This window comes from Streptomyces sp. NRRL S-337 (assembly GCF_000720175.1).
Taxonomy (GTDB): Bacteria; Actinomycetota; Actinomycetes; order Streptomycetales; family Streptomycetaceae; genus Streptomyces; species Streptomyces siderophoricus.
The window spans coordinates 1-56,139 of the sequence record NZ_JOIX01000044.1 but is presented as its reverse complement, the minus strand read 5'-3'; the positions used below and the strand labels follow the sequence as shown (position 1 = coordinate 56,139).

At 73.4% G+C, this 56,139-nt stretch carries 50 protein-coding genes; 17 read left to right on the top strand and 33 right to left on the bottom strand.

Annotation, left to right across the window (positions count from 1 at the left end):
* Nucleotides 1–239: 239 nt before the first annotated feature.
* Complete coding sequence (gene pepN, locus IG62_RS0126790; protein WP_078872259.1) at nt 240–2,897, bottom strand: aminopeptidase N; 2,658 nt, start codon at nt 2,895–2,897, stop codon at nt 240–242.
* A 71-nt stretch (nt 2,898–2,968) separates the two neighbouring features.
* Nucleotides 2,969–3,844 (bottom strand): helix-turn-helix domain-containing protein, encoded by an 876-nt coding sequence (locus tag IG62_RS0126785; RefSeq protein WP_030808430.1) that lies wholly within the window; start codon nt 3,842–3,844, stop codon nt 2,969–2,971.
* Nucleotides 3,845–4,073: 229 nt separating this feature from the next.
* Between IG62_RS0126785 and IG62_RS0126780 the strand changes: the two genes are divergently transcribed.
* A complete protein-coding gene (locus tag IG62_RS0126780; protein ID WP_030808428.1) occupies nt 4,074–5,873 on the top strand; it encodes a glycoside hydrolase family 35 protein in 1,800 nt (599 codons plus the stop codon).
* Between the two features lie 53 nt (nt 5,874–5,926).
* Here the strand turns inward: IG62_RS0126780 and IG62_RS0126775 are convergent, their stop codons facing one another.
* The 3 genes from IG62_RS0126775 to IG62_RS0126765 form a co-directional block, all read right to left on the bottom strand.
* Nucleotides 5,927–9,022: an endo-alpha-N-acetylgalactosaminidase family protein gene (locus IG62_RS0126775; protein ID WP_030808425.1), complete on the bottom strand. Its 3,096-nt coding sequence runs from the start codon at nt 9,020–9,022 to the stop codon at nt 5,927–5,929.
* A 147-nt stretch (nt 9,023–9,169) separates the two neighbouring features.
* Complete coding sequence (locus tag IG62_RS46630; protein WP_030808422.1) at nt 9,170–9,349, bottom strand: hypothetical protein; 180 nt, start codon at nt 9,347–9,349, stop codon at nt 9,170–9,172.
* A gap of 213 nt (nt 9,350–9,562) precedes the next feature.
* Nucleotides 9,563–10,372 (bottom strand): S1 family peptidase, encoded by an 810-nt coding sequence (locus IG62_RS0126765; RefSeq protein ID WP_030808420.1) that lies wholly within the window; start codon nt 10,370–10,372, stop codon nt 9,563–9,565.
* A 264-nt stretch (nt 10,373–10,636) separates the two neighbouring features.
* Between IG62_RS0126765 and IG62_RS0126760 the strand changes: the two genes are divergently transcribed.
* Complete coding sequence (locus IG62_RS0126760; RefSeq protein WP_030808417.1) at nt 10,637–11,539, top strand: hypothetical protein; 903 nt, start codon at nt 10,637–10,639, stop codon at nt 11,537–11,539.
* Between the two features lie 25 nt (nt 11,540–11,564).
* Here the strand turns inward: IG62_RS0126760 and IG62_RS0126755 are convergent, their stop codons facing one another.
* The gene (locus IG62_RS0126755) at nt 11,565–12,260 is read right to left on the bottom strand and encodes an alpha/beta fold hydrolase (protein WP_030808414.1); all 696 of its coding nucleotides are present in this window, start codon (nt 12,258–12,260) and stop codon (nt 11,565–11,567) included.
* Between the two features lie 166 nt (nt 12,261–12,426).
* On the opposite strand from IG62_RS0126755, the gene IG62_RS0126750 reads away from it, so the two are divergent.
* Nucleotides 12,427–13,470 (top strand): LacI family DNA-binding transcriptional regulator, encoded by a 1,044-nt coding sequence (locus tag IG62_RS0126750; RefSeq protein WP_030808410.1) that lies wholly within the window; start codon nt 12,427–12,429, stop codon nt 13,468–13,470.
* Between the two features lie 128 nt (nt 13,471–13,598).
* On the opposite strand, the gene IG62_RS0126745 is transcribed toward IG62_RS0126750, so the two are convergent.
* Nucleotides 13,599–14,333: an MBL fold metallo-hydrolase gene (locus tag IG62_RS0126745; protein ID WP_030808407.1), complete on the bottom strand. Its 735-nt coding sequence runs from the start codon at nt 14,331–14,333 to the stop codon at nt 13,599–13,601.
* A 155-nt stretch (nt 14,334–14,488) separates the two neighbouring features.
* Between IG62_RS0126745 and IG62_RS0126740 the strand changes: the two genes are divergently transcribed.
* Together IG62_RS0126740 and IG62_RS0126735 are read left to right on the top strand one after the other, a co-directional pair.
* Complete coding sequence (locus IG62_RS0126740) at nt 14,489–14,983, top strand: hypothetical protein (RefSeq protein ID WP_030808403.1); 495 nt, start codon at nt 14,489–14,491, stop codon at nt 14,981–14,983.
* 162 nt (nt 14,984–15,145) lie between these two features.
* A complete protein-coding gene (locus IG62_RS0126735; RefSeq protein WP_234326756.1) occupies nt 15,146–15,685 on the top strand; it encodes a PPOX class F420-dependent oxidoreductase in 540 nt (179 codons plus the stop codon).
* A gap of 25 nt (nt 15,686–15,710) precedes the next feature.
* Here IG62_RS0126735 and IG62_RS0126730 read toward each other — a convergent pair whose 3' ends face one another.
* Complete coding sequence (locus tag IG62_RS0126730; protein ID WP_030808396.1) at nt 15,711–16,472, bottom strand: ArsR/SmtB family transcription factor; 762 nt, start codon at nt 16,470–16,472, stop codon at nt 15,711–15,713.
* 67 nt (nt 16,473–16,539) lie between these two features.
* Between IG62_RS0126730 and IG62_RS0126725 the strand changes: the two genes are divergently transcribed.
* Nucleotides 16,540–17,112 carry a hypothetical protein gene (locus tag IG62_RS0126725; protein WP_030808394.1) on the top strand — a complete coding sequence of 191 codons (573 nt, stop codon included), beginning with the start codon at nt 16,540–16,542 and terminating at the stop codon, nt 17,110–17,112.
* 94 nt (nt 17,113–17,206) lie between these two features.
* Here IG62_RS0126725 and IG62_RS0126720 read toward each other — a convergent pair whose 3' ends face one another.
* The 4 genes from IG62_RS0126720 to IG62_RS0126705 all read right to left on the bottom strand — a co-directional run bounded on the left by IG62_RS0126720 (nt 17,207) and on the right by IG62_RS0126705 (nt 25,276).
* Complete coding sequence (locus tag IG62_RS0126720; RefSeq protein ID WP_030808392.1) at nt 17,207–17,683, bottom strand: hypothetical protein; 477 nt, start codon at nt 17,681–17,683, stop codon at nt 17,207–17,209.
* Between the two features lie 517 nt (nt 17,684–18,200).
* Nucleotides 18,201–19,661, bottom strand: a complete 1,461-nt coding sequence (locus IG62_RS0126715; RefSeq protein WP_030808389.1) for a glutamate synthase subunit beta — start codon at nt 19,659–19,661, stop codon at nt 18,201–18,203.
* Nucleotides 19,654–24,255 carry a glutamate synthase large subunit gene (gene gltB / locus IG62_RS0126710; RefSeq protein ID WP_051798639.1) on the bottom strand — a complete coding sequence of 1,534 codons (4,602 nt, stop codon included), beginning with the start codon at nt 24,253–24,255 and terminating at the stop codon, nt 19,654–19,656. Before gltB ends, IG62_RS0126715 begins: the two co-directional genes overlap by 8 nt.
* A 289-nt stretch (nt 24,256–24,544) precedes the next feature.
* Entirely contained in the window at nt 24,545–25,276 is a 732-nt protein-coding gene (locus tag IG62_RS0126705; RefSeq protein ID WP_030808382.1) for a VIT1/CCC1 transporter family protein, read from the bottom strand.
* Nucleotides 25,277–25,575: 299 nt separating this feature from the next.
* Here IG62_RS0126705 and IG62_RS0126700 point away from each other — a divergent pair, with 299 nt between their 5' ends.
* Genes IG62_RS0126700 through IG62_RS0126675 form a run of 6 tightly spaced genes read left to right on the top strand, consistent with a single transcriptional unit; the run spans nt 25,576 to nt 33,211 of the window.
* Nucleotides 25,576–26,778, top strand: a complete 1,203-nt coding sequence (locus tag IG62_RS0126700) for an ADP-ribosylglycohydrolase family protein (RefSeq protein WP_078872257.1) — start codon at nt 25,576–25,578, stop codon at nt 26,776–26,778.
* Nucleotides 26,775–28,058 carry an ADP-ribosylglycohydrolase family protein gene (locus tag IG62_RS0126695; RefSeq protein ID WP_030808376.1) on the top strand — a complete coding sequence of 428 codons (1,284 nt, stop codon included), beginning with the start codon at nt 26,775–26,777 and terminating at the stop codon, nt 28,056–28,058. The genes IG62_RS0126700 and IG62_RS0126695 overlap by 4 nt, the downstream gene beginning before the upstream one ends.
* A complete protein-coding gene (locus IG62_RS0126690) occupies nt 28,055–29,383 on the top strand; it encodes an ADP-ribosylglycohydrolase family protein (RefSeq protein ID WP_030808373.1) in 1,329 nt (442 codons plus the stop codon). The genes IG62_RS0126695 and IG62_RS0126690 overlap by 4 nt, the downstream gene beginning before the upstream one ends.
* On the top strand, nt 29,380–30,891 hold the full coding sequence (locus tag IG62_RS0126685; protein WP_078872256.1) for an ADP-ribosylglycohydrolase family protein: 1,512 nt from the start codon (nt 29,380–29,382) through the stop codon (nt 30,889–30,891). The genes IG62_RS0126690 and IG62_RS0126685 overlap by 4 nt, the downstream gene beginning before the upstream one ends.
* Nucleotides 30,888–32,147, top strand: a complete 1,260-nt coding sequence (locus IG62_RS0126680; protein WP_030808365.1) for a CoA transferase — start codon at nt 30,888–30,890, stop codon at nt 32,145–32,147. Before IG62_RS0126685 ends, IG62_RS0126680 begins: the two co-directional genes overlap by 4 nt.
* 44 nt (nt 32,148–32,191) lie before the next feature.
* Nucleotides 32,192–33,211, top strand: coding sequence for an HpcH/HpaI aldolase/citrate lyase family protein (locus IG62_RS0126675; protein ID WP_420711110.1), 1,020 nt, complete (start codon nt 32,192–32,194; stop codon nt 33,209–33,211).
* Between the two features lie 56 nt (nt 33,212–33,267).
* Here the strand turns inward: IG62_RS0126675 and lgt are convergent, their stop codons facing one another.
* The 11 genes from lgt to hisI all read right to left on the bottom strand — a co-directional run bounded on the left by lgt (nt 33,268) and on the right by hisI (nt 42,668).
* Nucleotides 33,268–34,389, bottom strand: a complete 1,122-nt coding sequence (gene lgt / locus IG62_RS0126670; protein ID WP_030808359.1) for a prolipoprotein diacylglyceryl transferase — start codon at nt 34,387–34,389, stop codon at nt 33,268–33,270.
* A 96-nt stretch (nt 34,390–34,485) separates the two neighbouring features.
* Entirely contained in the window at nt 34,486–35,451 is a 966-nt protein-coding gene (locus IG62_RS0126665) for a DsbA family protein (RefSeq protein WP_078872255.1), read from the bottom strand.
* A 146-nt stretch (nt 35,452–35,597) separates the two neighbouring features.
* Nucleotides 35,598–36,416: a tryptophan synthase subunit alpha gene (gene trpA, locus IG62_RS0126660; protein ID WP_030808352.1), complete on the bottom strand. Its 819-nt coding sequence runs from the start codon at nt 36,414–36,416 to the stop codon at nt 35,598–35,600.
* Entirely contained in the window at nt 36,416–37,696 is a 1,281-nt protein-coding gene (gene trpB, locus IG62_RS0126655) for a tryptophan synthase subunit beta (protein ID WP_030808351.1), read from the bottom strand. Before trpB ends, trpA begins: the two co-directional genes overlap by 1 nt.
* 57 nt (nt 37,697–37,753) lie before the next feature.
* Complete coding sequence (trpM, locus tag IG62_RS0126650; protein ID WP_051798637.1) at nt 37,754–38,038, bottom strand: tryptophan biosynthesis modulator TrpM; 285 nt, start codon at nt 38,036–38,038, stop codon at nt 37,754–37,756.
* Between the two features lie 18 nt (nt 38,039–38,056).
* Nucleotides 38,057–38,866, bottom strand: coding sequence for an indole-3-glycerol phosphate synthase TrpC (gene trpC, locus IG62_RS0126645; protein ID WP_030413643.1), 810 nt, complete (start codon nt 38,864–38,866; stop codon nt 38,057–38,059).
* A gap of 151 nt (nt 38,867–39,017) precedes the next feature.
* On the bottom strand, nt 39,018–39,464 hold the full coding sequence (locus tag IG62_RS0126640; protein ID WP_030808348.1) for a DUF2752 domain-containing protein: 447 nt from the start codon (nt 39,462–39,464) through the stop codon (nt 39,018–39,020).
* Nucleotides 39,465–39,623: 159 nt separating this feature from the next.
* Nucleotides 39,624–39,866 (bottom strand): HGxxPAAW family protein, encoded by a 243-nt coding sequence (locus IG62_RS0126635; protein ID WP_030808345.1) that lies wholly within the window; start codon nt 39,864–39,866, stop codon nt 39,624–39,626.
* An 85-nt stretch (nt 39,867–39,951) separates the two neighbouring features.
* Nucleotides 39,952–40,668 (bottom strand): TIGR02234 family membrane protein, encoded by a 717-nt coding sequence (locus IG62_RS0126630; RefSeq protein ID WP_030808335.1) that lies wholly within the window; start codon nt 40,666–40,668, stop codon nt 39,952–39,954.
* 66 nt (nt 40,669–40,734) lie between these two features.
* Nucleotides 40,735–42,270 carry an anthranilate synthase component I gene (locus IG62_RS0126625; protein WP_030808332.1) on the bottom strand — a complete coding sequence of 512 codons (1,536 nt, stop codon included), beginning with the start codon at nt 42,268–42,270 and terminating at the stop codon, nt 40,735–40,737.
* A gap of 11 nt (nt 42,271–42,281) precedes the next feature.
* A complete protein-coding gene (hisI, locus tag IG62_RS0126620) occupies nt 42,282–42,668 on the bottom strand; it encodes a phosphoribosyl-AMP cyclohydrolase (protein ID WP_030808329.1) in 387 nt (128 codons plus the stop codon).
* Nucleotides 42,669–42,707: 39 nt separating this feature from the next.
* On the opposite strand from hisI, the gene IG62_RS47410 reads away from it, so the two are divergent.
* Nucleotides 42,708–42,857, top strand: a complete 150-nt coding sequence (locus IG62_RS47410) for a hypothetical protein (RefSeq protein WP_158795122.1) — start codon at nt 42,708–42,710, stop codon at nt 42,855–42,857.
* Between the two features lie 46 nt (nt 42,858–42,903).
* On the opposite strand, the gene IG62_RS0126610 is transcribed toward IG62_RS47410, so the two are convergent.
* Both IG62_RS0126610 and IG62_RS0126605 read right to left on the bottom strand, forming a co-directional pair.
* Nucleotides 42,904–43,536, bottom strand: coding sequence for a TIGR03085 family metal-binding protein (locus IG62_RS0126610; protein ID WP_030808326.1), 633 nt, complete (start codon nt 43,534–43,536; stop codon nt 42,904–42,906).
* Between the two features lie 26 nt (nt 43,537–43,562).
* Nucleotides 43,563–44,519 (bottom strand): LysR family transcriptional regulator, encoded by a 957-nt coding sequence (locus IG62_RS0126605; RefSeq protein WP_051798635.1) that lies wholly within the window; start codon nt 44,517–44,519, stop codon nt 43,563–43,565.
* A gap of 94 nt (nt 44,520–44,613) precedes the next feature.
* Here IG62_RS0126605 and IG62_RS0126600 point away from each other — a divergent pair, with 94 nt between their 5' ends.
* Genes IG62_RS0126600 through IG62_RS0126590 form a run of 3 tightly spaced genes read left to right on the top strand, consistent with a single transcriptional unit; the run spans nt 44,614 to nt 48,100 of the window.
* Entirely contained in the window at nt 44,614–45,369 is a 756-nt protein-coding gene (locus IG62_RS0126600) for a succinate dehydrogenase (protein ID WP_030808320.1), read from the top strand.
* A 2-nt stretch (nt 45,370–45,371) separates the two neighbouring features.
* Nucleotides 45,372–47,321 (top strand): fumarate reductase/succinate dehydrogenase flavoprotein subunit, encoded by a 1,950-nt coding sequence (locus IG62_RS0126595; RefSeq protein ID WP_030808317.1) that lies wholly within the window; start codon nt 45,372–45,374, stop codon nt 47,319–47,321.
* A complete protein-coding gene (locus IG62_RS0126590; RefSeq protein WP_030808314.1) occupies nt 47,318–48,100 on the top strand; it encodes a succinate dehydrogenase/fumarate reductase iron-sulfur subunit in 783 nt (260 codons plus the stop codon). The genes IG62_RS0126595 and IG62_RS0126590 overlap by 4 nt, the downstream gene beginning before the upstream one ends.
* 33 nt (nt 48,101–48,133) lie before the next feature.
* Here the strand turns inward: IG62_RS0126590 and hisF are convergent, their stop codons facing one another.
* Genes hisF through hisD form a run of 8 tightly spaced genes read right to left on the bottom strand, consistent with a single transcriptional unit; the run spans nt 48,134 to nt 53,954 of the window.
* Entirely contained in the window at nt 48,134–48,898 is a 765-nt protein-coding gene (hisF, locus tag IG62_RS0126585) for an imidazole glycerol phosphate synthase subunit HisF (RefSeq protein WP_030413632.1), read from the bottom strand.
* Entirely contained in the window at nt 48,895–49,332 is a 438-nt protein-coding gene (locus IG62_RS0126580) for a RidA family protein (RefSeq protein WP_051798633.1), read from the bottom strand. The genes hisF and IG62_RS0126580 overlap by 4 nt, the downstream gene beginning before the upstream one ends.
* Complete coding sequence (gene priA / locus IG62_RS0126575; protein ID WP_030808308.1) at nt 49,329–50,054, bottom strand: bifunctional 1-(5-phosphoribosyl)-5-((5-phosphoribosylamino)methylideneamino)imidazole-4-carboxamide isomerase/phosphoribosylanthranilate isomerase PriA; 726 nt, start codon at nt 50,052–50,054, stop codon at nt 49,329–49,331. Before priA ends, IG62_RS0126580 begins: the two co-directional genes overlap by 4 nt.
* Before the next feature lie 5 nt (nt 50,055–50,059).
* The gene (gene hisH, locus IG62_RS0126570; RefSeq protein WP_030808305.1) at nt 50,060–50,710 is read right to left on the bottom strand and encodes an imidazole glycerol phosphate synthase subunit HisH; all 651 of its coding nucleotides are present in this window, start codon (nt 50,708–50,710) and stop codon (nt 50,060–50,062) included.
* A complete protein-coding gene (locus tag IG62_RS47965) occupies nt 50,707–50,871 on the bottom strand; it encodes a hypothetical protein (RefSeq protein WP_030413628.1) in 165 nt (54 codons plus the stop codon). The genes hisH and IG62_RS47965 overlap by 4 nt, the downstream gene beginning before the upstream one ends.
* A 4-nt stretch (nt 50,872–50,875) precedes the next feature.
* Nucleotides 50,876–51,469, bottom strand: a complete 594-nt coding sequence (hisB, locus tag IG62_RS0126560) for an imidazoleglycerol-phosphate dehydratase HisB (RefSeq protein WP_030413627.1) — start codon at nt 51,467–51,469, stop codon at nt 50,876–50,878.
* The gene (locus IG62_RS0126555) at nt 51,466–52,602 is read right to left on the bottom strand and encodes a histidinol-phosphate transaminase (RefSeq protein WP_030808302.1); all 1,137 of its coding nucleotides are present in this window, start codon (nt 52,600–52,602) and stop codon (nt 51,466–51,468) included. The genes hisB and IG62_RS0126555 overlap by 4 nt, the downstream gene beginning before the upstream one ends.
* Before the next feature lie 26 nt (nt 52,603–52,628).
* Complete coding sequence (hisD, locus tag IG62_RS0126550; protein ID WP_030808298.1) at nt 52,629–53,954, bottom strand: histidinol dehydrogenase; 1,326 nt, start codon at nt 53,952–53,954, stop codon at nt 52,629–52,631.
* A gap of 307 nt (nt 53,955–54,261) precedes the next feature.
* Between hisD and IG62_RS0126545 the strand changes: the two genes are divergently transcribed.
* Nucleotides 54,262–55,863, top strand: coding sequence for a hypothetical protein (locus IG62_RS0126545; protein ID WP_030808295.1), 1,602 nt, complete (start codon nt 54,262–54,264; stop codon nt 55,861–55,863).
* The last annotated feature ends 276 nt before the right edge of the window (nt 55,864–56,139 follow it).

The window sequence follows — 56,139 nt, the reverse complement described above, 5'->3', positions numbered from 1 at the left end:
GGGGGGTGGTGGGGAGCCCAGGGCGGGAGCCGCGGGCCCGGGGGCTCAGCAGGCGCCGAGACGGGCGGGACGGCCGGCGGGGGGCCGGGCGGGCGGGCCCGGCAGAGCGCGGCGCGGCGGCCGGGCGCGGCTGCGGTCGTCGAACGGAACCCGTAGGGGGCTACCCGTAAGGGGTGCGAGGGCCCCCTGCGCGGCCACAACGCGCCGTCAGGGGGCCGGTATTCCCGCAGGCGGATGCGTCAGTGCGGCATCCCCGTGGGGGCTCCGGTGGGGGGTCCGGTCGGGGCTCCGGTCGTGGTGCCTGCGGTCGTGGTGCCTGCGCCGGTGGGATCTGCGCCGGTGGCGCCTGCGCCGGTGGTTTCCTCGGTGATGGTGCGGACCCGTAGTGCGCGGCGGAGGTCGTCGAGTTGGTCGGTGAGTTTGCGGCGTAGGGCCGGGGTGGGGTTGCGGTCGGTGAGGCAGGTTTCGCCGAGGTGGAGGGTTTCCTCGTCGACGAAGGTGGCGGGGAAGGCGTAGCGGCCGGCGGCTTCGGCGAGGGCGGCACCGCGGGCGGCGGCGAGGCCGGGGGCTTCGGTGAAGTAGCGGGCGACGTAGGGCCGGAGCAGGTCGTGGTGTTCGGGGGCCCAGAAGCCGGTGGCGGTGGCCGTGAAGAGGTAGTTGGAGAGGGCGGTGTCCTCGTCGGTGGTGAAGAGGGCGTCCCAGGCGGCTTGTTTGGCGGCGGGGTCGGGGAGGGCGGCGCGGCAGCGGGCGGCGCCTTCGCGGCCGGTGGCGCTGGGGTCGCGGGCGAGTTCGGCGTCGATGGTGGCGTGGAGTTCGGCGGCGGGCGCGGCGCCGAGGGTGGCGAGCCGGCCGAGGATGCGCCAGCGCAGTTCGGGGTCGAGGTGGGGTCCGCCGGGGACGCTGCCGTCGTCGAGCCAGTCCTGGATGCCTTCGGGGGTGGTGGCGCTGTCGATGAAGGCGCGGACGGCGGTGAGCCGGAGGCCGGCGGCGGTGCCGTGTTCGGGGCCTTCGGTGCGGCGGAGTATGTCGCGGCTGAGGGCGGTGAGGGTGGTCAGGGCGGTGTGGCGGGCGGCGGGGGTGAGGTAGCGGTCGGCGATCTGGGTGCGGGCGAAGGCGAGGACGCCCTGGAGGATGGCGAGGTCGGTCTCGTGCGGGAGGTGGGCGCGGGCGGCGTCGAGGTAGGCGGTGGGGGCGAGTTCGCCGTCGCGGACCATGTCGCGGGCGGCGTTCCAGACGACGGCGCGGGTGAGCGGGTCGGGGAGGCCGGAGAGGGCGGCGAGGGCGGTGTCCCAGGAGGCGGGGTCGAGGCGGACCTTGGCGTAGGTGAGGTCCTGGTCGTTGAGGAGGAGCAGGGCGGGGCGGCGGCCGGTGCCGGTGTGGGCGGCGTCGTCGGGGACGTCGAGGGTGAGGGGGGTGCGGGCGACGAGGCGGCCGGGGGTGTGCGGGTCCGGGTCGTAGAGGCCGACGGTGAGGCGGTGCGGGCGGGTGCCGTCCTGGCCGCCGGTCTGTTCGACGGTGAGGTTCCAGTGTCCGTCGGTTTCGCCGACGACGGGGGCGAGGGTGTCGACGCCGGTGGTGCGCAGCCAGCGGGCGGCCCAGGTGTGGACGTCGCGGTGGGTGGCGCGGGCGAGGGAGTCGATGAAGTCGGCGAGGGTGGCGTTGCCGAAGCGGTGGCGGGCGAAGTGGTCGTTGATGCCGGCGAGGAAGTCCTTCTCCCCCATCCAGGCGACGAGTTGGCGCAGGGCGGAGGCGCCCTTGGCGTAGGAGATGCCGTCGAAGTTGAGGAGGGCGGAGGCGGTGTCGGGGACGTCCTCCGGGGCGGGGGCGACGGGGTGGGTGGAGGGGCGCTGGTCGGCGTCGTAGCCCCAGCTCTTGCGGGCGATGGCGAAGTCGGTCCAGGTGTCGGTGAAGCGGGTGGCTTCGGAGAGGACCTGGTAGCCCATGTATTCGGCGAAGGACTCGTTGAGCCAGATGTCGTCCCACCATTGGAGGGTGACGAGGTCGCCGAACCACATGTGGGCCATTTCGTGGGCGATGACCATGCCGCGGGTCTGGCGTTCGGTGTCGGTGACGGCGGAGCGGTAGACGAATTCGTCGCGGAAGGTGACCAGGCCGGGGTTCTCCATGGCGCCGGCGTTGAATTCGGGGACGAAGGCCTGGTCGTAGGAGTCGAAGGGGTAGGGCTCCTCGAAGATCTGGTGGTAGCGGTCGAAGCAGCGGCGGGTGAGGTCGAGGATTTCCTCGGCGTCGGCGTCGAGGTGGGGGGCGAGGGAGCGGCGGCAGTGGATGCCGAAGGGCAGTCCGGCGTGTTCGGTGCGGACGGAGTGCCAGGGGCCGGCGGCGACGGCGACGAGGTAGGTGGAGATGAGGGGGGTGGGGGCGGCTTTCCAGTGGCCCTCCCCCAGGTGTTCGGTGATGCCGTTGGCGAGGACGGTCCAGTTTTCGGGGGCCTGGACGGTGAGGGCGAAGACGGCCTTGAGGTCGGGCTGGTCGAAGGCGGCGAAGACGCGCTGGATGTCCTCCATGAACAGCTGGGTGTAGACGTAGGTCTCGCCGTCGGCGGGGTCGGTGAAGCGGTGCATGCCCTCGCCGGTGCGGGAGTAGCGCATCGTGGCGTGGAGGTGGAGTTCGTGGGGGCCGGCGGTGAGGCCGGTGAGGGGGAGGCGGTTGTCGTCGAGGGTGGCCGGGTCGAGGGGCCGGCCGTCGAGGGTGGCGGTGTGCAGCTCGGCGGGGCGGAGTTCGACGAAGGTGTCGCCGTCGGTGCGTGCGGTGAAGTGGATGACCGTACGGGAGCCGAAGCGTTCGTCGCCCTGGGTGAGGTCGAGTGCGATGTCGTAGCGGTGGACGTCGATGTGGCGGGCTCGGGTCTGCGCCTCGTCGCGCTGCAGTTGGGGCATGGTTTCCATGCTGCCGTACGGTCGGTCGGCGGCGCACGGGGGTTTGCCCCAGGGTGGTGGACGGGGTCGGGTCAGCCGACGAGGGGTGGGTTGTCGGGGTCGGGGATCTGGGTGGACCAGCCGCCGGGGACGCTTTTGACCTGGCGGTCGCGGAAGCGGACGGGGGCGGTGCCGACGCGGCGGGTGAAGAGGCGGCTGAAGTAGGCGGGGTCGTCGTAGCCGACGCGGCGGGCGACGGCGGCGACCGGGAGTTCGGTGCCGACGAGGAGTTCCTTGGCGCGGCCGAGGCGGATGCCGAGGAGGTAGTCCTTGGGGCTGCAGCCGGCGCCGCGGCGGACGGCGGTGCGGAGTTCGGCGGGGGTCATGCCGTGCCGGGCGGCGTGTTCGGCGACGGAGAGGGGGAGGAAGGCGTCGCGGGCGAGGGCGGCCAGGACGGGGTCGCCGTCGGCGTCGGTGTCGGCGCGGGCGCGGCGCAGGGCGACGAGGAGTTCGTGGACGGCGGCTGCGGTCTCGACGTCGAGGAGGGGGTTGCCGCGGCGGGCGGCGCGGGCGATCTTGCCGATGGCGGTGCGGGCGGGGCCGGTGTCCGCGAGGGGGACGACGGGGCGGTCGGGGTCGATGTAGCCGAGTTCGGTGTAGGTGGCGGTGGCGGGGCCGGTGAAGTCGACGAAGCTTTCGTCCCAGCCGGTGTCGGGGTCGGCGCCGTAGTGGTGGGTGACGCCGGGGAGGATCCAGAGGAGGGCGGGGGCGGTGAGGGTGCGGCGGTGGCCGTCGGGGGTGGTGTACCAGCCGCGGCCGGCGCGGATGACGATGGCGACGTGGTGGTCGAGGGTGCGGGGGCCGACCGGGGGGAGGGTTCCGTGCTGGAGGCCGACGCCCAGGCAGACCAGGCCGAGCCGGTGGTGGACCGGGCTGGGCGTGAAGTAGCGCATCCAGGTGTGGTACACGCCGGATCTCCCGTCGCTCCGTACCGGGCAGTGTCTTCGGGGTTTCCCGAGTCGTTCGGGTCTGGTTGATCCGGGGACACGCCCTGACCGCTTCCGTCCAAACAACGCCGATCTTTGTCCATGGACCGGCGGGCCGCCAGAGGGCGAGGGTGATCGGTGAGGTGAGCGCGCCCGCGCGTGCCCGGCCGGCCCGGCCGGGCGGGGGTGCGCGGCCCGGGGAGGGGGCGTGGTGGCGCGGTTCGTGGTGGGTGAGCGGGATTTCGAGCTGGACGGGCGGCCGGTGCGGTTGCTGTCGGGGGCACTGCACTACTTCCGGGTGCACGAGGCGCAGTGGGGACACCGGCTGGCGATGCTGAAGGCGATGGGTCTGAACTGTGTGGAGACCTATGTGCCGTGGAATCTGCACGAGCCGCGGCCCGGGGAGTTCCGGGACGCGGAGGCGCCGGGGCGGTTCCTGGACGCGGTGCGGGCGGCGGGGTTGTGGGCGATCGTCCGTCCGGGGCCGTACATCTGCGCGGAGTGGGAGAACGGTGGGCTGCCGGAATGGCTGACGGGGCCGCTGGGGTCGCGGGTGCGGACGTGGGACGCGGTGTATCTGCGGGCGGTGGCGGGGTGGTTCGGACGGTTGGTGCCGCAGATCGTGGCGCGGCAGTGCACGGTGGCGGGGCCGGACGGGCGGGACGGTCCGGTGGTGATGGTGCAGGCGGAGAACGAGTACGGCTCGTACGGCAGTGATGCGCGGTATCTGGAGTGGATCGTGGGGCGGCTGCGGGAGCTCGGGGTGGAGGTGCCGCTGTTCACGTCGGACGGGCCGGAGGACCACATGCTGACGGGTGGCACGGTGCCGGGGGTGCTGGCCACGGCGAACTTCGGCAGCGGGGCGCGGGAGGCGTTCGCCGCGCTGCGGCGGCACCGGCCGGCGGGGCCGTTGATGTGCATGGAGTTCTGGTGCGGGTGGTTCGCGCACTGGGGCCGGAGGCCGGAGCCGCGGGAGGCGGAGGACGCGGCCGGGGCGTTGCGGGAGATCTTGGCGTGCGGTGCCTCGGTGAATGTCTACATGGCGCACGGCGGGACGAGTTTCGGCGGGTGGGCGGGGGCGAACCGGGCGGGTGAGCTGCACGACGGGGCGTTGCTGCCGACGGTGACGTCGTACGACTACGGGGCGCCGGTGGACGAGCGGGGGCGGCCGACGGAGAAGTTCTGGCGGTTCCGGGAGGTGCTGGCCCAGTGGGCCGAGGGGCCGCTGCCGGCGGTGCCGGAGCCGGGGCCGGTGCTGTCGTCGCCGGCGGTGGTGGAGCTCGGGGAGTGGGCGCCGGCGGGGGCGGTGATGGACGCGCTGGGCGGGGCCGAGGTGGTGGGCGGCGGTCCGGCGACGTTCGAGGAGCTGGGGGTGGACCGGGGGCTGGTCCGCCACCGGGTGGCGGTGCCGGGGCCGCGGGAGGGTCATGCGCTGCGGCTGCGGGGGTTGCGGGACCGGGCGGTGGTGTACGTCGACGGGGCGCGGCGGGCGGTGGTGGACGGCGAGGACGCGGTGGTGGGGGGCGTGGCGGGGCCGGCGTCGGTGGAGGTGTGGGTGCAGTCGCTGGGGCGGGTCAACTACGGGCCGCGGCTGGGTGAGCCGAAGGGAATCACGGGCGGGCTGCTGCACGAGCGGCAGTTCCTGCACGGGGTGCGGTCGCGGGGGTTGCGGCTGGATGCGCTGGAGGAGCCGGGGGCGCTCGCGGAGGTGCCGTTCGGGCCGGTGGCGCGGGCGGCGGGCGGGGCGGGGCTGTACCGGGGGGTGGTGGCGGTGGCCGGGCGGCCGGGGGACGCGGAGTTGACGCTGCCGGGCTGGGGGCACGGGTTCGTGTGGGTCAACGGTTTCTGTCTCGGCCGCTATCGGGCGGTGGGGCCGCAGCGTGCGCTGTACGTGCCGGGGCCGGTGCTACGGGCGGGCCGTAACGAGGTGCTGGTGTGGGAATGGGAGGGCGCCCCGGTCGCTGTGGGGGAAGGGGCCGGGGCGCCCGGTCTGGTGCCCGCGGCGGGGTGAGCCGCCGCGGGAGGTGAGGCCGTGGGGGCGCACCGACCCGCCCCCACGGCCGACTACACCTCGCGCACCTCGAAAGAGTCCAGGACGAACTCCGCGGTTCCGTCCTCGCCGATTTTGCGCAGCCCGATCCATGCCTCGCCGGTGGCAGGCGCGGTGAACTCGTAGGTGTGGGTGGCGGGTCGGGTGGCGACGGGGAGGGGGGTGCGGGTCAGTTCGCGGGGTGCGGGGTCGTCGACGGCGGTGATCCAGGCGTACTGGCCGGCGCGTTCGTTCTCGTAGCGGAAGGTCACGCGGTAGCGGTGGCCGGGGGTGAAGCGGACGGTGTGCGGGACGGTGCGGTAGACCAGGCCGGTGTTCTCGCCGCGGGACTTGAGGGACTGGCCGCCGTCGATGACGTCGTCGATGGCCTTGCCGTTCCAGCCGGCCTGGGTGTAGGGGGCGTGCCGCTGGGCGATGTGGGTGCGGGGGTCGGTGCTGCCGCCGGCGTCGCCCTTGACGAAGACGCCCCAGCCCTGGGGGACGTGCTCGAAGTCCTCGTATACGAGGGTGCCCTCCTTGGTGGTGGGGGTGGCGGGGACCACGCGGACGTTGTCGAAGCGGACCCGGGCCGCTCCGGCCGCGGCGGTGAGGGCGAGGGTGGTGGGGCCGCCGCCTTCGGGGACGGTGAAGTGGGTGAAGAGGCGCTGGAAGCGGGTGCCGGACTTCCGGTCGGCGGCGACGTAGTTGCCGGCGGTGGAGGTGTCGGTCCAGTTGGTGGTGGTGATGCCGTCGGCGGTGCGGATCTCCAGGGCGGCGCGGCGCCGTTCGCCCGGGGTGGCGCCGACCTCGACCTGGACGGAGGCGGCGTACGTGCCGGGTGCGAGGCGGGAGAGGTTCTGGGCGACGCGGGCGGCCGGGCCGGCGGCGACGACGAGTTCGTGGTCGCCGCGTTCGCTGAGCCGGACGGTGGCCGGGCCGGTGGTCCGCCAGGCGTCGAGGGTGCCGGAGTGGAAGCCGGGGTCGGTCAGCGGGGTGCCTTCGCCCCAGTGCGGGTCGCCCTGGGCGGGTGCCGGGTCGCGGTGGACGACGTACGGCACGCCGGCCTCGGCGGTGAGGGTGATCCGGCCGCCGCGGACCGGCAGCCGGGTGTGCCGGGTGCGGCCCTGGTCGGTGAGCCGGTAGGCGTGCACGGTGGTGGCGGTGGACCAGCCGCGGGGCAGCGCCCAACTCGTGGTGCCGCCGCGGGGGTTGTAGTGGTAGAGCTTGCCGGGGTCGGTGGCGCGGCGGGGTTCCCAGGGGAGCAGATAGCTGCCGCCGTCGTAGACCAGCCGCCCGTCGGTGGTGATCCGGCGGGTGCCTGTGGTGTCGCTGACCGAGGTGTGGGTGGGGCCCTCGAAGGTGATCTCGTGGTCGGTCCAGGTCTTGATCGGGTAGGCCTGGAGGTACTTGGCGGGGAGGGCGTCGGTCCAGATGATTGTGTAGAAGGCGGACCAGTCGGTCTTGCCGACCCAGCCCTCGAAGTTGCCCATGCGGGGGTTGCCGAGGAGGGTGGGCCACTTGTCGGCGAAGACGTCCTTGTGGTGGTTGCGCAGGAAACGGATCAGCCGGGAGTTGATGCCGCGGGAGGTGTCGGGCCCGTAGTCGGTCTCGTTGGCCCAGTGCGACCAGAGGGCGGACCGTTCCAGTCCGTGGCCCCATTCGGTGGCGATCTGCCAGCCCTGGTCGCGCAGGTGGCGCTGGAGGCGGTCGGAGTTCCAGCCCGATTCCCGGAAGACGTCGAGGTAGAGGGTGGTCAGGGCGGGGTCGGTCTCCTTGCGCAGCCGGGCGAAGCGGCGGGCGATGTTGCCGGTGACCAGGTCGCGGCGGGCGTCGATGCGGTAGGACTGGTCGAGCCAGTCCCACTGCTTGTCGTCCTTGTCGACGAGCTGCTCGGAGAAGGCGTGCGCGACGGGGTAGGACTCGGTGGCGTTGACGTGCACCGCGAAGTCGCTGTTCCACTTCTTTCCGGCGCGGAGCAGGGTGTTGAGGTCGGCGAGGCCGCCGGCCCGTTCGTTGTAGTTGCCGCCGTAGTCGGGGTGGGCGGAGTCGTGGCCTTCGGACTGGTAGCCCTTGAGGAGGGTGAACTGCCGTAGTCCGTCGGTGGCCAGGGCGATCCGCTTGACGTGGTCGAGGGTGGCGAGGAACGGGTTGGTGGCCTGGCTGGCGAAGTTGAACGGGATGTGCGGGACGACGCGGAGGTGCTGCTCGTCGGCGCCGAGCGGGATGACCATGATGTCGCGCAGGGCGATCGCGGCGTCCTGCCAGTCGGTGCGTCCGTCGCCGTTGCGGTCGCGGGTGACGATGACGGTCGCGTACGGCAGCGGGTCGGTGGTCTCGGAAGGCTGGCCGGCCGCGCGGTGGGTCCACTGCCCGGGGGTGAGCGTGGCCGCCACGAAGCCGTCGCCCTGCACGGTCTGCCGCCACAGCCGGCCGTTCTCCCAGGTGGTGGCGCCGGTGGGCCGGTCGTAGACGGTGTTGGTCTCGATGCCGGCGGCCAGTTGGTCGGTGGCGACGACGGCGTAGGCGCAGCCGGTGGGGGCGGGCTCGGCGGGCGTGTGGTCGGTGACCTCGATGAGGGTGTCGCCGCTCTTGGCCTTGTCGAGTTCGAGGCGGGCCGCGAGCAGGGTCGCGCCGGGCTGGTCGCTGCGCACGGAGAGCAGGGCGAGGCCGGGGATCTGGAGGGTGCCGATGCGCAGGGCGGGGGTGTCGGCGATGCGGGTGACCCGCCAGGTGGTCCGCCAGCCCTGGACGGTGATCTCGACGGTGACGGTGGTGCCGCCGTCGAAGGTGAGGGTGTAGGTGGCACGGCCGGCGCGGGCCCGGTGGGTGACCTGGGGGGTGCGGGCGGTGCCGTCGACGAGGACCTGGGTGACCGGGCTGTCCTGGCCGTGCAGGACGGCTCCGGTGGCGCGGTCGGTGTAGGAGACGATGCGCGGGAAGGCGGTGTCGACGCGGACCTCCAGCGCGTCGGACCGCAGCACGGCCTCGGCGGTGCGGGGTGCGGCGGTGCGGGGTGCGGCCGCGGCGGGGCGGGCGCCGAGCGGGAGGGCTCCGGCGACCGGGGCGAGCGCGGTGGCGGCGACGATCCTTCGGCGGCTGGGCCCGCGCGGGGCACCGGTCTGTTCGTTCACGCGCGCTGTCCTCCTCCGTGCGGCACTGCCGCGGGTGCACTGCCTGTCGGCGGACAGCGTGCTGCGGGGGCGGGGCGTGCGCCTATGGACAAAGGAGGGGGAGGTGTTGGACAGATGTGGCGGCGGGGCGGGCCGGTCCGGGGGCGGCTAGCGCGGGGCCGCGGGCGGCGGGGCCGCGCCGGCGGGGCATTCGACGGGGCCGTGGTGGCCGCCGAGCAGGACGTAGGCCAGGGCGGCGGCGGAGGCGGCGAGGAGGACGGCGGCGAGGACGGTGGCGCGGCGGTCGCGGTCGGGACCCGGGCGCCGGGTACGGCGGTCGCTGGTCATGCCGTTCACGCTAGGCAGCCGGGCGGCGGCTGCCCATGGGCCGTACGGTCATCGGCGGCGGCACAAGCCCCGGCCGGGAGGTGAGCTTGGTCCCGGGCCGGACGGGACCAAGGTCCCGGCGGGCGGGGGCCGAGGTCCCGGGCGGCCGGGCACGGCGAAGGGCCCGGGGAGCGGCACCCGGGCCCTTCGGTGCGGGGGTGGTGCGGGGCGGGGTCAGCCGCCGAGCTGGCCCGCGGCCTTCTTGATGTCCGCGGCGAAGGTGCTCACCTCGGAGTAGACGCCGGGCTTGCCGGGCCGTGCGCAGCCCTCGCCCCAGGAGACGATGCCGACCTGGAGCCACTTCCCGGCGTCGTCCTTGCGGAACATCGGGCCGCCGGAGTCGCCCTGGCAGGTGTCGACACCGCCGGTGTCCAGCTTGCCGGCGCAGATCTCGTCGCCGGGCGTCAGCTGGTCGCCGTACGCCTTCTGGCAGGTGGCGTCGTCGACGAACGGGACGGTGGCCTTGAGGAGGTAGCGCTGCTGCTCGCCGCCCTCCTTGTCGGCGCCCCAGCCGGCGATGGTGAAGTCCCCGTTGTTGAGCTTGGTGTCCTCGGCGATCTTCAGGGTGGGCTGGTCGATGGGCTTGGCGAGCTTGATCAGCGCCCAGTCCTTGCCCTTGCCGTTGTAGCCGGGCGCCTGCAGCACCTTGGTGGAGTTGACCTTGACGGCGGCGGAGTCCTGGAGGTCGACCACGCCGCCGGTGGCCGTGATGGAGGTGTTGTCGCCGCTGCCGTCGACGCAGTGCGCCGCGGTCAGCACGATGTCCTTGGCGTAGAGGGCGCCGCCGCAGCCCATCGACAGGCGCACCATGAAGGGGAATTCGCCCTGGCCGGCCTTGGTGCCGCCGACGACCTTGGTGTGCACGGAGCCGGACGGGTCGGGTGCGGGGGCGGCGGTGGCGGTGCCGGGCTGGAGGCTGAAGGCCGCCAGGGCGACCGCGCCGACGGCGGTGGTTCTCGTGAGGAGCTTCCGGTAGCTGCGCAACGGGCTTCCTTTCGTGGGGGGTTGCACGTCGCTGACGAGCCCATGCCAACACCGGAGCCGGAGGTGGCCGTCGAGGGATCAGCGTGGAGGACGACAGCCCGCCGCATGGCGTCCGGACCCAGTGGGGGATGAGTCCGAGGAGCGCCCTGTGATTATCCGGAGTGTCAGATCGAGGTGACAAGGGTGCGCATCCGGCCAACTCCCGTGACAGCCACGCCCCAAGGGCCGTACCGGACATTCCCGGCGGCGCCGTACAGTGGCCGGATGACGACGGGTGAGCGCGGAATCGAGCACGGCTATCCCCATCTCGACACGGTCCGTTCGGCCCTCCACGCGCTGTTCACCCGGCTGTCGTACGACACGGTGAGCACCTTCGGCACCAGCGTGCTGCCGGTCGACGTGGCCTTCGACGACACCGAGGACCTGCATCTGGGTGCCCAGCGGATCGCCCGTGCGCTGGTGCGGCAGCTGCATCTGCCCGATGCGCGGATCGTGGTGAGCTTCCGTGAGATGGAGCACGCCGCGAACGTCGAACTGACCGCGGGGCCCGAGTACTTCATCGAGCTCAACGACCGCTTCCGCACCCACCGCAAGGACATCGGCGCCGCGCTGGCCCACGAGGTGATGCACGTCTACCTGCACCGCCTGGACCTGTCGTTCCCCGGCACCCGCGACAACGAGATCCTCACCGACACCGCCACCACCTACCTCGGCGCGGGCTGGCTGCTGCTGGACGCCTACCGCGAGCACGGCCCGTTCTCGCAGAAGCTCGGCTATCTGACGCCGGAGGAGTTCGGCTACGTGCTCGCCAAGCGGGCCGCGTTCTTCGGCGAGGACCCGGCGCCGTGGTTCACCAGCCCCGAGGCGTACGACGCGTACACCGCGGGCGCGGGGCGGGCCCGGCAGGACCTGCGCCGGCCGCCGCTCGCCGCCGCCGGGTGGGCCGCCCGGGCCCGCTACGCCAAGGACCGGCGGGCGGCCCGGGACCCGCGCCGCGCCGGCCGGGCGTCCGGGCCGGGTGGTGACGACTACACCTTCGAGGGCCCGGCACCGCTGAAGGTGTCGTTCCCCTGCCCCGCCTGCCACCAGCGGCTGCGCCTGCCGGTACGGGGGCGCCTCCAGGCGCGATGCGGGCTGTGCAAGACGCTGCTGGACTGCGACACCTGACGCCCGATCAGCACGGCGGAGCGGGCTAGACCCAGCCCTCCAGCCCCGACAGGAAGCCCTCGAAGTCGTCGCGGTGGATGGTGTGCCCGGCGCCGGGCACGGTACGGACCTCGAAGCCGCGCCGGGTCAGTTCGGCGGCCGCCTCGTCGGTGAAGAGGAACCCCTCCCCCGCGATCTGCACCAGCGAGGGGACGACCGGCTTCTCCGGCGTGCGGTCCGTGAGGTGCTCACCGGACAGGGCGTGCGCGGTCGCGGTGTCCCAGTCGGCGAGCGTGGCCAGTTCGATGTCGACGTCGGCGTCCGACCAGCGCGGGTTGAAGCCGCGCACCATCGCCCGGTCGGCGTTCTTGAACGGCAGGAACACCGCCGGGTCGACGGACTGCCCGGTGCGGCCCAGCGACCAGGCCGGATCGCAGTAGACCGCGCGCCGCGGCTGCAGCCGCTCCACGGCCAGGGAGAGCGCGAGGCCGCCCAGGGAGTGCCCGATGACGACCTCGGGTCCGGCGGGCAGGGTCTCCACGAGGTCCTCGGCGAAGAGTTCGGCGCCGTACTCGCCGCGCGGGCTGCGGCCGTGGCCGCGCAGGTCGACGGCGAGCACGCGGTAGCCCCGTTCGGCGAGCGCCGGGCCGACCCGGTGCCAGGTGCGGTGGTCGGACATCATTCCGTGGACCAGCACCGCGGTCCGGCTGCCGGCGCCCCATTCGTGGGTGTACAGCTGCATGCCCGTACCTCTCTCCCGTACGTCCGCGCTCCGGTGGGCGGCGCCCCGGGCAGGCCGTCCCGCACCGTGGGCGCGCCCGGCCGACGTTACACGTGTCAGTCGGGGCGGGGAACCAGCCGCGCCCGGGCCCGCCGGGCAAAATCCCTGTGCGAGGATGCCCCGCAGGATGACTGACCCAGCCGGCCCCCGGGCCACCCCGACTCCCCCGACCAGCGCGGCCGTTGCCCGGCTCGCCGGGGTCTCGCGCGCGACGGTCTCCTACGTCCTGAACGGCCAGGCCGAAGGCCGGGTCGGGGCCCGCACCCAGGCCAGGGTCCGGGCCGCCGCCGAGGAACTGGGCTACGTCCCGCACGCCGCGGCCCGGACCCTGCGGGCCGGACGGGGCAGCATCGTGCTGCTGGCCGTCCCCGCCGACACCGTCCCGGCCTTCGGCCCGCTCTTCACCCGGTTCCTGGCCGGTTTCCAGACCGCGCTGCACGGCCTCGGCTACACCGGTGTGCTGCACGGCGCGCCCACCGCCTCGCCGATGGCGGCCGCCCGCGCCTGGGCCGAACTGCGGCCGGCCGCCGTACTGGCGCTGCACGGCCCGCCGCTGGACGCCCCCGCGGTCGAACTGCTGCACCGCGCGGGCACCGCCGCGGTCCTCACCCACGGGCCGTCCGCGCCGCCCGGCGCCCATGCCCTCCTGCTGGACCAGCGGGAGGCCGGGCGGCGGGCGGGCGAGCACCTGCTGGCCGGTGGCCGGCGCCGGATCGGGGTGGTCCGGCCCGCCGATCCGGGTCTGGCGGACCTCGCCGGGCCGCGCCTGGCGGGCGTACGGGAGGCGGCCGCGGGCCGGCCCGGCGCCGAGGTGCACCCGCTCGACCTGGAACTGACCGAGGAGTCCGCGGCACGGCTGGCGGCCGGCTGGTCCGGTCCGGGCCTGGACGGGGTGTTCGCCTACAACGACGAGTACGCGATGCTGCTGATGCGGGCCCTGCAGGACGCCGGGCACACCATCGGCACCGGGCCGGACGAGATCGGCGTGGTCGGCGCGGACGATCTGCTGCTGGCCCGGCTGCTGCGGCCCCGACTGACCAGCGTCCGCCCCGAGATCACCCCGCCGGACCGGATCGCCGCCCTGGTCGCCGCACTCATCCGCGACCCGGACCGGGCCCCCGCGGTGCACCGGCTGGGCACGTTCCGGGTCGAGGGGCGGGAGTCGGGGTGACGGGCGGGAGTGGGGTGACGAGGGGCGTCGGGGCGACGGGCGGCGCGGGTGAGGCCTGTGAGGCTTGTCCCGCCGGCTCCGGTGAGGCACGGGCCGCCGGCTCCGGTGAGGCACGGGCCGCCGGCCGACTACCGCCAGTCCGTCTCCGGGGTGGCCGCGGCCAGCACCGCCCGGGCGTTGTCCCGGATCGTCCCCCCGTGCGGCACGCACACCGTCCCGACGTCGTCGAGCGCGGCCAGCCGCCGGAAGGAGGCCACGGCCTGCTCCCGTGAGACGTTGAACGGCCCGAGTACCGCACGGTCGCCGTCCGGGGAGGCGCCGATGATGTCCCCGGGGAACAGCAGCCCGCTCGCGGGCAGGTGCAGGGCGATTCCGCCGGGCGTATGACCGGGGACCGCGAGCACCCGGACCGGCTCCGGCCAGCCGTCGAGGGTGTCGCCGTCGTGCAGTTCCCGGTCGACGGCGACGTGCCGCAGCGGCGGGACGCCGGCGGCGGCGAAGCCGGCCATGACGCGCTCGTGCAGCGGGCGTTCGGCCGCGGTGAGGACGGCCGCGGGCTCGGCGGCGGTGCCGCGGACGTACGGGGCGTCCGGCGCACCGGCCAGCACCTCGGCCCCGGTGGCCTCGACCAGATCGGCGGCGGAACCCATGTGGTCCGCGTGGCAGTGGGTGAGCACGATCTGCCGCAGCCGGTCCGGGTGGCCGCCGAGCCGGGCGAGCGCGTCGAGAACGGCCGGCGCCGAACCGGGGACCCCGGTGTCCACCAGGGCGAACCCGTCGTCGGGGAGCGCGACGAGGTGGACGTGCCCGACGGGGAAGGCGAGTTGCCAGACGGCATTGCTGATACGGGTGAGTGGGTCCATGGCCCGGACGCTAACCGCGGGGCGCGGCGCCGGTCGCCGGGTTGCGCCGTGGGCGGATCAAGCCGACGGCGAACGCAGGCGGCCGGGCCGGCGAAATCCGGCCGGAACCGGTCTTGCGTCCGCCACGTCCCATCCGTGAACCGAGGAGGCATGTCATGCGAGGAATCCCCCACTCCCGCGCCCGTACGCTCACCGCCGTGCTCACGCTGGCGGTGTCCGGCGCCGTCGCCCTGTCCGGCTGCGGCAAGCAGCCGCAGCAGACGGTGAGCGGCGGACCGCCGCTGAAGAAGATGGACGCGTTCGAGGAGCGGGCCGCGCAGATCGTGCGGGACTGGCCGAAGGTCTCGCCGGTGCACGGCCGGCAGCAGGCGCTCCTGCCGCTGGTGAAGGCCCAGCGGCCCAAGGACGCCGGCACGGCCCGGGAGATCACCGTGACCGTCGGGCACAGCGCCTGCGACACCCGTTTCGGCGCGCGCAGTCACGAGTCGAAGGGGCTCGTGGTCGTCACCGGCTGGGGAAAGCGCAAGAGTTCCAAGGGCATGTGCACCGAGATGCTGGCGACCGACAAGGTGACGATACGGCTGAAGGACGCCCTCGGTGACCGCAAGGTCGTCGACGCGGCCACCGGCAAGCAACTCCTGAAGGGCTGACCGGAGAAGGGACCGAAGGCCGACGGGCCGACGGCCGGCGAGACTGACGGACCGACGAGGCCGACGGCCGACGAGGCCGACGGACCGACGGGGCTGACGCGGCGACAGGCACGGCGCTTCGGCATTCGCCCTGGAGCGCACTCCAAGCCCTACCCTCGCCGTATGAGCCCTTCCCTCGCCACCACCACCCGTGTCGACCTGCCCGAGCTGCTGGAGTTCGTCCGCCCCCGGCACCGCGCGATCCTGCTCACCCGCCGTTCCGACGGCACCCCGCAGGCCTCGCCGCTGACCTGCGGGGTGGACGACTCCGGCCGGCTGGTCATGTCGACGTATCCGGAGCGGGCCAAGGTCCGCAACCTGCGCCGGGTGGCGTCGGCCAGCGTGCTGGTGCTGTCCGACGAGTGGAACGGTCCGTGGGTGCAGATCGACGGGGAGGCGGAGGTCATCGACACGCCGGAGTCGGTCGAGCCGCTGGTCGAGTACTACCGCAACATCTCCGGTGAGCACCCGGACTGGGACGAGTACCGCGAGGCGATGCGCAAGCAGGGCAAGTCACTGATCCGGGTGACCCCGCTGCGCTGGGGCCCGATCGCCACCGGCGGTTTCCCGGCCCGCCTCGTGGCCGGCGACGACCAGGCATCCGACGGCCAGGCATCGACCGACCAGGCTTCCGAAGACCGGGACTCCGACGACCGGACCTGACTCGGTCAGCCGCGCGGGGCCCCGGTCAGCCGCGCGGGGCGGGGAAGGCGAGGGACGGGGAGAGGGCCTCGTCGGGCAGGCCGAGGCGGTCACGGAAGGCCGTGCGGCCGGTTTCGGTGACGCTGAGGATGCGGGTGGTCGGGGACTTGACGATCCATCGGCGCTCCAGGGCGTGGCGGTAGAGGGTGGCGCCGAGCGCACCGGAGAGGTGCGGCCGCCGCACCGTCCAGTCGAGGCACGTACGGACATGGGCGCGGTGGGCGAGGGACGGGCCGGTGTCGGGGACGCCGAGGGCGGTCAGCCAGTGGGCGCCGGCCGCGGTGAGGACCAGGCCGTACTCCCGTGCCAGCAGGCCGCGTTCGGTCATCACCTCGACGAGGGCGCAGCCCAGGGCGCCGGCGATGTGGTCGTAACAGGTACGGGCGTGGTGCAGGGCCCGGCGCTGGTTGGCCTCGGCCAGCGAGCGGATCGGGACGTGGCGGTAGGGGGCGAGTCCGGCGAGGTTCTCCAGGGTTTCCGCGGTGTCCGGGCCGGCCAGCCGGACGTAGCGCCGCCGTCCCTGGCGTTCTTCGGCGAGCAGCCCGCCGGCGACCAGGAGGTTGAGGTGCTCGGTGGTCGTGGAGGGTGCCACCGAGGCGTATTCGGCGAGTTCTCCGGCGGTCCAGGTGCCGCCGTCGAGCAGGGCCATGCAGATGGCGGCGCGGGTGCGGTCCGCGAGCAGCGCCGCGAGCGCGGCGAGATCGGGGGTCTCCGCGAGTTTTTCCTGATCGGCGTCCCATCGGTTCATGTACACAGAGTAACCTCATATAACATTTCGGTGAGCACCGAATCATCCGGCTTCTATCCTCAACGGCATGAGAGGCGCGCTGGAGAAGAGCAGTTCGGTCACCCCGGCGCTGCTGTCCACGGAGAACGACGACGGAACCTTCGTCCTGGTCGAGCTGCGGATCCGGTGGGAGCTCGGCCCGGTCGTGAGCCTCTGGCTGCCGACCCGGGGGCGAACCGCCAGGAACCTCGCGGTACGCCCGGACGTCGTGTTCAATCTGCCGCCGGACGCGACGGGGACCGAAGAGGGACCGGGGGCACTGCCGCCCTCGGCGGACGCACCGTGGACGGAGCCGTCGGAGCTGGTGCGGCCGCCCCGGCTGGCGCACTGTCCGGTACAGCTGGAGGCCCGCCGGGTCGGCGAGCGCACGGTGACCGACGGGGCATGGACGCAGATCGAGGCACAGGTGCTGCGGGTGCACGCGGACCCGCGGTGGGTGCTGCCGCTGAGCGACCGGCGGATCGACCTGGGGGCGTGGCATCCACCGGTGCACGACTTCCGCCCGTCCGCCGCTCCCCCGGACCGGACCGTACCGGCCCCCGCCCGGGAGATGGCCCGCCAGCTGGGCCGCCGCTACCCGGCCGAACGCGGCGGCTCGTAGGGGCCGGTGGGGCGGGGGGACGGGCGGGGTCCCGGCCGGGGTCGGCGAGGGGGGCGGGAAGACCCTGCTGCCGGCCCTCCCCGTCCGGTGCGGCTCAGTCGCCCGAGAATCCGAAGATTCCCAGGTGGGTGGGCTCATCGCCGGTGTACAGAACGACGTATATGCCGGTCCACCGCATGGGGCACTCGTCAAGGAGCGTCTCCACGTGGTCGGGCGGGATCCTGAGGGACGCATGGGCCTGCAGGAGGACCTCCTCGAACCGGCCGGGCGTGGGGCGGTCGGTGCCGAAGTGGTGTGTGATGCGGTCGGGCGCCAGCGGGCGCAGCGTTCCGTAGTCACGGACGTTGTGGGCCGACGGGGCAGCGGTGGTGTGGACGACGCGATCGATGTCCAGGATCGAGTGGGTCCCCTCCTGGCCCATGAACTCCTCGTCCTGCCACAGTTCTTCGAGGTCCCGGTACGTCTCGTCGTCGCCGTAGAGCTCCTGGAAGACCTGCGCGTGCAGGGCCTCCAACGACTCCTCGACGGTGTTTTTGAACGGCGTGACGTACTCCCAGCCACTGGCACCCATCGTCGTGCTCCTCCCGGTGCGGCGCCTACAAGATCGGTGACACCTTAGGGCGAGCCACTGACACCGCAGGCCGAGCCGGCGGGCTGTCAGCGGGCGGGGGCTTGTAGGGCCGGGGGCCCGTAGGGCAGGGGCGGGGTCCGTAGAGGGGAGGGGGTGGGGCCATTAGAGAGGGGCCGTAGAGAGGTGGCCGGGGCCCGTAGGGGTGGGTCGAACGGATCCCCTAAGGGTTGCGAGCGCCCCCTGTGGGCCCTCAACGGCAAAGGGGGCGTGGGTATTCCCGCGGGCGGGGGGATTCCAGCGCGGGCTCATGGGGGATCCCGCGGGCGGGGATTCCGGCGCCGGCGCGTGGAGTTCCGGTGGGCCAGGGGGGTTCCGGAAAGACCCGCGGCGCCTGCCCTCCGGTCGGGGAGAAAAGACAGGCGCCGCGGACGGGATCCGGGGCAGGCCCCGCTTCCCGTGCCTCCGTACGACGTTGTACGGGACATTCAGGGACGGTCGCGCAAGGTGCGCGACCGGGTCAGACGGCCAGTGCGCGGTCCGTCGGCCTGATGGGGGCCGGCAGGGCGCTGGCTCCGGTCAGGAAGCGGTCCACACCGCGGGCGGCGGAGCGGCCCTCGGCGATGGCCCACACGATCAACGACTGGCCGCGGCCGGCGTCCCCGGCGACGAACACGCCGGGCACGTTGGTGGCGAAGTCGGCGTCGCGGGCGACGTTGCCGCGGGCGTCGAGCTCCAGGCCGAACTGCTCGACCAGGCCGTTCTGCTGGTCGGTGCCGGTGAAGCCCATGGCGAGGGTCACCAGCTGGGCGGGGATCTTGCGCTCCGTGCCCGGCTTCTGCTCCAGCTTGCCGTCGACGAACTCCACCTCGGCGAGGTGCAGCCACTGGACGTTGCCGTCCTCGTCGCCCTCGAAGTGGGTGGTGGAGACGGAGTAGACCCGCTCGCCGCCCTCCTCGTGTGCGGAGGTGACCTTGTAGAGCATGGGGAAGGTCGGCCACGGCTGGTTCGCGTTCCGCTCCTCGCCCGGCCTCGGCATGATCTCCAGCTGGGTGACGGAGGCCGCGCCCTGGCGGTGGGCGGTGCCGACGCAGTCCGCGCCGGTGTCACCGCCGCCGATGACGACCACGTGCTTGCCCTCGGCGGTGATCGGGGCGACGGTCAGGTCGCCCTCCTGCACCTTGTTGGCGAGCGGCAGGTACTCCATCGCGAAGTGGATGCCCTTGAGGTCACGGCCGGGCACCGGCAGGTCGCGGGAGGTGGTGGCGCCGGCGGCGATGACGACGGCGTCGTAGCGCTTGCGCAGCTTCTTCGCGTCGATGTCGCGGCCGATCTCCACCTCCGTGCGGAACTTGGTGCCCTCCGCGCGCATCTGCTCGATGCGGCGGTTGATGTGGCGCTTCTCCATCTTGAACTCGGGGATGCCGTAGCGGAGCAGGCCGCCGATGCGGTCCGCGCGCTCGTACACCGCGACGGTGTGGCCGGCCCGGGTGAGCTGCTGGGCGGCGGCGAGACCGGCCGGGCCGGAGCCGATGACGGCGACGGTCTTGCCGGAGAGGCGCTCGGGCGGCTGCGGGGTGACATCGCCGTTGTCCCACGCCTTGTCGATGATGGAGACCTCGACGTTCTTGATGGTCACCGGCTGCTGGTTGATGCCCAGCACACAGGCGGCCTCACAAGGGGCGGGGCACAGACGACCGGTGAACTCCGGGAAGTTGTTGGTCGCGTGCAGCCGCTCGCTGGCCTCGCTCCAGTCCCCGCGGTAGGCGTAGTCGTTCCACTCGGGGATGAGGTTGCCGAGCGGGCAGCCGTTGTGGCAGAAGGGGATGCCGCAGTCCATGCAGCGCGACGCCTGCTTGCTGATGATCGGCAGCAGGGAGCCGGGCTGGTAGACCTCGTTCCAGTCCTTGACGCGCTCCTCGACGGGGCGGGTCTTGGCAGTCTCGCGCTCGTGGGTCAGGAAGCCCTTGGGGTCAGCCATTGGTCGCCGCCTCCATCATCTTCTCGTGGGTCTCGGACTCGGAGAGCCCGGCCAGCTCGGCGGCTTCCTTGGCGACGAGCACTGCCTGGTACGTGGGCGGGATGACCTTGCTGAACCGCGCGGCCGCGGCATCCCAGTCGGCGAGGAGCTTCTCGGCGACGGTGGAGCCGGTCTCCTCCTGGTGGCGGCGCACCACGTCGTGCAGCCACTGCTTGTCGTTCTCGTCCAGCGGGTGCACCGCGCCGACGAGTTCCTTGTTGACGTTGTTCCTGTCCAGGTCGATGACGTAGGCGAAGCCGCCGGACATGCCCGCCGCGAAGTTGCGGCCGGTCTCGCCCAGGACGACCGCGTTGCCGCCGGTCATGTACTCGCAGCCGTGGTCGCCGACGCCCTCGGAGACCACCGTGGCACCGGAGTTGCGGACGCAGAACCGCTCGCCGACCCGGCCGCGCAGGAACAGCTCGCCGCCGGTGGCGCCGTAGGCGAGGGTGTTGCCGGCGATGGTGGAGTACTCGGCGAGGTGGTCGGCACCGCGGTCCGGGCGGACGACGATCCGGCCGCCCGAGAGGCCCTTGCCGACGTAGTCGTTGGCGTCGCCCTCCAGGCGCAGCGTGACGCCGCGCGGCAGGAACGCGCCGAAGGACTGGCCGGCCGAGCCGGTGAAGGTGATGTCGATGGTGTCGTCGGGCAGGCCGGCGCCACCGAACTTCTTGGTCACCTCGTGGCCGAGCATGGTGCCGACGGTCCGGTTGATGTTGCGGATCGCGACCTGGGCGCGGACCGGCTGGGCGGCCTCGGCGGTGTCCGCGGCCAGCGCGTCGGCGGCGAGCTTGATCAGCTCGTTGTCGAGCGCCTTCTCCAGGCCGTGGTCCTGGACGGTGACCTGGTGGCGGACCGCGCCCTCGGACAGCTCGGGGACGTACAGCAGCGGGGCGAGGTCGAGGCCCTGCGCCTTCCAGTGGTTGACGGCCCTGGTGGTGTCGAGGAGTTCGGCGTGGCCGATGGCCTCGTCGAGGCTGCGGAAGCCCAGCTCGGCCAGGAGTTCGCGGACCTCTTCGGCGATGAACTGGAAGAAGTTGACGACGTATTCGGCCTTGCCGTTGAACCGCTCGCGCAGCGTCGGGTTCTGGGTGGCGATGCCGACCGGGCAGGTGTCCAGGTGGCAGACGCGCATCATGACGCAGCCGGAGACGACCAGCGGTGCGGTCGCGAAACCGAACTCCTCGGCGCCGAGCAGGGCGGCGATGACGACGTCGCGGCCGGTCTTGAGCTGGCCGTCGGTCTGCACGACGATGCGGTCGCGCAGGCCGTTGAGCAGCAGGGTCTGCTGGGTCTCGGCGAGGCCGAGCTCCCAGGGGCCGCCCGCGTGCTTGAGCGAGGTCAGCGGGGACGCGCCGGTACCGCCGTCGTGGCCGGAGATGAGGACGACGTCCGCGTGGGCCTTGGAGACGCCCGCGGCGACCGTGCCGACGCCGACCTCCGACACCAGCTTCACGTGGATACGCGCGGCCGGGTTGGCGTTCTTGAGGTCGTGGATCAGCTGGGCGAGGTCCTCGATGGAGTAGATGTCGTGGTGCGGCGGCGGGGAGATCAGGCCGACGCCGGGGGTGGAGTGCCGGGTCTTGGCGACCCACGGGTAGACCTTGTGGCCGGGCAGCTGGCCGCCCTCGCCGGGCTTGGCGCCCTGGGCCATCTTGATCTGGATGTCGTCGGAGTTGACGAGGTATTCGCTGGTCACGCCGAAGCGGCCGGAGGCGACCTGCTTGATGGCCGAGCGGCGCGCCGGGTCGTAGAGGCGCTCGGGGTCCTCGCCGCCCTCACCGGTGTTGGACTTGCCGCCCAGCTGGTTCATGGCGATGGCGAGGGTCTCGTGCGCCTCCTGGGAGATGGAGCCGTACGACATGGCGCCGGTGGAGAAGCGCTTGACGATCTCGGAGGCGGACTCGACCTCGTCCAGGGGGATGGACGGGCGGTCGGACTTGAACCCGAACAGGCCGCGGAGCGTCATCAGGCGCTCGGACTGCTCGTTCACCCGCTCGGTGTACTTCTTGAAGATGTCGTAGCGGCGGCTGCGGGTGGCGTGCTGCAGCCGGAAGACGGTGTCCGGGTCGAAGAGGTGCGGTTCGCCCTCGCGGCGCCACTGGTACTCGCCGCCGATCTCCAGCGCGCGGTGGGTGGCGGCGATGCCGGAGGCCGGGTAGGCCTTGGCGTGCCGTGCGGCGACTTCCTTGGCGATGACGTCCAGGCCGGCGCCGCCGATCTTGGTGGCGGTGCCGTGGAAGTACTGGGCGACGAACTCCTCGTCCAGGCCGATGGCCTCGAAGACCTGCGCGCCGCGGTAGGAGGCGACGGTGGAGATGCCCATCTTGGACATGACCTTCAACACGCCCTTGCCGAGCGCCTTGATGAGGTTCTTGATGGCCGTCTCGGGCTCGACGTCCGGCAGGAAGGTGCCGGCGCGGACGAGGTCCTCGACGGATTCCATGGCCAGGTAGGGGTTGACCGCGGCGGCGCCGTAGCCGATGAGCAGGGCGACGTGGTGCACCTCGCGGACGTCGCCGGCCTCGACGAGCAGCCCGACCTGGGTGCGGGTCTTGGTGGCGATGAGGTGGTGGTGGACCGCGGAGGTCAGCAGCAGCGAGGGGATCGGCGCGTGCTCGGCGTCGGAGTGCCGGTCGGAGAGCACGATCAGGCGGGCGCCGTCGGCGATGGCGGCGTCGGCCTCGGCGCGGATCTCCTCGATGCGGGCGGCCAGCGCTTCGCCGCCGCCGGAGACGCGGTAGAGGCCGGAGAGGGTCACGGCCTTCATGCCGGGCATGTCGCCGTCGGCGTTGATGTGGATGAGCTTGGCCAGCTCGTCGTTGTCGATGACCGGGAAGGGCAGGGTCACGCTGCGGCAGGAGGCCGCGGTGGGCGTGAGGAGGTTGCCCTGGGGGCCGAGGGAGGAGATCAGCGAGGTGACCAGTTCCTCGCGGATGGCGTCCAGCGGCGGGTTGGTGACCTGCGCGAAGAGCTGGGTGAAGTAGTCGAAGAGCAGCCGGGGGCGCTCGGAGAGCGCGGCGATCGGCGAGTCGGTGCCCATCGAGCCGATCGGCTCGGCGCCGGCCTTGGCCATGGGGGCGAGCAGCACCCGCAGCTCTTCCTCGGTGTAGCCGAAGGTCTGCTGGCGGCGGGTGACCGAGGCGTGGGTGTGCACGATGTGCTCGCGCTCGGGCAGGTCGGCGAGCTCGATCAGACCGGAGTCCAGCCACTCCTGGTAGGGCTGCTCGGCGGCGAGCTGCGCCTTGATCTCGTCGTCCTCGATGATGCGGTGCTCGGCGGTGTCGACGAGGAACATCTTGCCGGGCTGCAGGCGGCCCTTGCGGACGACCTTGCCGGGGTCGATGTCGAGGACGCCGACCTCGGAGGAGAGCACGACCAGGCCGTCGTCGGTGACCCAGTAGCGGCCGGGGCGCAGGCCGTTGCGGTCGAGGACCGCGCCGACCTGGGTGCCGTCGGTGAAGGTGACGCAGGCGGGGCCGTCCCAGGGCTCCATCATCGTGGAGTGGTACTGGTAGAAGGCGCGCCGGGCCGGGTCCATGGAGGGGGAGTTCTCCCACGCCTCGGGGACCATCATCAGCACGGAGTGCGGCAGCGAGCGGCCGCCGAGGTGGAGCAGCTCCAGGACCTCGTCGAAGGAGGCGGAGTCGGAGGCGTCCGGGGTGCAGACCGGGAAGATCCGCTCCAGCTCCGACTCGCCGAAGAGCTCCGAGGCGAGCTGGGACTCGCGGGCGCGCATCCAGTTGCGGTTGCCCTTGACGGTGTTGATCTCGCCGTTGTGCGCGACGAAGCGGTACGGGTGGGCGAGCGGCCAGCTCGGGAAGGTGTTGGTGGAGAAGCGGGAGTGGACCAGGGCGATCGCGGTGGCGAAGCGGCGGTCGGACAGGTCCGGGAAGAAGGGCTCCAGCTGGCCGGTGGTCAGCATGCCCTTGTACACGATCGTGCGGGCGGACAGCGAGGGGAAGTAGACCCCGGCCTCGCGCTCGGCGCGCTTGCGCAGTGCGAAGGCCTTGCGGTCCAGGGCCAGACCGGTGTTCTGCCCGTCGGCGACGAAGAGCTGGGAGAAGGCCGGCATGGTGGCGCGGGCGCCGTTCCCGAGCAGCTGCGGGGCGACCGGGACGACGCGCCAGCCGATGACGTCCAGGCCCTCTTCGCCGGCGATCGTCTCGATGCGGGAGACGGCGTCGGCGGCGGCCTGGGCGTCGGACGGCAGGAAGGCGATGCCGACGGCGTAGGCGCCGGCCTCGGGGAGCTCGAAGGTGACGTTCTCGCGCAGGAACGCGTCCGGGACCTGGAGCAGGATGCCGGCGCCGTCGCCCGAGTCGGGCTCGGAGCCGGTGGCACCGCGGTGCTCCAGGTTCGTCAGGACGGTGAGCGCCTGTTCGACCAGTGCGTGGCTGGCCTCGCCGGTGAGGGTGGCCACGAAGCCGACGCCGCAGGCGTCGTGCTCGTTGCGCGGGTCGTACATCCCCTGCTGGGCGGGGCGCCCGTCCATGGGCGACCAGGCGGCGTGGGCGCTGCTGGTGGTCGCGGAGTGCGTGGACGCGAAACGCATCGGCTCTCCCAACGTCGTCGTGGCATAGGCATTGCCGAGGGACGACGTTGGCCCTCCGCGAAATTTCGTGCAGGTTACAGGATGGCCCGCTTCCCGAGAACCGAAAAGAGGCTTCCAACATGCGGACACCGCAGGCGCGGTGGGTTGTGAACGCGGACGGAAAAGAGCCGTCCCACGGGGCGGCGTTCGGCGAGCGACATTGCCCGCGACGCCAGGGCCTTATGCCCGGTCGTCAACAAACCGAAACCGCGGGGTAACAGGTTAATTATGCAGTCACCCGCATGACACGTCACCCTACGACGGTTCCGAACAGTGCTCCCAGGAGGTACGTCACACCCGCGGCGGCGCCGCCGAGGGCGAGTTGGCGCAGTCCGCTGAACCACCACGAGCGGGCCGTCACCCGCGCCACGACGGCACCGCAGGCGAAGAGTCCGACCAGCGCGAGCAGCACCGCGGGCCAGATCGCGGAAGCGCCCAACAGGTAAGGAAGAACAGGCAGAAGCGCGCCCAGCGCAAAGGATCCAAAGGAAGAAATGGCGGCCACGGCGGGGGAAGGAAGGTCGGACGGGTCTATTCCCAATTCCTCGCGGGCGTGGATCTCCAGCGCCTGCTCGGGGTCGCGGGAAAGCTGTTCGGCGACCTTGCGGGCGAGCTCCGGCTCGACCCCGCGGGACTCGTAGAGGGCCGCGAGCTCGTCCTGCTCGTCCTTGGGGTGCTTGCGCAGCTCGGCCCGCTCGATGTCCAGCTCGGCCTGCACCAGCTCGCGCTGCGAGGCGACCGAGGTGTACTCCCCCGCGGCCATCGAGAAGGCACCGGCGGCCAGCCCGGCGAGGCCGGTGATGATGATCGTCTGCTGGGACAGCGCGCCGCCCGCGACACCGGTCATCAAGGCGAGGTTCGAGACCAGACCGTCCATCGCGCCGAAGACGGCGGGGCGCAGCCAGCCGCCGTTGACGTCGCGGTGGGTGTGGTTGTCGCGGTGCGCCACGTGCGTCGGCGCCGCGGCATCCATGATCTCCATGACGGACATATCGGGACCTGCTCCCTTCCGCGAGGTGTGGGCCGATGGCGGCACTTCCCCCTGCAACCCCTCGAAGTTATGCGGGGATCACCCTCCGCCGCTAGCAAGGAAGGCCGAACTTACCGCGCTGACCTGCGGTTTCTTCGAAAAGTCGGTGATGGGAGGCCGGTCACGGGCGGTGATCGGGCCGCTTGCGGGCCCGTTTCCGGCGCCGTACGGGCGTCCCGCCGGGGCGTCGACCGGGTGACCTCGCGGCCCGGCGCAGGAGAGCGGGGGCGCCACGTGGCACGCATAGCACCATGAGCGCAGCGGACCCCCCGTCCCCGGAGCGGGGCGCCCCGGGCCCGGCCGGCGACGGCGTACGTGACCGGGCCCGCGGGGCGCTGCTCGGGCTCGCCGTGGGGGATGCGCTGGGCGCCCCCGCGGAGAACATGAAGCCCTCGCAGATCCGCCGCCGCTGGGGCCGGATCGAGGGCTACGTCGAGGACGACCCGGCCGGCACCGACGACACCGAGTACGCGATCTTCTCCGGGCTGCTGCTGGCCGCGCACGGCTCGGCGCTGACCGTCGCGGACGTCGAGGCGGCCTGGCACCAGTGGATCGCCGACCGGGACGAGGGGCCGTTCCGCGGCGCCGGGTTCAGCGAGCGCGGCACCCTGGAGAACCTGCGTCGCGGGCTGGCCGCCCCGATCTCCGCGCAGCACCGGCACGCCTGGAGCGACGGGCTGGCGATGCGCGCCGCGCCGTTCGGGGTGTTCGCGGCCGGCCGGCCCGCCGAGGCCGCCCGGCTGGTCGCCATCGACGGCACGGTCAGCCATGACGGCGAGGGGATCTACGGGGGCCGGGCGGTGGCTGCCGGGGTGGCCGCCGCGATGGTCGCCCTCCCCCAGGAACCTTCGGGCTCCGGTCCCGGGGGGACCCCGCTCACCGACGTGGTGGTCGCCGCCGCGCTGTCCGTCGTCCCGGAGGACTCCTGGACCGCCCGCTCGCTGCGCCGGGCGGTGGGCGCGGCCCAGCGCTGCGGCCACGATCCGGGCATCACCCGGCTCGGCACGGAACGCGCGGTGCGCTCCGCCGTCGTGGTCGGCGGCTATCCCTGGACGGACCTGGCGCCGGAGGCGGTCGGGCTGGCCTTCGGGGCGTTCGCGGCGGCCCGTGGCGACTTCCGGGGCTCGGTGCTGACCGCGGTCAACATGGGCCGGGACGCCGACACCACGGCCGCGGTCGCCGGGGCGCTGGCCGGAGCACTGGGCGGGGCCGGCGCGATCCCCGAGGAGTGGGCCCGGGCCATCGGCCCGGCACGCGGCAGCTGCCTGCCGTCGATGGCGGGCTACCACGTCCTGGACATCGCCGAGCTGCTCGCACCGGGCGGGGCGGACGGCGGCCGGACGGAGGAGAGCCGGGCGGACGAGAGCCGGGCGGACGGGAGCGGGGCGGGCCGGAGCCCTGCGGCGGAGCCCGTTCCCGCGGACCGGGCCGCGGCCGGGGTGGGCACGGGATGAGCGGCCGGGCGGACAACGTGGCGGGCGCCGGCGGCCCCGTCGCGGCCGCGCGCAGCCGGATCGAGGGGCTGCTGCTCGGGCTGGCCGCGGGGGACGCCGCCGGATGGCCCGCGGCCCGGCACCGGGCGGCGCGGATGCCGGAGTGGACCCGGCGGCTCACCCGCGAGCTGGACACCTTCGCCGAACAGAACGCCACCACCACGCTGCCGGTGCCGATCGCCCTGAACCAGCCGCCCGAGCCGCTGCGGCTGGGCCCGTCCGACGACGCCGAGTGGGCGGCCTTCACCGCCGGGTCCGTGCTGACCGCGGCCGGGGCGCTGCTCAGCGACCTGGGCCGGGACCGCCGGATGCGGGCCGCTCTCGACCTCGCCTGGAACGCCCTGGCGAGCGAGGTCGCCGCGGCCGCCGACCGGGCGCCCGAGGTGGAGTCCGCCGTCCTGCCGCTGCGCGCCCGGATCTCGGTGCGCGCCGGGCTCGGCAACCTCGCCGCCGGGCTGCGGCCGCCGGCCACCGGCCACGACAACCCGCACTTCTTCGACGACGCGGCGTGCGTCCGGGCCGCTGTCCTGGCCGTGGTGCACCCGGGCGACCCGGCCGCGGCGGCGGACCTGGCCGAGTACGACGCGCGCTACACCCAGGACGGCGACGGGGTGCACGGGGCCCGGGCGATGGCCGCCGCGGTGGCCGCCGCACTCGGTGGCGCCCCGGCGTCCGGCGCGGTGGACACCGCGCTGGCCCAGCTGCCCGACGGCACCGAGATCCGCCGCAACGCCCTGCACGCGGTCCGCCTCGCCCGGACCCACGCCGCCGACCGGCCCGGCCGCCCCGGCACCGCGTTCGCCCTGGTGCCGGTCCTGGAGCACGAGATCGTCGACCACGTCTACAGCTACGGCATCGCCGCCGCCGAGACCGTCCCCGTGGCCCTGGCGCTGGCGCTCGCGACCGACGGGCAGGTCGCCGAGGCGGTGCCGGCCGCCGCCTGCCTCTCCCGGGTCGCCGACTCCGCGCCCGCCCTCGCCGGGGCGCTGACCGGTGCGCTCGGCGGCGCCCCCGCGCTGCCCCGCACCTGGCGCGACGCCTGCCGGGTGCTGTCCGGCTGCGCACTGCCCCGGCTGGCCGGCACCGACCTCGTCGAACTGGCCGGCGCGCTGGCCCGGGCGGAGCTGACCGCCCCGGAAGGCCCCGCCGACGCCGGCCCCGCGGCCCCGCCCGGAGCCGCCCCGAAGGCCGCTGGGGCCTTCTCCCCCACCCCCCTCGTGGAAGGACTCGTCCGCACATGACGTACACCAGCGACACCGCACCCGAGGCGCCGGGCGCACCCGAGGTCCTCGGCGTCGGAGCCACCCAGGTCCTGCCCGTCACCCCTGTCGCGGCCGCCCCGGTCGCGCCCGTCGCCCCTGTCGCGGCCGCCCCGGTCGCCCCGCCGGTCCGGCCCGACACCCCCTCCCTGGAGGACCGGGCGATCGGCTGCCTGGTGGGCGCCGCGGTCGGGGACGCGCTCGGTGGTCCGGTCGAGGGCCGGACCCCGGAGGAGATCGTCAAACGCTACGGCGGCCGGGTCACCGGCATCGTCGGCCCGTTCCACGACGACTGGCGCACCGCCCGCCCCCTCGCGCCGTACCACAAGGGCGACGGCCACGTCACCGACGACACCCTGATGACCCATGCGCTGGTCCGGGTCTACGAGTCGGTACGCGACCACCTCGACGCCTACGACGTCGCCGACCACCTCGTCCCGGACCTGATCGGCACCCCCCGCTGGATCCCGGAGCTGGAGGCCGAGGCGCTGCCGCTGCAGCGGATCTTCCTCGCCGAGAAGTGGATCGTGGCCCGGCTGCACTACGGGCACGCCGATCCGCGCGAGGCCGGCGTCGGAAACATCGTCAACTGCGGTGCGGCGATGTACATGGCGCCGGTCGGCGTGGTCAACGCCGGTAATCCGGACCGGGCCTACGCCGAGGCGCTGGACATCGCCGGTGCGCACCAGTCCTCCTACGGGCGGGAGGCGGCCGGGGTGTTCGCCGCGGCGGTGGCCGCCGCGTTCGCGCCCGACGCCACCCCGTCCTCGGTCGTCGTGCAGGCCCTGCGGCTGGCGAAGGACGGCACCCGCGCCGCGATCGAGGCGGTCTGCGAGGCCGCCGCGACGCTGCGCGACCACGAGTCGGCGGCGGCCCCGCTGCGGGCGGCGGTCGCCCCGTTCGACACCGTCGGCCCGGACTACCGCAACCCCTCGCTCGGCGCCCGCCGCCCCTCCCGGCTGCACGCGATCGAGGAACTCCCCGTCGCGCTGGGCATGTTGCTGGTCGGCGGCGGCGACTTCCGGTCCACCGTGCTGGGCTCGGTCAACTACGGACGGGACTGCGACTCGATCGCCACGATGAGCGGCGCGCTGGCCGGTGCGCTGCGCGGTGCCTCGGCGGTGCCGGAGGAGTGGAGCGCCGAGGTCGCCCGCGCCAGCCGCCTCGATCTGCAGGCCCCCGGTGCGGCGCTGGCGACCGTCGCCCGCGAGATCTTCACCCGCGACCGGGCCCGCGCCCGCACCCACGAGCAGGCGTTCACCGCGATCTCGGCCATCCCGGCGATGACGGAGGCGGGCGTACGGTGACCGCGAAGGCGCCGGCCACCGCCCGCCCCTCCCCCGCCGCACCGCTCAGGCTGACCTGGGTGCAGCCCGAGGACCTGCTCGGGCACGAGCTGCGGCAGGCGGCCGAGGACGGCCGGGACGCGGCCGCGGTGGCCCGGATCGCACGGCGCTGGCAGTCGGCGGGCGGGGCGCCGGCACCCGACCGGGCAGGCGCCTCGGACCGCCCCGCGGACCCGGCACTGCGCACCCCCGCGACCGCTCTGCTCGACGAACTCGCCGCGCTGCCCAGCCCGTTGGCCGATGACGAGCCGACAGAACTGACGGCCATTCAGGCCGCTTGTCCGTCATGGCCGTTGGCGCGTTCCGGCAGGGTCGCCGAGGGGCCGGCCGCCGCCCGGCTGGAGGCCGCCTGGCTCGGGCGGGCGGCCGGCTGCCTGCTCGGCAAGCCCGTCGAGAAGCTGCCGCTGGAGGGGATCCGTGCGCTCGCCCGCGCGACCGGGAACTGGCCGCTGACCTCGTACTTCACCGAGGAGGGGCTCGATCCGGCGGTGGCCGCGCGGTACCCGTGGAACCACCGCAGCCGCGCCACCTCGCTCGCCGGGGTCCTCGACGGGATGCCCGAGGACGACGACCTCAACTACCCGCTGCTGAACCTGCTGCTCCTCGAACGGCACGGGCCGGACTTCACCACCGCCGATGTGGCGCGGCTGTGGCTGGACGAGCTGCCGGCCGGGCGGACCTTCACCGCCGAGCGGATCGCCTACCGCAACCTGCTGGACGGCATCGAGCCGCCGCACACCGCGCGTCACCGCAACCCGTTCCGGGAGTGGATCGGCGCGCAGATCCGGGCGGACGTCTTCGGCTGGACCCGGCCCGGCGACCCGGCCGCCGCCGCGGCGCTGGCCTGGCGGGACGCCACGTTCAGCCACACCGCGGGCGGCGTCCACGCGGCGATGTTCACGGCCGCCGCGCTGGCCGCGGCCGGGACGGGCAGCACCGATGTGCACGGTGCGCTGCGGGCCGGGCTCTCGGTGGTCCCGCCGCGGTCCCGGCTGGCCCGGGCGGTCCGCCGCGGCATCGCCCTGGCCTGCGAGGCGCCGGACCGGACACCGGCCGGATTCGCCGCCGTCGTCGACCAGTTGCACACCACCTACGGCCACTACCACTGGGTGCACGCGGTGCCGAACGCCGCGCTGCTGGCCGCCGCGCTGACCCACGCCGACGGCGACTTCGCCGGTTCGGTCTGCCGGGTGGTGTCCGGCGGCTGGGACACCGACTCCAACGGGGCGACCGCCGGTTCGCTGACCGGGCTGCTCGCCGGCGCGCCGGACGCGCTGCCCGGCCGCTGGACCGCGCCGCTGCGCAACCGGCTCGCCACCGGCATCGGCGGGCTGGACGGCATCGGCTTCGACGTCCTCGCCCACCGCACCGCCGCGCTCGTCGTCCCGCCGGACCGGCTCGTTCACCTTCCCGACCGGGTCTCCCCTGACCGCGTCTCGCCCGACCGACCGGAGGCAACCGCGCCATGACCGACCCGTCCCTGTCCGGGATGTCCCGGCCCGCGGCCGGTGGGCCCGCACACCCGGGCGCCGCCCCCTCCCCCGGCCCGCTCGACGGGCTGCGGGTGATCGACCTCGCCACGCTGTTCGCCGGGCCGCTGGCCGCCACCGTGCTCGGCGACTTCGGCGCCGAGGTGATCAAGGTCGAGCATCCGCACCGGCCCGACCCCGCGCGCGGCCACGGGCCCGCCAAGGACGGCGTCGGGCTGTGGTGGAAGCTGCTGGGCCGCAACAAGAAGGCCATGACGCTCGACCTCTCCCATCCGGGCGGCCGGGAGGTGCTGCTGCGGCTGGCCGCCGGGGCGGACGTCGTCATCGAGAACTTCCGGCCCGGGACCCTGGAGAAATGGGGGCTGGGCTGGGCGGAGCTGTCCGCGGTCAACCCGCGGCTGGTGCTGGCCCGGGTCACCGGCTTCGGGCAGTTCGGCCCGTACGCCCGGCGCCCCGGGTTCGGCACCCTCGCCGAGGCGATGAGCGGGTTCGCGGCGATCACCGGGGAGCCGGACGGACCGCCGACCCTGCCGCCGTTCGGCCTCGCCGACGGCATCGCGGCACTCACCGCGGCGTACGCCGTGATGGCCGCGCTGCACGGGCGGGCGGCCACCGGCCGCGGCCAGGTCATCGACCTGGCGCTGATCGAACCGCTGCTGACCGTGCTCGGCCCGCACCCGCTCTGGTACGACCAGCTCGGCCACGTCCAGCCGCGGACCGGCAACCGGTCCGCCAACGTCGCCCCGCGCAACACCTACCGCACCGCCGACGGCTCCTGGGTCGCGGTCTCCACGTCCGCCGAGTCGGTCGCGGAACGGGTGATGCGGCTGGTCGGCCGGCCGGAGGTGATCGACGAACCGTGGTTCGCGACCGGCGCCGGCCGGGCCCGGCACGCCGACGAGCTGGACGCGGCGGTCGGCGACTGGATCGCCCGGCACGACCGGGACGAGGTGCTGTCCGCCTTCGAACTGGCCGAGGCGGCGATCGCGCCCGTCTACGACGTGCGGGACGTGCTGGCGGACCCGCAGTACGCGGCGCTGGGCTCGATCACCGAGGTCCCGGACGACGAGCTCGGCCCCCTGCGGATGCAGAACGTCCTCTTCCGGCTGTCCGAAACCCCGGGCGCCATCCGGTGGGCCGGCCGCCCGCACGGCGCGGACACCGACGGGGTACTGGCCGCCCTCGGCCTGGACGAAGCGGAGATCAGCGGACTCCGGGAGGCGGGCGCGCTGTGACCAAGCCCTTGCCGACGCCCCAGGAGGCCCCCGCCGCGACGCCGCTGACCTGGCTCTATGTGCCCGGTGACCGGCCCGGGACGGTCGCCAAGGCGCTCGGCTGCGGGGCCGACGTGGTGGTGCTCGACCTGGAGGACGCGGTCGCCCCGGACCGCAAGGAGTACGCGCTGCGGGCCACCGCCGAGCTGCTGAGCGACCCGGCGCCGGGCCCGGCGCCGGTGCACGTCCGCGTCAACGCGCTGGACGGTCCGCTCGCCGAGCACGAGATCCGCACCCTCGCCGCGCTGCCGGGGCTGGCCGGGCTGCGGCTGCCCAAGGTGCAGGGGCCGGCCGACATCCGCCGGGCCGCGGGCTGGGCCACGACGGCCGCCGGGCCGCTCGGCGGGCCGGCCGGCGAACGGTTCGCGGAACCGGTCGCCACCCCGCTGGCCGCGCCCGCCCTCACCGGCCGGCTCGCGGCCGGACGCACCGCCCGCGGCCCCCGCACCGTCCGGCCCGGCCCCGGCACGGCCACCGCCACCCTCACCCCCGCGGCCGGCCGGGCCACCCGCGCACTGCCCGCCACCCCCGCGCTCTACGCCCTGCTGGAATCCGCCCTCGGCATCGAGCACGCCTTCGTCATCGCCACCGCCCACCCGGCGCTGCGCGGGATCGCGCTCGGCGAGGCGGACCTGGCGGCGGAGCTGGGGGTACGGGACGAGGCGGGGCTGGCCTGGCCCCGCAGCCGGGCCGTGGTCGCCGCCCGGGCGGCCGGGCTGGCGCCGCCGCCGCAGTCGGTCTACCCGGACGTGCACGACCTGGAGGGACTGGCCCGGTCCTGCGCCCAGGGCCGGGCGATGGGGTTCCTGGGCCGGGCGGCGATCCATCCGCGCCAGCTGCCGGTCATCGAAGCGGCCCACCTCCCCTCGCCGGAGGAGATCGAGGCGGCGGCGGAGATCGTCCGGGCGGCCGCCGCGGAGGGCGGGGCCCAGGCGCTGGCGGACGGGCGGTTCGTGGACGCGGCGGTGGTCGCCGGCGCCCGGCGGGTGCTGGCGCTGGCCGCGCGCGGACAACGCAGACAGTGAGGCGGCCCGGGACACGGGGTCCCGGGCCGCCTCAGGCCTCGAAAAACGTCAGGTGCTCAGGACTTCTTGCTGTCCGCGGCCTCGGCGGCCGGCTCGTCGGCGACCGGCTCGTCAGCAGCCGGTGCGTCCGCGGCCGCAGTCTCCGGCTTCCCGGCCGGCGTCTCCCCGGCCTTCCCCGCCTGCGCGGACTTTTCCGCCTGCGCGGCCGTCGTCGCCTCTTCCGTCTTCGCGGCGGGCTTCTCGACCGAGACCTTGTCCTTAGCCCCGTCCTCGGCTTCCGAGGAGGCGCCGTCGGTGGACTCGCCCTCCTCGCCGCTCTTGCCGGCCGCGGCGGCCTCCGCGGCCGCGCGCTCCTCCAGCGCACCGGGCTCGACGACCTCTTCGCGGCCGGGCGCCTTCTTGGCGGACACCACGAAGTAGACGACGGCCAGGACGAAGACGATCAGCGCGGTCCAGACGTTCAGCCGCAGGCCCAGGATGTGGTGCGCCTCGTCGACCCGCATGTACTCGATCCAGGCGCGGCCCGCGCAGTAGGCGGCGACGTACAGCGCGAAGGCCCGTCCGTGGCCGAGCCGGAAGCGCTTGTCGGCCCAGATCACCAGCGCCGCGACGCCGATGCACCACAGGCACTCGTAGAGGAAGGTCGGGTGGTACGTGCCGCCGACGCGTCCGATGGCCGGGTCGGAGCTGATCTTCAGCGCCCAGGGGAGGTCGGTGGGCCTGCCGTAGAGCTCCTGGTTGAACCAGTTGCCCCAGCGGCCGATCGCCTGGCCCAGCGCCAGGCCGGGCGCCAGCGCGTCGGCGTAGGCCGGCAGCGGGATGCCACGGCGGCGGCAGCCGATCCAGGCACCGACGGCGCCGAGCGCCACCGCACCCCAGATGCCCAGACCGCCCTCCCACACCTTGAAGGCGTTGAGCGGGTGCCCGTCCTTGCCGAAGTACGGCTCGTACGTCGTGATGACGTGGTAGAGGCGGCCGCCGACCAGCCCGAAGGGCACGGCCCACACGGCGATGTCCGCGACCGTGCCGGAGCGGCCGCCGCGCTGGACCCAGCGCTTGTTGCCGAGCCAGACGCCCACGAAGACGCCGATGATGATGCAGAACGCGTAGCCGCGCAGCGGGATCGGGCCGAGGTGTACGACGCCGACCGACGGGCTGGGAATGAATGCGAGTTCCATGGCAGGGACGACGCTACCGCGCCGGGCCGGGTCGGCGACAACCCGCCCGGCTACGGCTGCGTAACGACCCCGTCGGTGCGTCGTGACGCTGTGTGGCTAGGAGGAGGGCGGGGCCGCGACCCCGCGGCTGGCGTGCGCGCCGGTGCCGGGTGCGCCGCCGGCGCCCTTGCCGGGCGAGGCACTTGCGACGGGCGAGGCACTGTGGCCCCGGGACGCGCCGTGGCCCGACGAGGCGCCATGGCCCGGCGAGGCGGGGGCGGACGGGGCGCCGGTGCCCGGCTGCTTGCCCTTGTCGGCGTCCAGCACCATCTTCTTCAGGTCCGCCGGGGTCACCCGGCCGCCCTTGACCTTGGACAGGTCCTTGCCGTTGAGCAGGACGGTCGGGGTGCCGCGGTATCCCGACGTGGTGAAGGCTTCGTTGGACCTGCGGACGAAGGCGTCGTACTTGCCGTCGTTGACGCATGCGGTGAAGGCGGGGGTGGTCAGGCCCTTGACCTTGCCGGCCAGCTGGAGGAGGTACTTCTTGTCGGCGAACTTGTCCTCCTGCTCGGGCGGCTGGTTCGCGTAGAGGACGTCGTGGAAGTCGCGGAACCGGCCGGCGTCCTGGGCGCACAGCGCGGCGTTGGCAGCGTTGAGGGAGCCCTTGCCGCCGGCATTGCCGTCGATGATCGTCACGAGGTGGTACTCGCTCTTCAGCCGGCCCTGGTCCTGGAGTTCATGGATCACCGGGCGGAAACCGGTCTCGAACTGCTGGCAGGCGGGGCAGCGGAAGTCCTCCCACACCGTGAGGGTGGAGGGGGCGTTCGGTGCGCCCACCGGGACGGCCGGTCTGTCGCCTCCGCTGGCCTGCTTGGGCAGGGCCGTCTCGTTGTCGGAGCTGCTGCCGCCGCTGCCCGACGACATCACCCAGGCGGTGATGCCGCCGGCGATCGCCAGCACCACCAGCACCGCTCCGGCGACGATCGCCTGCCGGCCGCGCCGGGCGCGGGCCTGCTCCTTCTCCCGCTGGGCCTGCAGCCGCTCGCGGGCGCTTCTCTTACCCTCTTGGTTCTTCTGGTTCACGCCCCTGACAAACGAAGCGGAGGGGTGCCGACGCACCCCTCCGCACCGATGTTCGCCCTATCGAGGGACGGCGTTCCGTGCCGCCGTGGACGTCCGCCCGGCCGCCCGCCGTCCCCGGCCGGCGGCCGTCCCTCCGGCCGGCGGCCTCAGAAGCGCTTGCGCACGCCCTCGGCCAGCTCACCCGCCAGGGCGCGCACCCCGGCGAGACCGGCCTGTTCGTCGCCGTCGGCCTCCAGCAGCCGCTTGACGAACGCCGAGCCGACGATCACCCCGTCCGCGAACTGGGCCACCTCGGCGGCCTGGGTGGCGTTGGAGACGCCCAGCCCGACGCAGACCGGCAGCTCGGTGGTCGCGCGGGTGCGGCCCACCAGTTCCTGGGCCTCCAGGCCGACGGATTCGCGGGTGCCGGTGACCCCCATCAGCGAGGCGGCGTAGACGAAGCCGCTGCCGGCCGCGGTGATCTTGGCGAGCCGCTCGTCCCGGCTGCTCGGCGCGACCACGAAGACGGTGGCCAGCCCGTGCTGCTCGGCGGCCTTGCGCCACACCTCGGACTCCTCGACGGGGAGGTCCGGCAGGATGCAGCCGGCGCCGCCGGCCTCGGCCAGGTCGGCGGCGAACCGCTCGACGCCGTAGGCGTCGACGGGGTTCCAGTACGTCATGCACAGCACCGGTGCCCCGGTGGCGGCCTGCACCTCGCGGACCGTGCGGATGACGTCGACGATCTTCAACCCGCCGCGCAGCGCGATGTCGTCGGCGGTCTGGATGACCGGGCCGTCCAGGACCGGGTCGCTGTGCGGCAGGCCGACCTCGACGATGTCGCAGCCGCCGTCCAGCATCTCGGTCATCGCGCGGATGCCGCCGTCGACGGTCGGGAAACCGGCCGGGAGGTAGCCGACGAGGGCGGCGCGGTTCTCCGCCTTGGCCTGGGCCAGTACGGAATTGAGCAGTTCGATGTTGCCCGCCATCACTTCTCCCCCTCGCCCGTCGGCTGGACCGCGCCGTTGACGTCGGCCCCGCCCTTTTCGTCGTACAGCCCGAAGTACCGCGCCGCGGTGTCCATGTCCTTGTCGCCGCGGCCGGAGAGGTTGACCAGCAGCAGGCCGTCGGGGCCCAGCTCGCGGCCGACCTCCAGGGCGCCGGCCAGCGCGTGGGCGCTCTCGATGGCCGGGATGATGCCCTCGGTCTGCGACAGCAGCCGCAGTGCCTGCATCGCGGCGTCGTCGGTGACCGCGCGGTACTCGGCGCGGCCGACGTCCTTGAGGTAGGCGTGCTCGGGGCCGATGCCGGGGTAGTCGAGGCCGGCCGAGATGGAGTACGGCTCGGTGATCTGGCCGTCCTCGTCCTGGAGGACGTAGCTGCGCGAGCCGTGCAGGATGCCGGGGGTGCCCTCGGTGAGGGTGGCGGCGTGCTCGCCGGTCTCGACGCCGTGGCCGCCCGGCTCGCAGCCGATCAGCCGGACCCCGGTGTCGGGCAGGAAGGCGTGGAACAGGCCGATGGCGTTGGAGCCGCCGCCGACACAGGCGAGCGCGGCGTCCGGCAGGCGGCCGGCGCGCTCCAGGATCTGCCGGCGGGCCTCGACGCCGATGACGCGGTGGAAGTCGCGGACCAGGGCCGGGAAGGGGTGCGGGCCGGCGACCGTGCCGAAGAGGTAGTGGGTGCGGTCGACGTTGGCGACCCAGTCGCGGAACGCCTCGTTGATGGCGTCCTTGAGGGTGCGACTGCCGGACTTCACGGCGATGACCTCGGCGCCGAGCATCCGCATCCGGGCGACGTTGAGGGCCTGCCGCTGGGTGTCGACCTCGCCCATGTAGATGGTGCAGTCGAGGCCGAAGAGGGCGCAGGCGGTGGCGGTGGCGACGCCGTGCTGGCCGGCGCCGGTCTCGGCGATGACCCGGGTCTTGCCCATGCGCTTGGTGAGCAGCGCCTGGCCCAGCACGTTGTTGATCTTGTGCGAGCCGGTGTGGTTGAGGTCCTCGCGCTTGAGGAACACCCGGGCGCCGCCGGCGTGTTCGGCGAACCGCGGCACCTCGGTGAGCGCACTGGGGCGCCCGGTGTAGTTGACCATCAGGTCGTTGAGCTCGGCCGCGAACGCCGGGTCGGCCTTGGCCTTCTCGTACTCGGCGGCGACCTCGTCGACGGCGGCGACGAGGGCCTCGGGGATGAACTTGCCGCCGAAGGCGCCGAAATAGCCCTCGGGGCTGGGCACCTGCCCGTCGGGGTCGGGAAGGAAGAAATCGGAGGACATGAAACGCACTCCTCGATCGGGGCACACGCCCCGCACTATCGGATTTCGGACATCACGCTACGGAAGACGGCTGCCGCGCACACCGTCGCCGGGGACGTCGGTCCCCGGCCGGTCTGCGGCAGCGCTGCGCCATCGGCGCCCGTTGATCTGTCCCGGCTCCGAGCCGATGTGGTAGCGCACCCGTCGTCCGCGGACCCGGCGGGCGGGCGCACGGCAGCCGCGCGGGCGGCAACCGGGGCCCAGCCCCGCGTGCCGGGCGTCGCCAGCGGCAGCGGCCAGCAGCCCCGCCGGCCCGGAGTGGCCCGGGCCGGGGCGGCGGATGCGGCGGACGGTGGCGGTCATCTGGGGTGTCCGGGGGCGTCAGGCCCGTCCGTGGCGGATCGCCGGGTGGGAACCGGCGGCGACCAGGTCGGCCACCGCGGTCTTGGGGTCCTTGCCGGTGACCAGCGACTCGCCGACCAGGACCGCGTCCGCGCCGTCGTTGGCGTAGGCGATCAGGTCGTGCGGTCCGCGGACACCGGACTCGGCGATCTTGACGATGTGGTCCGGGATCTCGGGGGCGACCCGGGCGAAGTTGCCGCGGTCGACCTCCAGCGTCTTGAGGTTGCGGGCGTTGACGCCGATGATCCGGGCGCCGGCGTCCACCGCGCGGGCGACCTCTTCCTCGTCGTGCACCTCGACCAGCGGCGTCAGCCCGATCGACTCGGCCCGCTCGATCAGCGAGACCAGCGCCTCCTGCTCCAGCGCGGAGACGATCAGCAGGGCGAGGTCGGCACCGTAGGCGCGGGCCTCCCACAGCTGGTAGGCGGTGACGATGAAGTCCTTGCGCAGCACGGGGATGTCGACCCGGGCCCGGACGGCCTCCAGGTCGGCCAGCGAACCGCCGAACTTGCGCTGTTCGGTCAGCACGGAGATCACCGCGGCGCCGCCGGCCTCGTAGTCCGCGGCCAGGCCGGCCGGGTCGGCGATCGCGGCCAGCGCGCCCTTGGAGGGGCTGGAGCGCTTGACCTCGCAGATGACCGTGACGCTCTCGCCCTTGAGTGCCGCGACACCGTCCATCGCGGGGCGCGCCTTACGGGCCCGCTCCTTGAGCTCGTCGAGGGAGGTGTGCGCCTGCCGCTCGGCCAGGTCGGCACGGACCCCGTCGATGATCTCGTCGAGCACACTCACGCGAGCGGCCTCCTTCTTGAGCGGGGGAGGTGGACAGTGGCCCGTGGGACGCACTGCCCCACCCGGCTCTCCGATGGTATCCGCCACGGGGTGCAGGTCCCGCATCCGGTTGACCGTGGTCCCACAAGCTGGACACCTCCGAGCCGGCTGCTCATGGCGCCAGGCCACTGCCGAAGGGCAGGTTGCGGACGGCCGTGAAGACCAGCAGCAGGCCGCCCAGCGCCCACCAGTGCACGGCGCGCGGGTTCGGTCCCGCCGTGCGGAGCCCGCGGGCCGCCCGGCCGAACCAGATGGCCCAGAAGGCCGCACCGGCGGCACAGGCGGCCACCAGGAGGGCGTTGGCGGCCAGCGCGGCACCCAGGTCCGCGTGGACGAGGGCATGGGCGCTGCGGAGCCCGCCGCAGGCCGGGCAGAGCACGCCGGTGAGGTGCCGCAGCGGGCACACGGGGTAGTGGCCGGGCCGGTTGGGGTCGACGGCGCCGACGTAGCCGAAGGCAGCGAGGGCGGCGGTCAGGGTGCCCAGCGGGGCCCGGAGCCGGCGGGGCAGTCCGGCCGCCGGCGGGGCTGGGGGCCGGGCGCCGGCCGCGCGATCGCTCACGTGCCGATTGTGCGCGGGTACGCGCGAAGGCGCAGCTTCTCGGCCGCCGTACGGGGTGGGCACGGACGGCGGGTACGGCACCCGGGGGTGGCGTACGGGCCGGGAAGCGGCGCCTTCGGGGGCAGGGCGGTCCGGAGGATCACCCGGTGCGGGGCGGGCTCAGCCCTCCTGCGGCTGCGCCTGGGGGGCACGGGTCTTCGCGGCGCCCTTGGGCTCCTGGCCCAGGCCGGCCGCGCGCATCAGACCGCCCACCACGGCGCCGGCGCCGATCAGCACCATGCCGGCCCAGAAGCCGGGCACGCTCCCCAGCACGATGAAGGCTCCGGCGACACAGAAGCCGATGAACGAGATGATGACGCCCGTCCAGGCTGCGGGGGTGTGTCCGTGGCCACTGCTCGACATGAGTGCTCCTCGTTGCTCTATCGCGCCGGGGTCCGGGCGCGGTGATCCTCGGCGTCCATTGTCACCGATGCCGGGCGGGGCCCCTTTACCGGGTGGGGTCCTCGCCGCGGTCCAGGGACTTCCAGATCTCCTCCGGGCGGTCCAGTTCCGGGGCCGCGGGGACGCGGCGCGGGCCGCGGGCGCCGCCGGGCGTGCGCTCGTAGCGGCCCGACATCGCAGGCCAGCGGCGCCCGTGGACCAGCGCCAGGACGCCGGCGACGAGCAGCAGCAGACCGCCGGCCGCGGCCACCCAGGGCCAGCCGGTGTGCGTGACGTGATGCACATCGGCGCCGGTCAGGCCGACGGCGGTGGCCGCCTTCTCACGCAGTGCGGAGGTGTCGCCGTTGCCGAGCACGGCGGCGACGACGATGCCGGTGCCGCTGAGTGCCAGCAGCGAGGCGACGGCGATGCGGCCGGCCCGGCGGACCGCGAAGACGGCGACCAGCGCGGCCAGGCCGACCACGGCCAGTGCGCCGGGGACGCCGGTGACGTCGGCGCCGGTGACCGTGCGCGGCAGTTCGCCCTGGGCCAGCACCGCGGAGCCGCGGGCCCAGGTGCGGCCGGAGGACAGCAGGGCCAGGCCGGCGCCGGCCGCCCCGGTCAGCAGCGCGAGCGCGAGGCTGCGCCGGGCGCCGCCGGCGGCCCGGGCCGGACCGGACGGGGTGCCGGCCGGGGGCGCGGCCGGGTCCGACGGCGCGGTGTCCGGGGACTCGGTGGCGTCCGACGGCTCGGTGGTGGCGGGGGTCTGCGGTGCGGCACTCACGCGTACCACTATCGCGCACCGGCCGGAGGGGGCCGGTGCGCGGGGGTGGTACCGGCGGGTGGGCGGCTAGCGGCCCAGGTGGTTGGCGGTGTGCACGGCGCGGAGCACCGCCGCCGCCTTGTTGCGGCACTCGGTGTCCTCGGCCACCGGGTCGGAGTCGGCGACCACGCCGGCGCCCGCCTGGACGTAGGCGGTGCCGTCCCGCAGCAGCGCCGTGCGGATCGCGATGGCGGTGTCGGAGTCGCCGGCGAAGTCGAGGTAGCCCACGCAGCCGCCGTACAGGCCGCGCTTGGTCGGCTCCAGCTCCTCGATGATCTGCATGGCGCGCGGCTTGGGCGCGCCGGAGAGGGTGCCGGCCGGGAAGCAGGCGGTGAGCACGTCGAAGGCGGTGCGGCCCTCGGCGACCTGCCCGGTGACCGTCGAGACGATGTGCATCACGTGGCTGTAGCGCTCGATGGACATGAAGTCGACGACCTCGACGCTGCCCGGTGCGCAGACCCGGCCGAGGTCGTTGCGGCCGAGGTCGACCAGCATCAGGTGCTCGGCGCGCTCCTTGGGGTCGGCCAGCAGCTCGTCGGCGAGGGCCTGGTCCTCCTGGACGGACGCACCGCGCGGGCGGGTGCCGGCGATGGGGTGGACCATGGCCCGGCCGCCCTCGACCTTCACCAGCGCCTCGGGGCTGGAGCCCACCACGTCGAAGGCGCTGCCGTCGGCGGCCTCGAAGCGGAAGAGGTACATGTACGGGCTGGGGTTGGTGGCCCGCAGCACGCGGTAGACGTCCAACGCGCTTGCCGTACAAGGGGTTTCGAAGCGCTGGGAGGGCACCACCTGGAAGGCCTCGCCGGCCCGGATGCGCTCCTTGATGTCGTCGACCGCGTCCTGGTAGGCCGGGCCGCCCCATTCGGCGGTGTACGCGGGGACCTCGGACGGCGGCAGCGCGGCGGCGCTGGGCGGCGCGGGCCGGGCCAGGTCGTCGGCCATGGCGTCCAGGCGGGCCACCGCGTCGGCGTACGCCTCGTCGATGCCGGTGTCGAGGTCGTTGTGGTTGATCGCGTTGGCGATCAGCAGGACCGTGCCGTTCCAGTGGTCGAGGACGGCGAGGTCGGAGGTGAGCAGCATGGTCAGCTCGGGCAGCCGGAGGTCGTCGGCGGTGCTGTCACCGATCTTCTCCAGGCGGCGCACGATGTCGTAGCCGAGGTAGCCGACCATGCCGCCGGTGAAGGGCGGCAGACCCGCGCCCTCGATGAGGTCACGCGGGGTGTGCAGCGTCTCGACGGTGGCGCGCAGGGCGGCCAGCGGGTCGCCGTCGGTGGGCACGCCGACCGGCGGGGTGCCGAGCCAGTGCGCCCGGCCGTCGCGGGTGGTGAGGGTGGCGGCGCTGCGGACGCCGATGAAGGAGTAGCGCGACCACGTGCGGCCGTTCTCGGCGGATTCCAGCAGGAAGGTGCCGGGGCGCTCGGCGGCGAGTTTTCGGTACAGCCCGACGGGTGTGTCGCCGTCCGCGAGCAGGCGCCGGGTGACGGGGACGACCCGCCGGTCCTTGGCGAGCGTACGGAAGGTGTCGAGGTCCGGATGGGCGGTGCCGGTGGTTCCCGTGGTCATGGCAGCGGAGCCTACTGGTCCCGGGGGTCCCCGGTCGTCAGCACATCGGCGTCGAAGCAGGTGCGGGCGCCGGTGTGGCAGGCGGCGCCGACCTGGTCGACCTTCACCAGGAGGGTGTCCGCGTCGCAGTCCAGGGCCACGGACTTGACGTGCTGGACGTGGCCTGAGGTGTCGCCCTTGACCCAGTACTCCTGGCGGCTGCGGGACCAGTACGTGCAGCGTCCGGTGGTCAGGGTGCGGTGCAGCGCCTCGTCGTCCATCCAGCCCATCATCAGCACCTCACCGGTGTCGTACTGCTGGGCGATGGCGGGCACCAGGCCGTCGGCGCCGCGCTTGAGGCGGGCGGCGATCGCGGGGTCCAGTGCGGAGTCGGCGAGGGGCGTGCGGCTGCTGCTCATGGCTCCATTGTGCCGTGCGGGCCCTGTCATCCTGCAGATATGCCACCGCAACCGCCGCCGCCCGTACCACCGCCCCCGCCGCCGGAGCCGGACCGGGCCGCGCGGGTGGCGGCCCGGGTGCTGGGGGCGGTGTTCGCGGCGGCGGTGGTGGTGGCGGTGGTGGTCGTCCTGGTGCTGCTGCACCGCTGAGGGCACGGCGCCCCGGGGCCGGCGCTCCCGTCGGCCCGGAGGCGCCTCAGATGCCGAGCTTCGCGGCCAGCAGCCGGTCGACCGCTTCCTTGTCGCCGTCCAGCTGCACGTCGGCGGCTTCCTGCCGGCCGAAGGCGAACATGGTCAGCTCGCCCGGCTCGCCGACGACCGTGACGACCGGGGTGCCGCGGTGGGCGACCGCCGTGCGCCCGTCCGGGCGGCGCAGCACCAGCCCGACCGGTGACGTACGGCCCAGCACCCGGGCCATCCGCTCGATCCGGGTCCACAGCGCGTCCGCGAAGACGGGGTCCACCTCGCGCGGGGTCCACTCCGGGCGGGCGCGCCGGACGTCCTCGGCGTGGACGTAGAACTCGACGGTGTTGGACGCCTCGTCGACCGGCTTGAGCGCGAACGGCGACAGCCGCGGCGGGCCGGTCCTGATCAGGTGGATCAGCTCGCCGTACGGCTTGGCCGCGAATTCCGCCTGTACCCGCCGCAGCCGGCCCGCGAGCGGTTTGACCAGCAGCCCGCCGGCGGCGTCGGCGCGCCGCTCGCGGACGACCAGGTGGGCGGCCAGGTCCCGGGTGGTCCAGTTCTCGCAGAGCGTCGGCGCCTCGGGCCCGGCGCTCTCCAACAGGTCGGCGAGGAGGAGTCGTTCACGCTTCGCATGGGTCGACATAACGGCCAGCCTACGGCCGGTCGCGATCACCTGCCACGGCGCCGCGCGGCGGTGGGCGACGGGCCGGAACGCCCGCCGGGGCCGGGCGACGGCTCCAGGCCCGGGTGTGCCTTCAGGATGCGTTCCAGTTCGCGGGCGGCGCGGGGCGGGGAGACGTCGCCGCGGTGGGCGACGGAGACGACGCGGTGCATGCCGGGGGTGGCGAAGGGGGTGATGCGCAGGCCGGAGCGTTCGGCGACCATGCTGGGCACGACGGCGATGCCCAGCCCGGCGCGGACGAAGCCGAGGACCGCGTCCATCTCGCCGCCCTCGACGGTGAAGGTCGGCTCGAAGCCGGCCGCGCGGCACGCCGCGGTGGTGAATTCCCGCAGGTCGTAGCCGCGGCGGAACATGGCCAGCGGGCGGCCGCGGAGGTCCTCGACGCGGATCCTGGTGCGCCGGCCGGTCGCCGGTGCGGGCCGGTCCGGGGCGGAGACCACGACCAGTTCCTCGCGCAGCAGCTCGGAGGTGGCCAGGGCGGGGGCCTGGACGGGCAGCGGGGTGATGATCAGGGCGAGGTCGAGCGCGCCGTCGGCCAGGGCGCGTACCAGGTCCTGGGAGCCGTCCTCGGTGACGATCAGGTCGACGCCGGGATAGGCCGTGTGGAAGGCGCTCAGGACGTCGGGGACGAGGCTCGCGCAGAGGCTGGGCGGGGCGCCGAGCCGCAGCCGGCCGCGGCGCAGCTGGGCGACCTCCTGGACCTCGCGGCGGGCGGTCTCGGCGTCGGCGAGGATCCGGCGGGCGAGCGGCAGCAGGGTCTCGCCGGCGTCGGTGAGGGTGATGTGGCCGCGGGCGCGGTGGAAGAGCTCGGCGCCCAGCTCCCGTTCCAGGGACCGGATCTGCTGGGACAGCGAGGGCTGGGCGACGTGTTCGCGCTCGGCGGCGCGGGTGAAGTGGCGGGTGTCGGCGACCGCGGTGAAGTAGCGGAGCTGCTGCAGCTGCATGAGGCGACGGTACGGCATCGATAGGCCCAGCCTATGGAGATGAGCCGGAGCATGTCTTGGACTGATGGCGGACCGCTGCTTACGGTCGGGTCCCATGGCACTGGGCATACGGACGGACCGACGGCCGTCGAAGACGGGCGGCGCGCGACAGCGCTCGATGAGGGGTGGTGGCCGGGCGACGGGCGGGCCGACGCTCTGGGGCTCGACCGTCGGCAAGAAGACGGTGATGGCCGTGAGCGGGCTGATCATGCTGCTCTACCTGGTCGTCCACATGATCGGGAACCTGAAGATCTTCTTCGGGCCGGGCGAGTTCGACCACTACGCGCACTGGCTGCGCACGGTGGGCGAGCCGTTCATGCACTACGGGTGGACGCTGTGGCTGGTCCGCGTCGTCCTCGTCGTCGCCGTCGTCGCCCACGCCACGTCCGCGTACCAGCTCAGCCGCCGCGACATCAAGGCGCGCCCCACCGGATATGTGCACAAGAAGCGGCGCGCGAGCTACGCGACCCGCACCATGCGCTGGGGCGGGATCATCCTCGGCCTGTTCCTCGTCTGGCACCTGCTCGACCTGACGACCGGGACCGTGCACTCCGGCTTCCGGCCCGGCCACCCGTACCAGAACGTCGTGGACACCTTCTCCACCTGGTACGGCAACGTCATCTACCTCCTCGCGATGCTGGCGCTCGGCCTGCACGTCCGGCACGGCTTCTGGAGCGCCGCGCAGAGCCTCGGCGTCGGCAGCCGCACCCGTGACCGCCTCCTGAAGACCACCGCCAACGTCCTCGCGCTGGTGCTGACGGTGGGCTTCGTCTCCGTACCCGTCGCCGTCATGACCGAAGTGGTGAGCTGACCATGTCTCCTTACGCCGACTACGCGACCGGGGAGCCGGTCGCGGACACCAAGGCGCCGGCCGGACCGGTCGCCGAGCGCTGGGACACCCGCCGCTTCGAGGCGAAGCTGGTCAACCCGGCCAACCGCCGCAAGCACACCGTCATCGTCGTCGGCACCGGGCTCGCCGGCGGTGCGGCCGGTGCCACGCTCGCCGAACAGGGCTACCACGTCGAGCAGTTCTGCTACCAGGACTCCCCGCGCCGCGCCCACTCCATCGCCGCGCAGGGCGGCATCAACGCGGCGAAGAACTACCGCAACGACGGCGACTCGATCCACCGGCTCTTCTACGACACCGTCAAGGGCGGCGACTTCCGGGCCCGCGAGTCCAACGTCCACCGCCTCGCCCAGATCTCGGTCGAGATCATCGACCAGTGCGTGGCCCAGGGCGTGCCGTTCGCCCGCGAGTACGGCGGTCTGCTCGACACCCGCTCCTTCGGCGGTGTCCAGGTCTCCCGCACCTTCTACGCCCGCGGCCAGACGGGCCAGCAGCTGCTGCTCGGCGCCTATCAGGCGCTGTCCCGGCAGATCGCGGCCGGGAACGTGACGATGCACCCGCGGACCGAGATGCTGGACCTGATCGTCGTCGACGGCCGGGCCCGGGGCATCGTGGCCCGTGACCTGATCACCGGCGCGATCGACACGTACTTCGCGGACGCGGTGGTGCTCGCCTCCGGCGGCTACGGCAACGTCTTCTACCTGTCGACGAACGCCATGAACTCCAACGCGACCGCGATCTGGCGGGCGCACCGGCGCGGCGCGTACTTCGCCAACCCCTGCTTCACGCAGATCCACCCGACCTGCATCCCGCGCACCGGCGACCACCAGTCGAAGCTGACGCTGATGAGTGAGTCGCTGCGCAACGACGGCCGGATCTGGGTGCCGAAGGCGAAGGGCGACGACCGGCCGCCGAACAGGATCCCCGAGGACGAGCGCGACTACTACCTGGAGCGCGTCTACCCGTCCTTCGGCAACCTCGTCCCCCGCGACATCGCCTCGCGCGCCGCGAAGAACGTCTGCGACGAGGGGCGGGGGGTGGGCCCCGGCGGGCAGGGCGTGTACCTGGACTTCGCCGACGCGATCGCGCGGATGGGCCGGGGGGCCGTCGAGGCCAAGTACGGCAACCTCTTCGACATGTACCAGCGGATCACCGACGAGGATCCGTACGAGGTGCCGATGCGGATCTACCCCGCCGTGCACTACACGATGGGCGGGTTGTGGGTCGACTACGACCTGCAGACCACCGTCCCCGGCCTGTTCGCGATCGGCGAGGCCAACTTCTCCGACCACGGCGCCAACCGGCTCGGCGCGTCCGCCCTCATGCAGGGCCTCGCCGACGGCTACTTCGTGCTGCCCTCCACCATCAACGACTACCTGGCACGCCATCCGCACGGGGACGAGATCGGCGCCGACCACCCGGTCGTCCAGGAAGTCCTCGCCGAGACCGAGGACCGTCTGCACCTCCTCCTGGCCGTCGACGGCGACCGCACGCCGGACTCCTTCCACCGCGAACTCGGCGAGCTGATGTGGGAGTTCTGCGGTATGGCACGCACCGACGAGGGCCTGCGGAAGGCGCTGGAGCGCATCCCCCAGGTCCGCGAGGAGTTCTGGCGCCGCATCAAGGTGCCCGGCACCGGTGCGGAGTTCAACCAGTCCCTGGAGAAGGCCAACCGCATCGTCGACTACCTGGAGCTCGCCGAGCTCATGTGCCTCGACGCGCTGCACCGGGCCGAGTCCTGCGGCGGCCACTTCCGCGAGGAGTCGCAGACCCCGGACGGCGAAGCGGCCCGCAGGGACGACGAGTTCTCCTACGCGGCCGCCTGGGAGTTCACGGGTACGGGCGAGGCCCCGACCCTCCACAAGGAAGACCTGGTCTTCGAGTACGTCCACCCCACCCAGCGGAGCTACGCATGAGGCTCATCCTGCGCGTCTGGCGCCAGAAGAACGCCGACGCCGAAGGCGCCATGTCCACGTACGAGGTGGACGGCATCTCGTCCGACATGTCCTTCCTGGAGATGCTGGACACGCTCAACGAGGAGCTCATCCTCCGGGGCGAGGACCCGGTCGCCTTCGACCACGACTGCCGCGAGGGCATCTGCGGCGCCTGCTCGCTCGTCATCAACGGCGACGCGCACGGCCCGAATGGGGTCTCCCCTGCTCGAGCGGATTCGAGAGCTTGGGGAAGCACCACCACCTGCCAGCTGCACATGCGGTCCTTCCAGGACGGCGACACCATCGACATCGAGCCGTGGCGGGCGTCCGCCTTCCCGGTGATCAAGGACCTGGTCGTCGACCGCTCCGCCTTCGACCGGATCATCCAGGCCGGCGGCTACATCACCGCCCCCACCGGCTCCGCACCGGACGCGCACGCCACGCCCGTGCCGAAGCCGGACGCCGACCACGCCTTCGAGCACGCCGAGTGCATCGGCTGCGGGGCGTGTGTCGCCGCTTGCCCGAACGGGGCGGCGATGCTCTTCACCTCCGCCAAGGTCAACCACCTCAACGTCCTGCCGCAGGGCGCCCCGGAACGCGAGTCCCGGGTCCTGGACATGGTGGCCCAGATGGACGAGGAGGGCTTCGGCGGCTGCACGCTGACCGGCGAATGCGCCACCGCCTGCCCCAAGGGCATCCCGCTGTTCAGCATCACGAGGATGAACCGCGAGTTCGTCCGGGCGGTCGGCAAGGGGCGCTGAGCGCCCGCCCCGGCCGGGGCGGGGCACCTCAGGTCAGCGCACCGGGTGCCCCGCCTCGCGCAGGGTCTGCTTGACCTCGCTGATGCGGAGGTCGCCGAAGTGGAAGACCGAGGCGGCGAGGACCGCGTCGGCGCCGGCGGCGACGGCCGGGGGGAAGTGGGAGAGCTTGCCGGCGCCGCCGGAGGCGATGACCGGGACGGTGACGTGCTTGCGGACCGCCTCGATCATCTCGACGTCGTAGCCGTCCTTGGTGCCGTCGGCGTCCATGGAGTTCAGCAGGATCTCGCCGGCGCCGAGTTCGGCGGCGCGGTGGGCCCATTCGACCGCGTCGATGCCGGTGCCGCGGCGGCCGCCGTGGGTGGTGACCTCGAAGCCGGACGGCGTGCCGGCGTCGGTGCGGCGGGCGTCGACCGACAGGACCAGGACCTGGCTGCCGAAGCGTTCGGCGATCTCGCGGATCACGTCGGGGCGGGCGATGGCGGCGGTGTTGACGCCGACCTTGTCGGCGCCGGCGCGGAGGAGTTTGTCGACGTCCTCGGGGGTGCGGACGCCACCGCCGACGGTGAGCGGGATGAAGACCTGTTCGGCGGTCCGGCGGACCACGTCGTAGGTGGTCTCGCGGTTGCCGGAGGAGGCGGTGATGTCGAGGAAGGTCAGCTCGTCGGCGCCCTCCTCGCCGTAGATCTTGGCCATCTCGACGGGGTCGCCGGCGTCGCGGAGGTTCTGGAAGTTGACGCCCTTGACGACCCGGCCGTTGTCGACGTCCAGGCAAGGGATGACTCGGACCGCCAGGGTCATCGCGGTTCTCCTTCGGGGACCCGGGGTGCGCCCCCCGGGGTTGCGCTGTCGCGGAATGCTTCGAGTTCGATCTGCACCAGCACCCGCGGATCGACGAAGCCGGAGACCACGAGCACGGTCGCGGCGGGCCGCACGGCGTCGAAGAGCTCCTTGTGGGCCCGGCCGACGGCGTCCACGTCGCGCACATGGGTGAGGTACATGCGGGTGCGGATGACGGATTCGGCGCCCAGGCCGAATTCCCTCAGCGCGTCGAGGCCCTGCCGGAAGGCCGCGAGCGCCTGTTCGTACGGGTCCCCCTCGCCGTGCAGCACCGTGCCGGTGAACGGCAGGGTGCCGGCGACCAGGACCCGGTCCCCGGCCGCGACGGCGCGTGCATGGCCGAAGGCCCCCTCCCAGGGGCTGTCGGACTGGACGCGCCGCACGGCCTCGCTCATCGGGACACCGCCTCCAGGGCTTCCTCCAGGGTGAACGCCTTCGTGTAGAGCGCCTTGCCGACGATCGCGCCCTCGACGCCCTCCGGTACCAGGCCCGCGATGGCCCGCAGGTCGTCGAGGGAGGAGACGCCGCCGGAGGCGACGACGGGGCGGTCGGTGGCGGCGCAGACGTTCCTCAGCAGCTCCAGGTTGGGGCCCTGGAGGGTGCCGTCCTTGTTGATGTCGGTGACGACGTACCGGGCGCAGCCCTCGGAGTCCAGGCGGGCCAGCGTCTCGTAGAGGTCGCCGCCGTCGCGGGTCCAGCCGCGGCCGCGCAGCGTCGTCCCCCGGACGTCCAGGCCGACCGCGATCCGGTCGCCGTACTCGGCGATGATCTTGGCGACCCACTCGGGGTTCTCCAGCGCCGCGGTGCCGATGTTGACCCGGGTGCAGCCGGTGGCCAGCGCCGCGGCGAGCGAGGCGTCGTCGCGGATGCCGCCGGACAGCTCGACCTTGATGTCCATCGAGCGGGCCACCTCGGCGATCTGCGCGCGGTTGTCGCCGGTGCCGAAGGCCGCGTCGAGGTCGACGAGGTGCAGCCACTCGGCGCCGGCCCGCTGCCAGGCGAGGGCCGCCTCCAGCGGGTCGCCGTAGGAGGTCTCGGAGCCGGACTCGCCGTGCACGAGGCGGACGGCCTGGCCGTCGCGGACGTCGACGGCGGGCAGCAGTTCAAGCGTGTTCACAGCGTTCACAGCGTTTCGATCCAGTTGGTCAGGAGCTGGGCACCGGCGTCGCCGGACTTCTCGGGGTGGAACTGGGTGGCCCACAGCGGGCCGTTCTCGACCGCGGCCACGAACGGCTCGCCGTGCGTGGCCCAGGTGACCTTCGGTGCGGCGAGGTGCGGGTTGCCGATCTCCAGCTCCCAGTCGTGCACTGCGTAGGAGTGCACGAAGTAGTAGCGGGCGTCGGCGGGCAGCCCGGCGAACAGCCGCGAGCCCTCGGGGGCGTCGACGGTGTTCCAGCCCATGTGCGGGACGATGTCGGCCTTGAGCGGGCCGACCGTGCCCGGCCACTCGTCCAGGCCTTCGGTCTCCACGCCGTGCTCGATGCCGCGGCCGAAGAGGACCTGCATGCCGACGCAGATGCCCATGACCGGGCGGCCGCCGGCCAGCCGGCGCCCGACGATCCAGTCGCCGCGGGCCTCCTGCAGCCCGCGCATGCAGGCGGCGAACGCACCCACACCGGGGACCAGCAGCCCCTCGGCGTTCATCGCCCGGTCGAAGTCCCGGGTGATCTCCACGTCCGCGCCGACATGCGCCAGCGCGCGCTCCGCGGAACGGACGTTGCCGAAGCCGTAGTCGAGGACGACGACCTTCTTACGGGAGGACGGGGCGGTCAATTCCACACCTCCAGCCGCAGCACACCGGCGGCCAGGCACATCGCCGAGCCGACGGAGAGCAGCACGATCAGGCTCTTGGGCAGCTGCTGCTTCCAGAAGGAGTAGACGCCGCCGAGGAGGAAGAGCCCGAGCAGGATGAAGACGGTCGACAGGCCATTCACGGGACTACAGGGCTCCCTTGGTCGACGGGATGATCCCGGCCGCGCGCGGGTCGCGCTCGCTGGCGTAGCGCAGGGCCCGGGCCAGGGCCTTGAACTGGCACTCCACGATGTGGTGGGCGTTGCGCCCGTACGGGACGTGCACGTGCAGCGCGATCTGCGCCTGGGCCACGAAGGACTCCAGGATGTGCCGGGTCATCGTGGTGTCGTACTCGCCGATCATCGGCGCCATCTTCTCGGGCTCGGTGTGCACGAGGTACGGGCGGCCGGAGAGGTCGACGGTCACCTGGGCGAGGGACTCGTCCAGCGGCACCGTGCAGTTGCCGAAGCGGTAGATCCCCACCTTGTCGCCCAGCGCCTGCTTGAAGGCGGCGCCGAGCGCGAGGGCGGTGTCCTCGATGGTGTGGTGGGAGTCGATGTGGAGGTCGCCGTCGGTCTTCACGGTGAGGTCGAACAGACCGTGCCGGCCGAGCTGGTCGAGCATGTGGTCGTAGAAGCCGACACCGGTGGCGATGTCGGTCCGCCCGGTGCCGTCGAGGTCTATCTCGACGAGGACCGAGGTCTCCTTGGTGGTGCGCTCCACGCGTCCTACGCGGTTCATGCCTGGGGCTCCTTCTTGAGTTCACGTACCGCGTCGAGGAACGCGTCGTTCTCCTCCGGGGTGCCGGCGGAGACCCGCAGCCACCCCGGTACGCCGTTGTCGCGGACCAGCACGCCGTGGTCGAGGATCCGCTGCCAGGCCGCGTGCGCGTCCTCGAACCGCCCGAACTGCACGAAGTTGGCGTCGGACGGGGTGACGTCGTAGCCGATCGCGCGCAGCTCGGTGACCAGCCGGTCCCGCTCCGACTTCAGCTGCTCGACGTACTTCAGCAGGGTGTCGGTGTGCTCCAGCGCGGCCAGCGCGGTGGCCTGGGTGACCGCCGAGAGGTGGTACGGCAGCCGTACGAGCTGGACGGCGTCCACCACCGCCGGGTCCGCGGCGAGGTAGCCGAGGCGCAGCCCGGCCGCGCCGAAGGCCTTCGACATCGTGCGGGAGACGACGAGGTGGGGGCGCCCGGCGAGCAGCGGCAGCAGCGAGTCGCCGTGGCTGAACTCGATGTACGCCTCGTCGACCACGACGATCGCCCCGGCGGTCGCGGCCTTGGCCGCCTGGGCCGCCTCGTACAGGGCGAGCACCGCCTCGGCCGGGACGGCGTTACCGGTGGGGTTGTTGGGGGTGGTGATGAAGACGACGTCGGGGCGGTGCTCGGCGATGGCCCGCTCGGCCGCCGGCACGTCGAGGGTGAAGTCGTCGTTGCGCGGACCGGAGATCCAGCCGGTGCCCGTGCCGCGCGCGATGAGCGAGTGCATCGAGTACGAGGGCTCGAAGCCGATCGCGGTGCGGCCCGGCCCCCCGAAGGTCTGCAGCAGCTGCTGGATGACCTCGTTGGAGCCGTTGGCGGCCCAGACGTTCTCGATGCCGAGGGGGTACTTGCCGGTCCTCGTCAGATACGCGGCCAGCTCGGTGCGCAGCTCGACCGCGTCCCGGTCCGGGTAGCGGTTGAGGTCGCGGGCGGCCTCGCGCACCCGCTCCGCGATCCGCTCGACCAGCGGCTCGGGCAGCGGGTAGGGGTTCTCGTTGGTGTTCAGCCGTACCGGGACGTCCAGCTGCGGGGCGCCGTAAGGGGACTTGCCGCGGAGTTCGTCGCGCACCGGGAGGTCGTCCAGGCCGGCCACTGCGGAGTTGCGGGTCATGGATGTGGTGCCTTGCTTCGTTCGCGTCACTTGCCTTCGGGGACCTTCCAGCCGAACCGGGCCTTGACGGCCGCGCCGTGTGCGGGCAGGTCCTCCGCCTCGGCCAGCGTCACGACGTGGTGCGCGACCTCGGCCAGCGCGTCCTTGGTGTAGTCGACGATGTGGATGCCGCGCAGGAACGACTGGACGGACAGTCCCGAGGAGTGGCAGGCGCAGCCGCCGGTGGGCAGCACGTGGTTGGAGCCCGCGCAGTAGTCGCCGAGCGAGACCGGCGCCCACGGGCCGACGAAGATCGCGCCGGCGTTTCGCACCCGCTGGGCGACGGCGGCGGCGTCCGCGGTCTGGATCTCCAGGTGCTCCGCGCCGTACGCGTCGACGACCCGCAGGCCCTCCTCGACGCCGTCCACCAGCACGATCGCGGACTGCTTGCCGGTCAGCGCCGGGACGATCCGGTCGTCGACGTGCCGGGTCGCGGCGACCTGCGGCTCCAGCTCCTTCTCGACGGCCTCGGCGAGCTCGACGGAGTCGGTGACCAGGACCGCGGCGGCCAGCGGGTCGTGCTCGGCCTGGCTGATCAGGTCGGCGGCGACGTGCGAGGCGTCGGCGGTGTCGTCGGCGAGGACGGCGATCTCGGTCGGGCCGGCCTCGGTGTCGATGCCGATGCGTCCGGTGAAGTACCGCTTGGCGGCGGCGACCCAGATGTTGCCGGGGCCGGTGACCATGTTGGCCGGGGCGCAGGTCTCGGTGCCGTACGCGAACATCGCGACGGCCTGGGCGCCGCCGGCGGCGTACACCTCGTCGATGCCGAGCAGCGCGCAGGCGGCGAGGATCGTCGGGTGCGGCAGACCGCCGTGCTCCTTCTGCGGCGGGGACGCCAGCGCCGTCGAGGGGACGCCTGCCTCCTGCGCCGGGACGGCGTTCATGATCACGGACGACGGGTAGACCGAGCGGCCGCCCGGGGCGTACAGCCCGACCCGCTCGACCGGCACCCACTTCTCGGTGACCGTGCCGCCGGGGACGACCTGGGTGGTGTGCGGGGCGCGGCGCTGGGCGCGGTGCACGATGCGGGCGCGGCGGATGGACTCCTCCAGGCTCGCGCGCACGGCCGGGTCGAGCTCCTCCAGGGCACGGGTGAGCGCGGCGGCCGGCACCCGGACCTGGTCGAGCGTGACCCCGTCGAACTTCTCCGCGTACTCGATCAGCGCCGCGTCGCCACGATGATGCACGTCCTCGCAGATCGGCCGCACCTTCTCCAGGGCGGCTTCCACGTCGAACTCGGCACGGGGCAGCAGGTCGCGCAGGGCGCCGCCCTCGGGAAGGGCGTCACCGCGCAGATCGATTCGGGAGATCACGTCCCCAGTGTCTCAGACCCGCTCCCGCGCCCGGCCGCCCGTATCACTGGGTGATACACAGCGACGCGGGGGCCGGACGCACGGTGACAGCGCGCCGCGAAGTTGACCGGAGTTGGCCCTGACCACGCGTGTTCAACCGGTCACCGGGCGGGCAAGGGCCACGTAGCGGCGTACGGGGAGACCTGCGGGAGCGGCTGCGGGACGCGCGCGGACCGGCGCACGGAATGCGTCCGAACAGGTTGCGACACGCGAAGGCGGCGGAGCAGGCACGCGCCGCGGCGGACCACGGGACAGCAAGGGGGACACAGTGACGGAGACCAGGGACGGCGACGCGCCCGCCGACCTGCGGCTGACCTCGGCGGAATGGAGCATGTGGCAGGCGTTCCGCAACGGCAGCACCTGCGATCTGCACATCGGGGACCCGATCCGCGACGATCCGCACGGCCAGCACCTGTGGGGCCCGGAACGCCGGGTGCGGGCCCGGGTGGTGGCGCTGCTGCTGCTCGACGGCCCGCCGGCGCAGCCGGGCCGGGTCTCGGCGCTGAAGCTCACCGGCGCGTACATCACGGACACTCTCGACGTGGCGGGCGGCACGATCAAGCCATTCGTGGAGCTGCGGGACTGCCGCTTCGAGGCCGAGGTGGTGCTGCCGGAGAGCCGGTTCAGCACGCTGCGGATGGTGAACTGCGCGATCCCCCGGCTGGAGGCCGCCCGGCTGCACACCGAGGGCGATCTGCATCTGCCGCGGTGCGTCGTGCAGTCCGGCATCCGGCTCAGCGACGCCCACATCGGCACCGACCTCATGCTCAACCAGACCGTGGTCCACAAGGACCGCCAGGGCCGGTCCATCATGGCGGACGGCCTGACCGTCGCCCAGGACCTGCAGGCCGAGATGCTGGAGTCCTACGGCGAACTGTCGCTGCGCGGCGCCACGGTCGGGGTCTCGCTGAGCCTGCGCGGCAGCCACCTGAGCAACCCCTTCGGCCGCCGGGCGCTGAACGCCCCGCAGCTGACCGTCGAGCGCACCCTCTACCTGACCGCCGCGGGCCTGGCGAACTCCCCGTTCTCCAGCGGCGCCACTCCCCCGTACGGCATCACCAACACCCCGCCCCGCGGCACCCGTATGCAGCGCTTCGAGTGCGAGGGCGGGATGCGGCTGGACGACGGCCGGTTCGGCGACGCGGTCGACTTCGAGCACGCCCGGTTCGTCATGGAGTCCGACCAGGAGCTGTCGCTGCGCCGGATCCAGACCCCGGAGCTGCGCTTCCTCGGCGAGCGGCCACAGCGCGGCCGGGTGATCCTCTCCGGCGCCCGGGTCGTCAACCTCGTCGACAAATCCGCGAGCTGGCCGGGCCTCGGCGGCCTGTGGATGGCCGGCTTCGCGTACGAGACGCTGATACCGCGCGGCCACTTCCCGCTGGCGCTGCGCCTCCAATGGGTCGCCGCGGCCACCCCCGAATACGCGCCCGAGCCCTACGAGATGCTCGCCGCCTCGCTGCGCGCCAGCGGCGAGGACGCAGACGCCCGCGAGGTCCTGCTGGCCAAGCAGCGCCGCCGCCGCGAGACGCTGCCGCTGGCCGCGAAGGCGTGGGGCTTCCTCCAGGACTGGACCGTCGCCTACGGCTACCGCCCCGGCCGCGCCGCGGTCTGGATGGCCATCCTCTGGGCCATCGGCACGGCCTACTTCTCGATGACCCCGCCCCCACCCCTCAAGGCGGGCGAAGCACCCCCCTGGAACCCGTACCTCTACGCCCTCGACCTCCTCCTCCCGGTCATCGACCTCAACCAGGACACCGCCTGGAAACCAGGAGGAACCGCCCAGTGGGTCGCGGCGATCCTCATCATGGCGGGCTGGGTCCTGGCAACAACGGTGGCAGCGGGGGCGTCTCGCCTGTTGCGGCGGCAGTGATCCCCACGTACCCGTCCGCTGCGCTTGGCTTTCCTCCCACGTACCCGTCCGTCCCGCCGCGGGGCTCGCTCTCCGTTGCGCTTGGCGGCGCCTCCCACGTACCCGCCTGTCCCACCGTTGGGCCTGGTCACCGTTGCGCCTGCGGCGGGCTGGGTGGGTGTCGGGTGCGGTGACGGACCTCCGGGGCCGGTTGTGTGGACTGCTGACGCTTTACGCTCCGCTGCGCTCCGCCTTCGCTCCTTATTGAGTCCTTGGAAGCGAAGCCCACACAACCGG

Excerpts from the sequence above, each read along its gene's own strand:
- pepN (WP_078872259.1), bottom strand. The coding sequence starts at position 2,897 with ATGCCCCAACTGCAGCGCGACGAGGCGCAGACCCGAGCCCGCCACATC.
- IG62_RS46630 (WP_030808422.1), bottom strand. The coding sequence starts at position 9,349 with ATGACCAGCGACCGCCGTACCCGGCGCCCGGGTCCCGACCGCGACCGC.
- IG62_RS0126760 (WP_030808417.1), top strand. The coding sequence starts at position 10,637 with ATGACGACGGGTGAGCGCGGAATCGAGCACGGCTATCCCCATCTCGAC.
- IG62_RS0126755 (WP_030808414.1), bottom strand. The coding sequence starts at position 12,260 with ATGCAGCTGTACACCCACGAATGGGGCGCCGGCAGCCGGACCGCGGTG.
- IG62_RS0126750 (WP_030808410.1), top strand. The coding sequence starts at position 12,427 with ATGACTGACCCAGCCGGCCCCCGGGCCACCCCGACTCCCCCGACCAGC.
- IG62_RS0126745 (WP_030808407.1), bottom strand. The coding sequence starts at position 14,333 with ATGGACCCACTCACCCGTATCAGCAATGCCGTCTGGCAACTCGCCTTC.
- IG62_RS0126740 (WP_030808403.1), top strand. The coding sequence starts at position 14,489 with ATGCGAGGAATCCCCCACTCCCGCGCCCGTACGCTCACCGCCGTGCTC.
- IG62_RS0126735 (WP_234326756.1), top strand. The coding sequence starts at position 15,146 with ATGAGCCCTTCCCTCGCCACCACCACCCGTGTCGACCTGCCCGAGCTG.
- IG62_RS0126730 (WP_030808396.1), bottom strand. The coding sequence starts at position 16,472 with ATGAACCGATGGGACGCCGATCAGGAAAAACTCGCGGAGACCCCCGAT.
- IG62_RS0126725 (WP_030808394.1), top strand. The coding sequence starts at position 16,540 with ATGAGAGGCGCGCTGGAGAAGAGCAGTTCGGTCACCCCGGCGCTGCTG.
- IG62_RS0126720 (WP_030808392.1), bottom strand. The coding sequence starts at position 17,683 with ATGGGTGCCAGTGGCTGGGAGTACGTCACGCCGTTCAAAAACACCGTC.
- IG62_RS0126715 (WP_030808389.1), bottom strand. The coding sequence starts at position 19,661 with ATGGCTGACCCCAAGGGCTTCCTGACCCACGAGCGCGAGACTGCCAAG.
- gltB (WP_051798639.1), bottom strand. The coding sequence starts at position 24,255 with ATGCGTTTCGCGTCCACGCACTCCGCGACCACCAGCAGCGCCCACGCC.
- IG62_RS0126705 (WP_030808382.1), bottom strand. The coding sequence starts at position 25,276 with ATGGAGATCATGGATGCCGCGGCGCCGACGCACGTGGCGCACCGCGAC.
- IG62_RS0126700 (WP_078872257.1), top strand. The coding sequence starts at position 25,576 with ATGAGCGCAGCGGACCCCCCGTCCCCGGAGCGGGGCGCCCCGGGCCCG.
- IG62_RS0126695 (WP_030808376.1), top strand. The coding sequence starts at position 26,775 with ATGAGCGGCCGGGCGGACAACGTGGCGGGCGCCGGCGGCCCCGTCGCG.
- IG62_RS0126690 (WP_030808373.1), top strand. The coding sequence starts at position 28,055 with ATGACGTACACCAGCGACACCGCACCCGAGGCGCCGGGCGCACCCGAG.
- IG62_RS0126680 (WP_030808365.1), top strand. The coding sequence starts at position 30,888 with ATGACCGACCCGTCCCTGTCCGGGATGTCCCGGCCCGCGGCCGGTGGG.
- lgt (WP_030808359.1), bottom strand. The coding sequence starts at position 34,389 with ATGGAACTCGCATTCATTCCCAGCCCGTCGGTCGGCGTCGTACACCTC.
- trpA (WP_030808352.1), bottom strand. The coding sequence starts at position 36,416 with ATGGCGGGCAACATCGAACTGCTCAATTCCGTACTGGCCCAGGCCAAG.
- trpB (WP_030808351.1), bottom strand. The coding sequence starts at position 37,696 with ATGTCCTCCGATTTCTTCCTTCCCGACCCCGACGGGCAGGTGCCCAGC.
- trpM (WP_051798637.1), bottom strand. The coding sequence starts at position 38,038 with ATGACCGCCACCGTCCGCCGCATCCGCCGCCCCGGCCCGGGCCACTCC.
- IG62_RS0126635 (WP_030808345.1), bottom strand. The coding sequence starts at position 39,866 with ATGTCGAGCAGTGGCCACGGACACACCCCCGCAGCCTGGACGGGCGTC.
- IG62_RS0126625 (WP_030808332.1), bottom strand. The coding sequence starts at position 42,270 with ATGACCACGGGAACCACCGGCACCGCCCATCCGGACCTCGACACCTTC.
- hisI (WP_030808329.1), bottom strand. The coding sequence starts at position 42,668 with ATGAGCAGCAGCCGCACGCCCCTCGCCGACTCCGCACTGGACCCCGCG.
- IG62_RS47410 (WP_158795122.1), top strand. The coding sequence starts at position 42,708 with ATGCCACCGCAACCGCCGCCGCCCGTACCACCGCCCCCGCCGCCGGAG.
- IG62_RS0126610 (WP_030808326.1), bottom strand. The coding sequence starts at position 43,536 with ATGTCGACCCATGCGAAGCGTGAACGACTCCTCCTCGCCGACCTGTTG.
- IG62_RS0126605 (WP_051798635.1), bottom strand. The coding sequence starts at position 44,519 with ATGCAGCTGCAGCAGCTCCGCTACTTCACCGCGGTCGCCGACACCCGC.
- IG62_RS0126600 (WP_030808320.1), top strand. The coding sequence starts at position 44,614 with ATGGCACTGGGCATACGGACGGACCGACGGCCGTCGAAGACGGGCGGC.
- IG62_RS0126595 (WP_030808317.1), top strand. The coding sequence starts at position 45,372 with ATGTCTCCTTACGCCGACTACGCGACCGGGGAGCCGGTCGCGGACACC.
- IG62_RS0126590 (WP_030808314.1), top strand. The coding sequence starts at position 47,318 with ATGAGGCTCATCCTGCGCGTCTGGCGCCAGAAGAACGCCGACGCCGAA.
- hisF (WP_030413632.1), bottom strand. The coding sequence starts at position 48,898 with ATGACCCTGGCGGTCCGAGTCATCCCTTGCCTGGACGTCGACAACGGC.
- IG62_RS0126580 (WP_051798633.1), bottom strand. The coding sequence starts at position 49,332 with ATGAGCGAGGCCGTGCGGCGCGTCCAGTCCGACAGCCCCTGGGAGGGG.
- hisB (WP_030413627.1), bottom strand. The coding sequence starts at position 51,469 with ATGAACCGCGTAGGACGCGTGGAGCGCACCACCAAGGAGACCTCGGTC.
- IG62_RS0126555 (WP_030808302.1), bottom strand. The coding sequence starts at position 52,602 with ATGACCCGCAACTCCGCAGTGGCCGGCCTGGACGACCTCCCGGTGCGC.